Source organism: Roseicyclus marinus, from assembly GCF_036322625.1.
In the GTDB taxonomy this organism is placed as follows: Bacteria; Pseudomonadota; Alphaproteobacteria; order Rhodobacterales; family Rhodobacteraceae; genus Roseicyclus; species Roseicyclus marinus_A.
In genome coordinates this window covers 1,874,875-1,929,392 of the sequence record NZ_AP027266.1, presented here as the reverse complement: position 1 = coordinate 1,929,392, position 54,518 = coordinate 1,874,875, and the positions used below count along the sequence as shown (strand labels likewise).

The following is a 54,518-nucleotide window of genomic DNA, read 5'->3' as shown; positions in this document are numbered from 1 at the left end:
CGCGCTTGGCCTCCGCCAGGTAGGGGCCCACGACCTCGTGGGCGCGGGCATGGGCATCGAGCAGGTGCAGCTCGGCGCTGGCCTCGTCCTCGATCAGCGCGGCGTCCTCCATCCGGCGGGTCCAGTGGCCATCGGCAGCGAGCCAGACCACGTCGCCCTCCAGAAGCGCATTGGCGGTCAAGACCTTGGGGGTGTAGGGGCGGGGGGGCATCAGGCGAATTCCTCTTTCCGGTCGGCAAGGGAGGTGGGATGGGGCAGGGGCAGGGCGGCCTCGGCCGTCCGGGGACAGAGCCCGTAGAGCAGGATCACGGGACCGGTCAGCACCTCGGCCTCCAGCGTCGCGGCAAGCTGGCCCAGCGTCGTGGCGATGGAGCGCATGTCCGGGCGGGAGGCATTTTCGACCGCCGTCACCGGTGTTGCCGGGTCCGCGCCATGCATCATCAGCCGGCCCTGGATGAAGCGGGCACCGCGCGCGCCCATGTAGATGGCCGCCACCGTGCCGGGCCGGGCCAGCCCGCGCCAATCCTGTTCGGCAAAACCTTTCATGTCATGGCCGGTGACGATCCGGAGCGACGCATTGCGGCCGCGTTTCGTCAGGGCCTGACCGATCCCGGCGGCGGCGGCACTGGCCGCCGTGATGCCGGGGACGATGGACCAGGCTATCCCTGCCGCCTCGAGCGCCTCGATCTCTTCGTCGAGACGGCTGAAGATCGCGGGGTCGCCCCCCTTGAGCCGCACGACATGCGCGCCGCGCTTGCCATGGTCGACCATCAGGGCGCAGATCTGGGCCTGGGTCATGCTGGGACCGAAGCCTTCCTTGCCGGCATCGATCAGGATCGCCTCGCGCCGCGCCAGTTCGAGGATGCCGGGCGATACCAGCCGGTCGTGGATCACCACATCGGCCCGGTCGAGCAGGCGGCGCGCCTTGAGCGTCAGAAGCTCGGGATCGCCCGGACCCGCGCCCACCAGATCGACGCGTCCCTCGGTCGGGGCATCGGCCAGATGTTTGGCGAGCAGCTCGGAGAGGGCGGCATCCAGCCCCGCCGCGCCTTGCGTCTCGACCACTTTCGGGGCGGCGTTGAAATAGTAATCGGCCCAGAAGTCGCGCCGTTTGCGGCCCATCGGCAGCGCCTCGGCGGCCTTGCGGAAGGCCTTGCCGACGCGGGCGGCCAGACCCAGCGACACGGGCAGGCGTTCCTCCAGATCGGCCTTGATGGCGCGCGCGAGAACCGGGGCCGCGCCCTCGGTTCCGATGGCGATCGTCACGGGGTCACGGTCGACGATGGCGGGGGTGATGAAGGCGCTGTCCTCGAGATTGTCGACGATGTTGACCAGCGCGCCATCGGCGCGGGCCAGCCGCGCGACGCGGGCATCCTCGGCCGCATCGTCATTGGCGGCATAGACCAGCGCCGCGCAAAGCGCGTCACCGGGGCCAAAGGCGCGCGCAATCAGCGTGATCTTGCCCTGATCGGCCAGCTTCACCAAGTCGGGCGCGGGGGCCCCCGACAAGACGGTGATCCGCGCCGTGGTCTTGAGCAGGATGCGCAGTTTCGCCAGCGCCGTTTCGCCCCCGCCCGACACGACGATGCGGCGGCCCTCTACGGCGAGAAAGATCGGGAAATGGTCCATCTGGCGCATCCATCCTGTTCCGAAGGCATGCGGCAGAGATAGAACAATTTCCCAATAATTGGCAGATATGCCTTGCTAAAAGGAACATTCGTTTGCATGAATTCGCCCCAGCAGAAACTTCGTTCCAATTGCCCGGAGCCCCTCACGATGTCTGACCAGATCGATGCGCTCGACCGGAAAATCCTTGCGGCCCTTCAGGAAGACGCCTCGCGCTCGCTCGACGAGATCGCGCGCGTCGTGGGCTCGTCCAAGACGCCGGTCTGGTCCCGGATTCGCAAGATGAAGGAGGCGGGGATCATCGGGCAGCAAACCGTATTGCTCGATGCCGAGAAGCTGGGGTTCGAGGCCTGTTTCTTTGTCCTCATCCGCACCTCCGAGCATGAGGCCGATTGGCAGAAGAAATTCCTCGCCGCGCTCAAGGCCCGCCCCGAGGTGCAGGAGGCGCACAGGCTTGCGGGCGAGATCGATTATATCCTCAAGGTGCGCGTGCCCAATGCGCGGGCCTATGACGCGTTCTACCAGGCGCTGATTTCCGAGGTGAAGATCTACAATGTCACCGCCCTTCTGAGCATGGAGGAGATCAAGGCAAGCCCGCTTCTGCCCCTTGGGCCCGCCGCCTGAGGGCTTGCGCGCTTGCACCTTGCGGGGGGATGGGGTTTGGTCCGATGTCCCCGATGCTTGATGGTTTTGCCGCCATGGATCCGATCTGCCAGACCCGCCTGCCGCATCTGCCGTGGCTCGACCCGGCGACCGCGCGCCTGCCGGGTGTGCAACCCTTGCCGCCGGGCGAGGGCTGGCTGATGCGCGACGAGGCTTTTGGCGACCAGATGGCGCTGCGCGACCGGCTGGTGGCAGAAAACCGTGACGCGGTGATCGCGGCCCTGCCGGGGTCGGAGGGGGCGGTTGCCGCACTTTACGAGGCGGTTCTGGCGGTTTTGGCCGATGATCCGGGCTATGCCTTGGGACGCGACATATGCCGCCGCCCGGACGGGGTGGATGTGGCCCTTGACCCGTCAGACAAGCTCGGGACGCTGGCCCGCCTGGTGCAGGAGGATCTGTGCCTGATGGAACCCCGGGGCGGCGAACATGTGCTGAGTGCTGCGATCTTGTGTTTCCCCGCCAGCTGGACGCTCGCCGAAAAGATCGGCCGCCCGTTGACCGGCATCCATGATCCGGTGGCGGTCTATGACGCGCGCATGGCCGCGCGGGTGCAGCGACTGTTCGATGCGGTGCGGGTGGGGCAGCCGCTCTGGCGGCAAAATGCGCTTGTCTATGCCCAAGCCGATCTGCACCAGCCGCGACGCGAGGCGGCCCCCCGCCGGGAAATCCGGGCCGAAGGGCGCTATCTCAGGTCGGAAAAACAATGCCTTGTGCGGCTGTCCTCGTGCGATGCCGTGCTGTTTTCGATCCATACCTTCGTGGTGCCGCTCGGCTCCTTGCCGCCGGGCGCGCTGGACCACCTGCCGCATCGGGAGCCCGTCACATGAGCCGCGTTTCGGAACAATACGAGGCCTTTCCCTATCCTGAACGCGATGCGGCGGAGGAGGCAAAGCGCCTGATCACCGGCTCGCCCAGCCATCCGCTGGAGATCGATCACTACCTGTTTTCCGGCGCGCGGGATTGGTCGCAGCCGTTGCGCGCGCTGGTGGCTGGTGGCGGCACGGGGGATGCGCTGATCCAGCTCGCGCAGGTGCTGACAAGCGCGGGCCGACCCTACGAGATCACCTATGTCGATCTGTCCACCGCATCGCGCAGGGTGGCCGAGGCGCGGGCGGCGGCGCGGGGGCTGACCGGCATCACCTTCGTGACCGGGTCGCTTCTGGATGCGCCGGGGATGGGGCGGTTCGACTATATCGATTGCTGCGGCGTGCTGCATCACCTGCCCGATCCGCAGGCGGGGTTCGACGCGCTGGCAGGCGCGCTGGCACCGGGCGGTGGTATCGGCCTCATGGTCTATGCGCCCTTTGGCCGGTCCGGCGTTTACCCGTTGCAAGAGGCCTTTGGCGCCGTGCTGGAGGGCAGCCCGCGCGACCGGCTGCGCCGCGCCAAGGCGATCTTTGACCGCATCCCCGAAGGGCATCCGTTCAAGCGTAATGCGCAGCTGTCCGATCATCGCGCCAGCGAGGCGGGGTTCTATGACCTGCTTCTGCACAGTCAGGACAGGCCCTTCCGTATCGGGGAATTGCTGTCCGTGCTCGACCGCGCGGGTTTGGCCATGACCGGCACGCCGCAGGCCCATCTCTATGATCCGGTGCCGATCCTCGGGGACAAGGGCCTGCTTGCGGGGCTGGACGCGGGCCAACGCATGGATCTGGCCGAGGCGCTGCGGGGCACGATCCGGACCCATGTGCTCTACGCCGCCCCGCGCGCCGAGGCCGAGGGGCGCGTGGCGCAGGCCGGGCCGCAGGCCGTGCCGCATCTCAAGGGCGTGGCAGGTCCGGCACTTGCCCAGCATGTGATGAAGCACGGGGTGATCCCGATGACGCATGAGGGCGAAAAGTTCGAAATCCCCGTTCCCGGCATGGCGGCGCGGGCCTTGTCGCAGATCGACGGGCGGCGCAATCTGGATGAAATCGCCCGCGCGATCCGCACCGATTGGCTGGCTTTTGCCCCGATCTGGGCAGGCGTGTCCCGCGCGATGGCAGGGCATGGGCTGCTTTACTACTCGCAGCTCCTGCGCGGATAGGGCTGTCCGTCAGCTCTTGAAATGCTTGGACAATTTCAGTCCCTGTCCCTGGTAGTTCGAGGATATGCCGCTGCCGTAGAGCCGCGCGGGCAGGGTGGCCATGCGTTCATAGACAAGCCGTCCCACCACCTGCCCGTGTTCGAGCACGAAAGGTGCTTCGTGGCAGCGCACCTCGAGCACACCGCGCGCGGGCACGCCATGGCCGAAACCGGGATCGAAAAAGCCCGCGTAATGCACCCGGAATTCACCGACCATGGCCAGGTAGGGCGACATCTCGGCGGCGCAATCGGGCGGGATCGTCACCGCCTCCCGGCTGACGAGGATATAGAAGGCGCCGGGATCGAGGATGATGCGCCCATTCTCGCTGCGCACTTCCTCCCAGAAATCGGGAATGGCATGGCCGCCGATCGCGGTCAGGTCGATGACACCCGCATGCGGCTTGGCCCGGTAGCCCACGATCCCCGCAGATGTCGGCGTCAGGTCGACCGAAAAGCCGAGCCCTTCGTCGATGACGGGCTTGCCGTCGACAAGCGGGCTTTCCGCGTGGCGGCTGGCCAGTTCGGCATCGCTCAACACCGCCTGACCGCGCCGGAACCGGATCTGGTTCAACCGCAACCCCGGCGTGACCTTGACCGAAAAGGACCGCGGGCAGATCTCGGCGTAAAGCGGGCCGGTGTAGCCCGCGGGGATGCGGTCGAATTCGGTGCCGCCATCGGCGATCACGCGGGTCAGGCAATCGACCCTGCCGGTCGAGCTTTTGGCGTTGCACACGGCGGTGACATCGGCGGGAAGCGCCAGACCCTCTTGCAGGGGCACGACATAGACGCAGCCCTTTTCCAGAACCGCGCCATGGGTCAGGTCCATCCGGTGCATCTCGAATTCGGCGATGCGGTCGGCCACGGGGCGACCCTGTCCGGCGAGAAACGAGGCCCTGACCCGGTAGGCGACCGATCCCAGCCGCAGGTCGAGGCTGGCAGGCTGCACCTGGTCGGCATCGGGGTTGGCGCACCGGATCTGGCCCGCCGCGATCATCGCCTCTAGCGCGTGGTCGGGCAGCACGCCCTGCATCTGGTCCGTCATCCGGGCTTCCCCCTGTTTCCCCCAAGAAAAAACCGCCCGCGCCGGGGGCGCAAGGCGGTTTTCACGGGGTCCCGCGTGATGCGGGAAGATTTTGGTCGGGCTAGCAGGACTTGAACCTGCGACCTTCCGTCCCCCAGACGGACGCGCTACCAGGCTGCGCTATAGCCCGACGTTTCGCCCTTCTACGCATTTTGCCGGGGGGCGCAAGGGGGCAGGGTGCAGGTTCAATCCCGCGGATCCGCGCGCATCCGCGCGCAGAGCGCTGCGAGCGCGGGGCGCAGGCCCGCCGCGTCACGCGCAGAGGCGGCGCTCAACCTGTGCAGAAGATCGGACATCGGGGCGGGGTCCGCGTCGACCGGTTCGACATCGCTGTCCCGCGCATCCGGGATCGCGCCAGCCGGTTCGGGGTCCGGGGCAGGGGCAACCGTGGGAAACGATTCGCTGTCGTCGCGCGTGGGGGCGTCGCTTGCGGGCTGGTCGCCCTCGAACAGATCGTCGTCCGGTTCCTCGTTGTCGATGTCGAAATCGAACAGGCTTGCCTGTTGCCGGGGGGATTCCGTTGCCGCGGCGGGTGCGGGGGCGGCACAAGGGACAGCTTGGGGGCAGGCGGCGACACAGGATCGCGCCGGGGCGGGATCGCGGCGATGTCCTCGGCGTCTGCGCCGTCGTCCGCGCTGGCGTCAGGCGCCATCGCATCCTGCGCGTCCGTGAGGTCGGCGGTGTCGTCCTTGTCGTCCTCTTGGATGTCTTCGGGCAGATCGTCCGCCACCTCGGCCTCCGTCTCGGGCCAGTTGTCGCTCTCGGCTTCCGGCGCATCGACGCCGTCGACGATATCCTCGTCCTCCAGATCGACGGGCGGGGACAGGGCCATGATGGCGGCCACGCCCTCTTCGCGGATCATTTTCTGGACGCCGCGGATCGTCATGCCGCGATCATGGAGCAACACCTTGATGCCCCCCACAAGCTCCATGTCGGCAGGACGGTAATAGCGCCGACCACCCGCCCGTTTGACCGGCTTGATCTGCGGAAATTTCGATTCCCAGAAGCGCAGCACATGGGCTGCCACATCCAGCCAATCCGCGACCTCGCGGATCGTGCGAAAGGCTTGCGACGATTTGGACATGGCCGGTTTACCCGCCTCTGCTCGGTCGTTCTGCCATCTTGGCCGCGCGCCGTGGCCTTGGGCCGGCGCGAGATGCTCAGTCGCGGTTGCCCGCCGCGACCCTGTCCTTCATCAGGTGCGAGGGGCGGAAGGTCAGCACCCGGCGGGGGCTGATCGGCACTTCCTCGCCCGTCTTGGGATTGCGGCCCACCCGCGCCGTCTTGGCGCGCACCGAAAAGGTTCCGAAGGACGAGATTTTCACCTGTTCGCCCGCGACCAGCGCATCGGACATCAGGTCCAGCACACGCTCGACCAGTTGCGAGCTCTCGTTGCGCGACAGGCCCACTTCGCGGAATACCGCTTCGGACAGGTCCATCCGGGTCAGCGTCTTGCCAGCCATCGATTTTCGTCCCCCATGTTTTGGCGCAGCATGGGCGAAGGAATTTCTCAAGTCAATCGAGTGGGTTGGGCCGTGGCGTTTATCCGCCGCAAAACCTACCAGCGGATTACCACCGCGCCCCAGGCAAGGCCGCCGCCGATGGCTTCGCAGACCAGGAGATCGCCGCGCTTGATCTGGCCGCGCGCCACCCCCACCGACAGCGCCAGCGGGATCGAGGCGGCAGATGTGTTGCCATGGTCCTGCACCGTCACCACCACCTGGTCCATGCCCATGCCCATCTTTTGCGCGGTGCGGGTGATGATGCGCAAATTCGCCTGATGCGGCACGATCCAATCAACCTCATCGGCGCCGACGCCTGCCTTCTCGAGCGCGGTGGTGGCTGTTTCGGCAAGCTTTTCAACGGCATGACGGAACACCTCGCGGCCTTCCATGCGCAGCACACCCGTGGTCTGCGAGGAGGAGACGCCACCGTCGACATAAAGGATGTCGCGGTGCCGCCCGTCCGAATTCAGATCGGTCGCAAGGATACCGCGATCATCGGCATTGCCCGCGCCCTCCTGCGCCTCGAGGATCAGGGCACCCGCCCCATCTCCGAACAGGACACAGGTGCCGCGATCCGTCCAATCCATGATCCGGCTGAAGGTTTCGGCCCCGATCACCAGAACCCGCCGCGCCTGGCCCGACACGATCAGCGCATCCGCATTGGCCAGCGCAAAGACGAATCCGGCGCAGACCGCCTGCACGTCGAAGGCGAATCCCCGCTCCATCCCCAGACCTGCCTGCACCATCGTGGCGCAGGACGGAAAGGTCAGATCGGGGGTCGATGTGGCGACGATCACAGCGTCGATGTCATCGGGCGCAAGGCCTGCCATGTCGAGAGCGGCGCGGGCGGCTGCCACGGCCATTTGGCTCGTGGTTTCGCCCTCGGCCGCGAAATGCCGCCGCTCGATGCCCGACCGGGAGCGAATCCATTCATCCGTCGTATCGAGCGTCTTTTCGAATTCCGCATTCTCCACGACGCGCGCGGGAAGGTAATGGCCGATGCCGACCGGAACGGCGCGAGTTTTCGTCATGCCTGTCCGGCCTCCGCTTGCATTGCTGCCGCTGCGGCCTGTTCGGCCTCGGCCAGTCGCGCCGTGAGACGCTCGTTGAACCCCGCCGCCGCCAGCCGTGCCGCAAGCTTGATCGCCGCCGCCACGCCGGTTTCATCGGCCGATCCGTGCGATTTCACCACCGTGCCGTTCAGCCCGAGGAAAACACCGCCATTGACCCGGCGCGGGTCGATCCGTTTCGACAACCGCCGAAGCGAGGTATAGGCCAGTAGGGCGGCAACCCGGCTGAGCGGCGAAAACCGGAAGGCTTCGCCCAAAAGCTCGCGGATCAGCCGGGCGGTGCCTTCGCCCGTCTTGAGCGCGACATTGCCCGTGAAGCCGTCGGTCACGATCACATCCACCTTGTCCGAGGGCAGATCGCCGCCTTCGACAAAGCCCACGAAATCGAAATCGGCGGCTGTGCTGACACGCTCGATCAGGTCGGCGGCCAGTTTCAGCTCGGCGCGGCCCTTGTGTTCCTCGGTGCCCACGTTCAGCAGGCCGACGCGCGGGCGCCGGAGGTCAAGCCCGTTGCGCGCATAGCTTGCACCCATCAGCGCGTATTGCAGCAGATCGCCCGCATCGGCCCGGATATCCGCGCCCACATCCAGCATCACGTTGAAACCGCTGGGATTGCGCGAGGGCCACAGGCAGGCGATGGCGGGGCGGTTCACGCCTTCGATCTTGCGCAGGCGGATCATGCTCAGGGCCATCAGCGCGCCGGTGTTGCCGCAGCTCACGGCAGCCCCGGCCTCGCCGTTGCGGATCGCCTCGATGCAGGACCACATGGACGTGTCCTTGCCGTGGCGCATCACTTGAGAGGGTTTGTCGTGCATGGTGACCACGCCCTCGGCGTGCCGGATCTCGCACCGTTCGGCCAGGCCGCGACGGCGGTCGATCAGCCGCTCGAGTTCGGGACGATCCCCATGAACGATAAAGCGCAGCGCCTCGTTCTTGGCGACTGCGCGGGCCATTCCGGCCACGACGGCCCCGGGGCCGTGATCACCGCCCATCGCATCGATGGACAGGATGGTGCCCGGGATCGTGCTGGCGGTCAGTGCCGTTCCCTGGGTCATCCCGCGGGTCGCCTCACGCCTCGGGCCGATGTCGGATCAGGCCGCGTCTTCGTCGAGGTCGATCTCGTCGGCCTTCGCAATGACTTCGCGGTCATTGTAGGTGCCGCAAGACGGGCAGACGTGGTGCGGGCGCTTCAGCTCGCCGCAGGAGGGGCATTCGTTCGGATTGCCGCCAACGAGGGAATCGTGGGAACGACGCATGCCACGACGCGAACGCGTCACTCGGTTCTGGGGGACAGCCATGTCACAACCTCGGTGTTCGGGGGCGATCCCGGTTCGGCCGCCCTATGCAATCAGAATCTTGTTTCGTCCGGTTCCCGGTGCCTAACGTGACGCGAAGGTTTTGGCCAGCGCGTATCGGCACGTCGGGGCAGGGGCGAATGAGGCCGGGAACATACTCGGATTCCCGGGCCATGCAACCCCTGAATCCCGCGCACCGAACGCGGGCCTGTCCCGGGTTCCTCCGCCCGCAGGGGGTCAGTCTTCGCTTGCGCCCTTGAGCTTGTCGCGCAGCGCTGCCAGACCGGCCAGCGGCTTGGCCTGTTCATCGGTCAGGGGCTCTGTGCCGGGCGGCGCGAATACGGCGCTGTCGAGCGCTGCGCCCTCGGCCCTTGGGTAGAGCGGCAAGGCCAGCGCCAGCGCTTCGGCCAGGATCGCCCACAGGTCGAGCGTGGCTGGCAAAGGCTCGGCGGCGTCGTCCTCGGGCATCTCGACCTCGTCGCCTTCGGGCTCGTCCATGTCGGCCAGGTAGCGGCGCAAGACGGGTTCGTCGATGCGGGTGGTCACGGGTTCGGCGGTGATCACGCAAGGCTGGACCACGGTCGCGCCCAGCATCGCCTCCAGCCGCCAATCGCGCGCGCCGTCGGGCACCAGCCGTCCCGCCAGCCGCAGCTTGCGCACCGAGGTGATGCCAAGCTCCTCCGCCAGCCGGGCGCGCGCCTGCGCCTCCGGCGTGATCTCGAAACTCCGCTCGTTGCCGCGTGGCAGCCGTGCAAGGGGCAGGATATGGGCTTCGTCAGCCATGGTACGCCTCCGCTCTGCTCGGAATAACGGCGCAAACTTGCCCTGTGCGCCGGGGTGGGTTAAGCGGATAGAAAGCTTCGGACGACTTCGCAAGGGTAAGGCGGGCGTTCGGGGCCAATAACGGGTCCAGCAACGGGGCAGTTGAGCGATCATGCAGATGTCGATGCGCGGTTTGCGGACAGGTTTCGTGGCGCTGGCCTTGGCGCTGAGCCTCGCGGCCTGTTCCGCCACGTTCAACAACCACGGCTATTTCCCCCCGCCCGAAGACCTTGCCGAAGTGAATATCGGCGACAGCCGCGAGGCGGTGATCGAGGCCATCGGTCGCCCCGGATCGGCCGGTGTCATGCGGGACGAGGCGTGGTTCTACACCGCCTACCGGGTGCGCAACTATGCCTATCGCGCCCCGGAAATCACCGAGCGCCAGATCCTCGCCGTGTCCTTCGACGGGCAGGGCCGCGTCAGCAATATCGAGGAATTCGGGCTCGAGGACGGGCAGATCGTCGATCTGTCGCGCCGCGTCACCACCAGCTCGGTGCGCGAGATTTCCTTCCTTGCGCAGATCCTGTCGAATTTCGGCCGTATCAACATCGGTGAAGGTCTCGCCGATTGAGGTTGGGGTCGCGCGGAATGTCGCGCGTCCTGCATCCCCTTGTCGCGCGGCCGTCATCGGAGCAATCTATGCTCGTGCCGGAGATCGGCGCGGTCGGACCTCGTGCCGGGGATCGGCGCAGTCGGACCGGCATGGCAGGAGCGGACCGAGGGATGTTGAGCTTTGCACGGGGCAGATATCGGGCCCGGACGGCCGTGACCCCGCAAGATATCGAGGCGGCCCAACGCCTGCGGGCCCTGGCCTTTCGCGGGCCCGATGCAGCCCGGCCCGATGCCGATGATTTCGACACGGCCTGCACCCATGTCCTTGTCGAAGAGACGCGCAGCGGCGATCTGGTCTGCTGTTTCCGACTGCTGCACCTGGGCTCGGGGGCCGAGATCGGGCGCAGCTATTCGGCGCAATTCTACGAATTGTCGGCGCTTGCCGATTTCGACGGGCCAATGGTCGAGATGGGGCGGTTCTGCATCCATCCCGAGTGGCGCGATCCCGATATCCTGCGCGTGGCCTGGGGGGCGATGACGGAATATGTCGACCGCCAAGGCGTTGAAATGCTTTTTGGATGTTCGTCTTTCCACGGCACCGAGGCGCGCGACTATTACGATGCTTTCGCGCTTTTGCGTGACCGCCACATCGCGCCCAAGCGCTGGCTGCCGCGCGTCAAAGCCCCGGCCGTGTTCCGTTTCGCCAGCCGGTTGCGGCGCAAACCAGATCTGAAACGCGCGCAGGCCAAGATGCCGCCCTTGCTCAGAACCTATCTGTTGATGGGGGGATGGGTCAGCGATCATGCGGTGATCGACCGCGATCTGGGGACGCTGCATGTGTTCACGGGGCTGGAAATCCGCGCGGTGCCGCCTGCGCGGGCGCGGCTGTTGCGGGCTGTGGCGGGCTAGGGACCCGAGGTTTTCGGGGCCGCAAAAGGCCAAGGCCGGGGGCGGTGATCCATGTTCCGCCAAGGGGGCAAAGGCGTGCGCCGCTGCCCAGTTTGAAATGGGCAAGGCCGGGGTTTCGTGTTTGATCACAATGGCCTAGGTCGATGTCCGTCACGCCCGATCCGTGCAGCTCCGCCATCGCTTGCCACATCAGAACCGGATGGGCCGATGTCTTGCGACCGGTCGCGTCGGACCAACCGATGAGGTAGGTTGCGCTGTTTTCGTGATTGGCAAAGAGCATCGCGGCGCAGATCTTGCCGTCCTTGCGCGCGGTGAACAGGCGGAGCGCCGTGGGGTCGGCACCGGCCATGGCGGCGATCAGGGCAGGGGGCAGGTTGCGATAGGCGCGGGCTTTTTGCTGGGCGGTTTCGTGGTGGAAAAGCCAATGATTGCAATCGGCTGGCATGGGATTTGTCCGCAATTCCAACCCTTGCCGCTGGCCGTGGCGCAGGCGGTTGCGCCATTTTCCCTGCATGCGGGACAGCCAGTCGCTGGGGGTGCCTGCAAGCGACAGATGGGCGTGGGCGCGGGGGGCGGAGATGCGGAAAAATCCCTGTTTCGCAAGAACTTGGCCCTGTTCGGCACTGTCCGCGTTGACGATCAGGATACGCGCGCCGAGGGTCTTGCGCAGCCCGGCGTCGATCCGGCCCTTTGGGCGGGACACCAGCGCCACCTGGCCCAAGAGCGGCAGGCGGCGCATCAGGACAAGGATCGGGCCATCGGGGCCATGAATGACGCGGATGGGCACGCCGAGCCGCGCCAAGGCTGCGGCATAGAGGGGCGATTGCTGGAGGGGCAAGGCATCGGACATGGGCGCAAGATTGCCCTGCCGATGCCTAACCAAAGCTTAACGGGACCGAGGCGATCCTTGCGGAAGGGTTAAATCCGCGACCCGAATCCTGCCGAAAGGTTAATCCTGCAAGACCACGAGCGCGTGACGTTTCTTGCCGGCCGACAGCTTGATCGGCTGCGCCAGATCGGCGGTCGTCAGCATCAGCCCGGCATCGGTCAGGCCTTCGTCGTTCATCCGCGCGCCGCCCTCGGCGATCAGGCGCTTGGCCTCCTTGCCGGAGGCGGCGAGACCGGAGCGGGTGATGAGCTGGGCGATCGAAATCCCCTCGCCGATCTCGGCTGCGGTGAGCGTCAGGGTGGGCAGGTCGTCGCCCATGCCGCCCTTCTCGAAGACTTCGCGCGCTGTCGCCTCGGCGGCTTGCGCGGCCTCGGCCCCGTGCAGAAGGGTTGTGACCGCATTGGCGAGGATGATCTTGCCCTCGTTGATCTCGGCCCCCTGCAGCGCGCCAAGGCGGTCGCATTCGGCGACGGGAAGCTCGGTGTAGAGTTTCAGGAAGCGGCCCACATCGGCATCGGTCGTGTTGCGCCAGAATTGCCAGAATTCGTAAGGAGAGAGCATGTCGCCATCGAGCCAGATCGCGCCGCCCTGGCTTTTGCCCATCTTGCGGCCATCCGAGGTGGTCAGAAGCGGCGTGGTGAGGCCGAAGATCTGGGCATCGAGAACCCTGCGGGTCAGGTCGATGCCGTTGACGATATTACCCCATTGATCCGAGCCGCCCATCTGCAGGACGCAGCCCTCGCGGCGATACAGCTCGAGGAAATCATAGGCTTGCAGGATCATGTAGTTGAATTCGAGAAAGCTCAGGGATTGCTCGCGGTCGAGCCGCGATTTCACGGATTCAAACGACAGCATCCGGTTGACCGAGAAATGCCGCCCGATATCGCGCAGGAAATCGAGATAGTTGAGCCCGTCGAGCCATTCGGCGTTGTTCAACATAACCGCGCCGGTCACGCTGGCGTCATAGCCGAGGTAGCGGTCGAAGACGCGCTGCATGCCCGCGATATTGGCGTCGATCTGGTCAGGCGTCAGCAGCGGGCGTTCATCGGCCCGAAAGCTCGGATCGCCCACCTTGGTCGTGCCCCCGCCCATGAGCGTGATCGGGCGATTGCCCGTTTTCTGCCACCAGCGCAGGAGCATGATGTTCAGAAGATGGCCCACGTGGAGCGATTTCGCCGTCGCATCATAGCCGATATAGCAGGTGACCGGACCCTTCAGCAGCGTCTCGTCAAGGCCTTGCAGGTCGGTGCAATCGGCCAGGAATCCGCGCGCGATGATCTCGCGCAGGAAGTCGGATTTGGGCTGGTAGGTCATGGGGCTCCGGTCCATGTTCGAGGGATGTGTTCGGGCTATAGCGGGCGGTTGCGTGAAGGGAAAGAGTGTGAGGCCGGGGATGAGACATGCGTTTCGCGCCGGGCCGCAATGGATCGCGGGCGCGATGTCGGGCACGTCGATGGATGGCGTGGACCTGGCCCTGATCGAGACCGACGGGGTTTCGATCACGGGGTTCGGCGAGACGCGCTACAGGCCCTATTCCGAGGAGGAGCGCGCGGTGATCCGTGCGGGCCTTGGGCTTTGGCCCGGGGATGCGGGTGTGGCGGAGGCCGCCCGCGTGGTCGAGGCGGCGCATCTGGAGGCTTTCGCGGGGCTCGAGGGCGCGCGCGCCTTTGGCTTTCACGGCCAGACGCTGGCCCATGACCCCGAGGGCGGGCGCACGCACCAGGCGGGCGATGGCGCGCGGATCGCCGAGGCGCTGGGGCTGACGACGGTCTGGGATTTCCGGTCGAACGACATGGGGCTGGGCGGGCAGGGCGCGCCGCTGGCCCCGTTCTATCATTGGGCGCTGGCGCGCTACATCGGGGCGGAGGGGCCGGTTGCCTTCCTCAACCTTGGTGGGGTGGGCAATATCACGCTGGTCGATCCCGGCGTGGCGGGGCCGGAGCTGCCCGGCGCCTGCCTGGCCTTCGATACGGGGCCTGCCAATGCACCCATCGACGATCTTATGCGGGCGCGGCGGGGCGAGGCTTTTGACCGGGACGGGGTGTTGACGCGGGCGGGCCGGGTGGATGCGGAAACCGTCGCGGTCTTTCTCGACGATGTCTATTTCCGCAAGATGCCGCCCAAATCGCTCGACCGCGACGCCTTTCCCAAGCTGCGGGATTGGGTGGCGGGGATGGCGGATGCGGATGCGGTGGCGACGCTTGGCGCTTGCTGTGCCGGGGCCGTGGCGCAGGCGATGGAGCATCTGCCGCGCCACCCCGAGCGGGTACTGGTGACGGGCGGGGGGCGGCGCAATCCGGGGCTGATGGAGATGCTGGCTATCGCCCTTGGCCGGCCCGTCGTGCCGGTGGAGGATGTGGGGCTGGATGGCGATTTCCTCGAGGCGCAGGCCTTTGCCTATCTGGCGATGCGTGTGCTTCTCGGTCTGCCGACCTCGGCGCCGGGCACGACGGGGGTGGCGGCGCCCGTGGGCGGCGGCCGCGTGACCCGGGTCAAGGGGCGGTGAGCGCGGCCTGCAGTCCTGGGGGCTTTGCCCGACGTTTTTAGATCGGGGGCTTTGCCCGACGTCTTTAGATCGGGGGCTTTGCCCCCGAGCCCCCAGCATATTTGGGGAAAGATGAAGGGATCAGGCGCGGGCGCTGCGGGCCGTGCGGATCATCGAGCCGGTGTAGAGGATGAGGGCCGCCCAGATCAGCGGGAAGGCCACGGCGCGGGCCGGGCCGAAGGGTTCGGCGAAGACGAAGACCGCGATCAGGAAGATCATCGTCGGCGCGATGTATTGCAAGATGCCGATGGTGGAGAGCCGCAAGCCCTTGGCCCCATTGGCATAGAGCATGAGCGGGATGGCGGTGACCGCCCCCGTGCCCAGAAGGAGCGCCGTATCGCGCCAGCTGGTGGCCAGGAAATGGCCCTCTGGCCCCAGCCACAGAAGATAGGCGAGTGCCGGGGGGGATAGCAGCAGAACCTCGAGCAGGAAGCCCTGGTTGGGGCCGATGGGGAGCGTCTTGCGCAGGAAGCCGTAGAGGCCGAAGGTCGTCATCAGGACGAGCGCCACCCAGGGCACGACGCCCGCCGAGAGGGTCAGGATCGTGACGGCCACCGCGGCAAGGCCCACGGCCAGCCATTGCACGCCTGCCAGCCGTTCGCGCAGCAGCACCGCGCCGAGCGCCACGGAAAAGAGCGGGTTGATGTAATAGCCCAAGGCCGCATCGAGCGCGCGGTCATTGGCGATGGCCCAGACATAGACGCCCCAGTTGATCGAGATGAGGGCCGCGGTGACGGCGGCCATGGCGACCATGCGCGGTGTCTTGAGCGCGCGGATCAGGTCGCCTGTGCGCCCCAGAAGGAGCAGGACGAGGCCCGCGATGGGGATGGACCACAAGATGCGATGGGCGATGATCTCGACCGGCGGGATATGGGCGAGGGCCTTCATGTAGAGCGGCAGGAAGCCCCACATGAGATAGGCCGAGGTGGCATAGAGAAAGCCCGAGGGGCTGTCGCCGGTCTGGGTCGTGGCTGCGGTCATGGCGGCGGCGTAGCGCAAGGCGCGCGGGGGTGCGAGCGCGAATTCGCGATGCGGGCGTTCACGGATCGTGATGGGGGTCTGGTGCGTCTGTTCCGGATGCGCAAAACCGGTTCCCGTTCTTGCGCGACAGGCTTTACCGGCGCGGGATATCGAAGCCCGGCGGGGCCAGCGTGAAGCCGGAAAAGGAGAAACCCGGCGAGACGGTGCAGGAGACGAGGGTGAAATCACCCGTCGTGCGCGCGGCCTGCCAATGGTGTTCGGGCACGATGATCTGGGGCGCGCCCGTGGCCAAGTCGGGGGTGAGGAGGTGGTCGGTGGCGGGGCCTTGGTCGCTGTCCGACAGGGACAGGATGAGGGGGGCGCCCGCGTGGTAGAGCCAGATCTCGGTCGCGTCGACCCTGTGCCAATGGCTCGATTGTCCGGATCTGAGGAGGAAATAGATGCAGGTGCCGCTGGGGCGGCCGGCGTTTTCCGCCACCCATGTCTGGCGGTAAAACCCGCCCTCGGGATGGGGGGCGAGGTTCAGATGGGCGATGATCTGGTCGGCATTCATGGGGCAAGCTGCCTTGCGAGGTCGAGGAAATCCGGGGCGATCACGTCCCAGTCGGCATCGGGGACAAGATCGGTTGTCTGCCGTTCCCCATGTTCGGTCGGGCGGGGGACGAAGGCGGTCTGGAGCCCCGCGGCGCGGGCAGCGTGCAGGTCGTCATTGTGGGCCGCGACCATCATCACCGCCTCGGGCGGCAGGCGCAGCGCGGCGCAGGAGGCGCGGTAGACACCCGGCTTGGGCTTGTAATCCTGCGCGATGTCCGCGCCGAGGATGCAATCCCAGGGCAGGGCGGCGTGTTTCGCGAGGCGGGTCATCAGCGCGATGGAGCCGTTGGAACAGGGCGCGATGATGTGGCGGGTCTTGAGCGCCAGGAGACCCGGCACCACGTCGGGCCAGGGATCGAGCTTTTCCCAGGCATGGGAGAGGCTGTCGGGCGCGGTCACGCCAAGATCGCCCGCCACCTTGTGCAGGTTCTCGCGGTGGAGATCGTCGAGCGGCACATAGCCCCGCCCGCCGTCCCGGATGCGGGCCATGGCGGGGTCGTATTCGGCGCGCCAGAGGGTGGCGAAGGCGGTGGCATCGACCCGGGGCAGGACGGCCCCCACCTCGCGCGCGACGGAGCTGCGCCAGTCGACGCAGGTTCCGAAGACGTCGAAGATGAGGGCCTGGGGGGTCATCCCCGCAGGATGCTCCGCCCGGCGTAGATGGCCGTGTCGCCCAGGGCTTCCTCGATCCGGATCAGCTGGTTGTATTTCGCCAGCCGGTCGGAGCGGGCGAGCGAGCCGGTCTTGATCTGGCCGCAATTGGTGGCGACGGCGAGATCGGCGATGGTCGCATCCTCGGTCTCGCCCGAGCGGTGGGACATGACGCAGGTCATGCGGTTGCGATGGGCGAGGCTGACGGCGGCCAAGGTTTCCGACAGCGTGCCGATCTGGTTGACCTTGACCAGGAGAGCGTTGCCGCAGCCCTTGGCGATGCCTTCGGCCAGGCGCTCGGGGTTGGTGACGAAAAGATCGTCGCCCACCAGCTGCACCCGGTCGCCCAGGGCCTCGGTCAGGGCGCGCCAGCCCTCCCAGTCATCCTCGGAACAGCCATCCTCGATCGAGAGGATCGGGTAATCGTCGACAAGCGCCGCGAGAAAGGCGACGTTTTCCTCGGGCGTCAGGCTTTTTCCTTCCCCGGCAAGGACATAGCGGCCGTCCTTGAAATATTCGGTGGCCGCGCAATCGAGCGCGAGCATCATGTCATCGCCGGGTTTGTAGCCCGCTTTCTCGATGGATTTCAGAATGAAATCAAGCGCGTCGCGGGTGGAGCTGAGGTTGGGGGCAAAGCCGCCCTCATCCCCGATCCCGGTCGAGAGGCCGGCTGCCGAAAGCTCTTTCTTCAGGGTGTGAAAGACCTCGGCCCCCATGCGCACGGCATCGGCGATGCTCTCGGCCGCCACCGGCATGATCATGAATTCCTGGATGTCGATCGGGTTGTCGGCATGTTCGCCGCCGTTGATGATGTTCATCATCGGCACGGGCAGGATGCGGGCTGCCGTGCCGCCGACATAGCGGTAGAGCGGCTGCGCGCTGTAATCGGCGGCGGCCTTGGCCACGGCGAGGCTGACGCCCAGGATCGCATTCGCGCCGAGCCGCGACTTGTTGTCGGTGCCGTCCAGCTCGCACATGGCGGCGTCGATGGCTTCCTGTTCGGTCGCGTCGAAGCCCACCAGCGCCTCGGCGATCTCGCCGTTCACGGCGGCGACGGCCTGCAGCACGCCCTTGCCCATGTAGCGGCTCTTGTCGCCGTCGCGCTTTTCCACCGCCTCGTAGGCGCCGGTCGAGGCGCCCGAGGGCACGGCGGCGCGGCCTTCGGTGCCGTCTTCCAGCGTCACGTCCACTTCGACGGTGGGATTGCCCCGGCTGTCGAGGATCTCGCGGGCGTGGATGTCGATGATGATGCTCATGGGGCTCCCCCTGATTTCGTGTTGCGCGCTCTATAGCAAGGGGTCGGCCCCAAGCGAAGCATGTGGTTGCGGTAACGTGTGCGACAGGTCAGCCGCGCGCCCGGCGCTCGCGCCAGAGCGTGAAAAGCCCCGTGGCCACGACGATGGCGACACCCAGAATGGTCAGCGCATCGAGGCTTTCGTCGAAGACGATCATGGCGATGGCAAAGGCAAAGACGAGGCGCGTGTAGCGCATGGGTGTGACGACCGCGATCTCGCCCACGCGCATGGCGGCGGTGATGGCGAAATAGGCCACCATGCCCAGAAGCACGCCTCCCGGAATGATCAGCGCCATGACGGGGGTGGGCGTGGTCCAGCCGCCCGAAAAGGGCATGACGGCAAGCCCCGCCACCGAGACGGCGGCGAAACTGTAGCTGGCCAGAAGCGGCGTCGGCACGTCGCGCGGCACGGGGCGCGTGGCCAGATCCCTCAATGACAGGCCGATGGCGGCCGCGACCGCCAGCCAGATGTTGGGATCGAATCCCGCCGCCCCCGGCTGCACGATCAAGAGCACCCCGAAGAGCCCCACCACGATGGCAAGCCAGCGCTTCCAGCCGACCTTTTCCCCCAGAAACAGTGCCGCCCCGAGCGTCACCAGCAGCGGATTGGCCTGGATCACCGCCGACAGCGTCGAGAGCGGGATGAGCGAGAGCGCGAAGACGAAGCTGACGGTGGCCAGAACCTCCGCCCCGTTGCGGACCATCACGGGCCGCATCAAGAGGACCGGGCTGACCCAGCGGTGCCCCTGCATGCCGGCCCAAAGCCCGAACAGAACCGCGCCTCCCAGCCCGAAGAGGAACAGGACCTGACCGACCGGCAGGGCGCGGGTGGCAAAGACCAGGACCATGTCGGTGAGCGCAAAGGCGAGCATGGCCAGCGTCATCCAGCCCATGCCCTTGAGATTGTCCATGACCGCACCCCCCGCGCGCTTGCCGGACCGGCTTATCCTGCGCGGGCGGGAGAGGGAAGCGGGCCTCCCCCTTCATCTTTCCCCAAATATGCAAATCCGACGGTGCCCGCCCGTTACAGGTGCTTGCCCATCTCGACGGCGGTATCGGCCATGCGGCACGAAAAGCCCCATTCGTTGTCATACCAGCTGAGCACGCGGCACAGGTTGCCCGTCATCACCTTGGTCTGGTCGGTGGCGAAGATCGAGGAATGGGAATCGTGGTTGAAATCGCTGCTGACAAGCGGCGCGTCGGTCACGCCGAGGATGCCCTTGAGCGGGCCATCGGCGGCGGCTGCATGAATGGCTTGGTTGATTTCCTCGGGCGTCGTGTCGCGGGCGGCCTCGAAGGTCAGGTCGACGACCGAGACATTGGGGGTGGGCACCCGGATCGCCACGCCGTCGAGTTTCCCGTTCAGTTCGGGCAGGACAAGCCCCACGGCCTTGGCAGCCCCGGTCGAGGTCGGGATCATCGAGAGGGCTGCGGCGCGCGCGCGGTAGAGGTCCTTGTGCATGGTATCGAGCGTCGGCTGGTCGCCCGTGTAGCTGTGGATCGTGGTCATGAAGCCGCGGGTGATGCCGATGGCCTTGTGCAGGACATGGGCGACGGGGGCGAGGCAATTGGTGGTGCAAGATGCGTTCGAGACGATCAGGTCACCCGCCGTCAGCGTCTTGTGGTTCACGCCATAGACGATGGTCTTGTCCGCGCCCTTGGAGGGGGCCGAGACCAGAACGCGGGAGGCGCCGTTTTCGAGATGGACCTGCGCCTTGTCCTTGTCGGTGAAGATGCCGGTGCATTCGAGCACGATGTCGACATGGGACCAGGGCAGGTCGGCGGGGTTGCGGATCGCCGTCACCTCGATCGGGCCACGGCCCACGTCGATGGTCGTCTCGGTCGTGGTGACGGTGGCAGGAAATCGGCCATGGACGCTATCGAAGCGCAGGAGATGGGCGTTGGTCTCGACCGGGCCGAGGTCGTTGATCGCGACCACCTCGATATCCGTGCGTCCCGTTTCGACGATGGCGCGCAGCACGTTGCGGCCGATGCGTCCGAATCCGTTGATGGCGACTTTGACGGCCATGTCTCTCTCCCGATGATCGCGTATCGCGCCTGTGCGGGTGGCGCTGTTAGCGGTAACATCGCCTGTGTAGCCTGAGTGGCGCGCAAAGAAAAGGGGGGAGCTAGAGTCTCCCCGCCTCGGTGATGCGGTGCAGGAAGCGGCGGGTGCGGTCGTGGGCGGGGTTGGAAAAGAGCCGCTCGGGGGCGTCGATCTCGAGGATGTCGCCATCGGCCAGAAACGCCACGCGGTCGGCGCAGTCGCGGGCGAAGGCCATTTCATGGGTGACGATCATCATCGTCATCCCCTCGTCCTTGAGGCTGCGGATGATGGCCAGAACCTCGCCCACCAGTTCGGGGTCGAGGGCTGCCGTGATCTCGTCGAGCAGGAGGACATCGGGCCGGGTCATGAGCGCGCGGGCGATGGCCACGCGCTGTTGCTGCCCGCCCGAGAGCTGTTCGGGATAGGCGCGGGCAAAGCCGTCCATCCCGAAGCGGGCGAGGATGGCATGGCCGCGATCCTCGGCCTCGGCGCGGGCCACAGAATGCACGCGGCGGGGGGCGAGCGTGATGTTGTCGAGCACGTTCATGTGCGGAAAGAGGTTGTAGGATTGAAAGACGATGGAGGCGCGTTTTTGCAGGCCCGTCTTGCCGAAGGACGGGTCGTCGTTGGGGATGCCATCGAGCCGGATCGTGCCGTAATCGTGGTCCACCAGCCGGTTGACGCAGCGCAGGAGCGTGGATTTGCCCGACCCCGAGGCCCCGATCAGGCAGATGGTTTCATGCCGGTTCACGGTCAGCGACACGCGGTCGAGCACGAGTTTCTGGCCGAAATACTTGGTGACTTCGTCGATCTCGATCATCGGTGTCATCGCTCAGCCCGCCATCTGCAAGCGGCGCATCCGGTCGCGCCGCGTGAGGTAATCGGCCAGCCGGGCCATCGGGATGGTTGCCAGAAGGAACAGACCGGCCGCCACGATCAGCGAGGAATAGTTGAAGGTCGTGGCGGTGTAGATCTGCGCCTCGCGCACCGCGTCGCGCACGCCGATGACCGACAGAAGCGCCACGTCCTTTTGCAGGGCGACGACGATGTTCATCAGCGCGGGGACCACGTTGCGGAGCGCCTGGGGCAGGATCGCGTAGCGCAGCGTCTGCCATTCGGTCAGGCCCAGCGATCTGGCGGCGGCGCGCTGGCCCTCGTGGACCGCGTCGATGCCCGAGCGGTAGATCTCGGCCACGTAGGCGGCATAGCTCAGCACCATGGCGACCCCGCCCCAGAACAGGCCCGAATTGGGCAGGCCGGGCAGGTTCAGCGCCGGGATGCCGAAGCCGAAAAGGAGGACGAGCAGAAGGACCGGGACGCCGCGAAAAAGGTCGATGTAGATCACGACCATCAGGCGGAAGGGCGCGAACCACGGCGCGCGCAAGCTGCGCAGGATGGCAAGCGCCAGCGCCCAGGCGAGGATGGCCGCAAGGACGGTCAGCCAGACCTGTATGTTCACCCAGAAGCCTTGCAGCACGCGGGGGAAGGCCGCGATCATGGCGTCGAGGTTGAAGAATTGCAGGCGGATGCGCGGCCATTGCTCGGCCGAGGTGATGGCCCAGCCGAGTGCGCCGAAGACGATCAGGATGGAGATGGCGCTGATGGCGGATGGCAGCGCCGCGGCGCGCCAGTCAAAGCCGCGTCTGGGCGGCGGCGGGGGCGGGCCCCGCCGCGCGCGATGGTCTGGGGTGTCGTCGCTCATTCGGCGATGACGGGCAGGTCCGGGTCGGCGACAAGCCAGGTTGCCACCAGGTCATCGACCGTGCCGCGTTCGATCAGGGCAGAGAGCGCCTCGTCCACCCAGGTCACGAGCGGATTGCCGAATTCGAACAGCAGGCCATGGCCGTTGTCATTCTCGTCGGGCGGCAGAAGCGCCACGATGGAGGCATCGGGGACCTGCACGGCGGTCACGAAGAGGGCGGTGGGAAGGGCTGCGAGCGTCGCGTCGATCTGGCCTGCCTGAAGCGCCTGAAACACGTCGACCTGTTCGTTGTAGATCGCGGCATCGGTGATGCCCAGGACGTTCACGAGGTAATCATTGTCGGTCGTGCCGATCACGGCGCCCCAGCGCAGGCCGCGCAGATCCTCGAAACTGGTTGCGGTCTCAGCCGCCGTGCCGGGCAGCGCGATCACGGCCTTTTGCGGCTGGTAATAGACCTGGCTGAAGGAGACGATCTGGGAGCGCGCCTCGGTCACGGAGATCTGCTGGATGGCGAAATCATAGGCTTTCGCGCCCGGTGCGATGGATTGTTCGAAGGTTTCGCCCAGCCAGACCACCTGGTCGCGGTCAAAGCCCATTTCCTCGGCCAAAGCATAGACGAGCGCATTCTCGAAGCCTTCGCCGCTGGCGGGGTCGTTGTTCATCATCCACGGCGGATAGACCGGGTCGCCGGTGGCGACGGTCAATTGGCCGGGGGTATGCAGGCGGGGATCCTGGGGCGTGTTTTCCTGCGCGCTTGCCGCAAGCGGCAGGGTCGCCGCCGCGATGAGGCCTGCGCAAAGCGTCAGCGCCGCGCGCCGCAAAAGGTCGATCCGATCCTGAGCCATCTTTCATCCTTCGCTGTTGGCCGCGCGGCCTGTTGCCGGCCGGTCGGGCGTGTCACCGTCAGCGGAGTGTTAGCCAGCGTCGCGGCACAGGGCAACGGGGGCCGGGGGCGGGCCGAGGGCCAAAGCGGTCATCTGCCCGGTTTTCGGGCAGGCCCGCGCAAGACTACCGCCAGAAGGCGAGCCAGTTCAAAAGCCCCGCAAAGCGCCGGGCGAGCGACAGCGACAGGTCCCAGTCGAAGATCGTGGCATCCACCATCAGGAATGCCGCGATGCACAGGACCAGAAAGATCGATGTTGCCGTGTTCATGGCCTACCCCTTGCGTCGGGGAGACCCTGCCACGGACAGGCGGCGGGGCAAAGGGGGCAAAGGCGGTCAGCCGCCCGCCGGAAGCGCCTGGGGCAGGGGGGCGGGATCGGGGCTGTCCATCAGATCCTCGATCAGCAGGCTCAGCAATTCGCCCCGGTTCGTCACCCCGGCCTTGCGGTAGATGGCGTTGAGATGGCTTTTCACCGTCCCTTCGGCCGAGCCGCGCAGGCGGGCAATCTCGGCGATGGGCAGACCCTTGACCGTGAACCATGCCACGTCGTGTTCCGATGCGGTCAGGCCCCATTTGCGGAAATGCGCCTCGATCACGTCATGAAGGGCGCTGGCGGCCATCGACACCTGCCGTTCCAGATGCGCCTTGCGCGCCAGAAGCCGCAGGAGCACCCGGATTTCAAAGGCGATGCCCGCGATCAGGCCCAGAACCGCCGCCGCCTCGACCCCGAAATGCCAGTCGAGCGGCCAGAGCCGGGTCAATTCGCCCCCGTCGAGCACCACGTCGAAGAGAAACACCCCCGCACAGGCCGCCTGTGCGAGGATGAGCGCGGCCAGGGCCGCGGGGTTTTCGGACAAGCCACGCATCATTTCACGATCGTAGCATCGTCGGGCACCGACTTGACCCCCGAGATCATGGCTTGCGGCAAATTCACGCCGGTGCGGAAGGATTCCCAGATCACGGCGGCGATGTGGACGAGGACGGAAATCTCGGCCCAGCCCACGAGAACCTCGTGCGCTTCCTCGACCCATTCGACGCCCCAGAAGGCATTGGTGGTCATCATGTAGCCCGTCGCGCCGATCAGGAGGATGGTGAGGAGCAGGTTCAGGATCATCAAGGCCCCCAGCGGCGTGTGACCAAGGTAGACGCGGTGGCGACCGGTGGCGATGTCCTGCACCTGTTGCAGGGCGGCGCGGGGGCTGGGCAGGAAATCGGCGAAACGGGCGTGGCGCGGGCCGATCAGGCCCCAGATCAGCCGGGCGGCGATCAGGCCCACGACGGCATAGCCCACCCATTCGTGGAGCGTGCTTTCGTCATCGGTGAAGAGCGCATTGGCGGCGAAGCCCGCGACAAGCGCCCAGTGAAAGAGGCGGATGAACGGGTCCCAGACGGGGTGGCGGGTCATGGCTATCGTCCTTGGGGGTGTGGGTGATGGCGGGGGCGGCAGCTTGGGCCTGTCGCCCCCGCAAGCGGCGACGGGGAGGGATCAGTCGTCGCGCTGGGTCCGGACGATCTGCATGTCGGCGTTGATGTAGATCTCGTAGCGTTCGCCGTCTTTGAGCGCATAGGCTTCGAACATTCCGTCCTCGGTCTCGATCTGGCGGACTTCGTAGCCTTGCGCCTCAAGGAGGGTGCGGATGGCGGCCTGGGTGTCCTGGGGCACCTGCGCGTCGGGCGAGGCCATGGCGGTACCGGACAGGGCAAGTGTTGCGGCGAGGGTGGCGGCAAGAATGCGGGTCATTGTCGTATCTCCGATCATGGGGCGCGGCGGGATGCGGCGCCGTGACGAGAGGAGAGATGACCGCCGCCGCCCCGGCGCACCATTGGACCGGGGTTGGGTTTTGGGGATGCGAACCGGGGATGGAGGCATCTGCAACTGCGGTTCAGGGGGGATTTGCGCCAATTCCGCATAGAGAAAGGCCGTGCGCTGCCTCCCCGCAGCGCACGGCCTTCGCCCTTGTCGGATCGGCGCTGGCTATCAGTGCAAGAGACGCCCCATCGCGGCGGAGACATCGGCCATGCGGGCGGAGAAGCCCCATTCGTTGTCATACCATGCCAGCACCCGGACGGTGCGGCCGCCGACGACCTTGGTCTGGTCGGGGGCGAAGATGGAGGAATGGGTGGTGTGGTTGAAGTCGATCGAAACCTTGGGTTCCGGGTCATAGGCGAGGACCGAGCGCATGTGCCCTTCGGCGGCTTCGCGGATCACCTCGTTCACATCGGCGACGGTCACGTCGCGTTTCGCCTCGAAGGTCAAGTCGACGCAGGAGACATTGGGCGTGGGCACGCGCAGCGCCGTGCCGTCAAGACGGCCTTCGAGTTCGGGCAGAACCTCCTTGAGGGCCTTGGCCGCGCCGGTGGAGGTGGGGATCATCGCCATCGCGGCGGCGCGCGCGCGGTAGAGATCCTTGTGGCGGCGGTCGAGCGTGGGCTGGTCGCCGGTGTAGCTGTGGATCGTGGTCATGATCCCGCGTTCGATCCCGATGGCGTCGTTCAGGACCTTGGCCAGCGGTGCGAGGCAATTGGTGGTGCAGGAGCCGTTCGAGACCACATGGTGTTCGGCCAGCAATTCGCGGTGGTTCACGCCATAGACGATGGTCTTGTCCACGTTCTTGGCGGGGGCGGAGACGAGCACGCGCTTGGCCCCGCGCGTCAGGTGCACGGCGGCGGCGTCGCGGTTGTTGAATTGGCCGGTGCATTCGAGAACGACATCGCAGCCTTCCCAATCCAGTTCGGCGGGGTCGTAGGTGGAAAACACCTTCATCGGGCCGCGGCCAAGGTCCATCGTGTCGCCGTTCACGCGCACTTCGCCGGGGAAGCGGCCATGGACGCTGTCGTATTTCAGGAGATGGGCGTTGGTTTCGATCGGGCCGGTCGCGTTGATCTTGACCACCTGGACATCGTTGCGCGCGGCTTCGGTGATATGGGCCAGCGTGCAGCGCCCGATGCGGCCGAAACCGTTGATGCCGAGGGTGATGGTCATGGCGGTCTCCGTGATCTGTCGCGTCAGGTCTTGGGTGCGGCATACCGGAGCATACCCGCGGGGCCAAGGAAAAATGCGTTCCGTTTCGGTGTGCTAGCGTAACCGTTAGCGGAAACATCGCGGGTTTGCGCTAACAGGGGGCGCGGGGGTGGCGGGGCGCGCGGGGGGATTGGCCGCAGCGCGGAGGCGTCACGCGGCTTTGCGCCTCGTTCCCCTGCTTTACTTTGCTTTAATCATTTCGGGGCATGCTGGCGGCCGTGGGGCGGCGAGATCACCCTCGCGTCCTGCCAGCGGAGACACCCCCGGTCGCGGCGACCGTGGCCGGGGGGCGTTGCGCAGGCTCTTTTCAATCGGCCAAGCCTCGCCTATCACCGGCAGAGTTTTTCCCATGGCCGAGAAAAGATCCGACGCTTGATCCAGACGCTCACCACCACCGACGCGCTTGCCGCCTTTTGCGCCCGGGCCATGCAGGCCCCCTATGTCACGGTCGATACGGAATTCCTGCGCGAGCGGACCTATTTCGCGCAGCTCTGTCTTGTGCAGCTGGCGCTGCCGGGCACGGATGATGCCGATGCGGTGCTGGTCGACCCCTTGGCCGAGGGGCTGTCGCTGGAGCCCTTGTGGGAGCTGATGCGCGCGCCGGGCGTGGTCAAGGTGTTCCACGCCGCGCGGCAGGATCTGGAGATTTTCCACGTCGATGGCGGCGTGGTGCCCCGGCCCCTGTTTGACACGCAAGTGGCCGCCATGGTCTGCGGCTTTGGCGATCAGGTCGGCTACGAGACGCTGGTGCGCAAGATCGCGCGCGCGCCGCTCGACAAATCCTCGCGCTTTACCGATTGGTCGCGCCGGCCCTTGAGCGATGCGCAAAAGACCTATGCGCTGGCCGATGTCACCCATCTGCGCCAGATCTACGAGCATCTGGCCAAGCAATTGGAGCGCACGGGCCGCACCGCCTGGCTGGAGGAGGAGCTGGCTGCGCTGACGGATGCGTCAAGCTACGTGGTCGATCCGTCGGAGGCGTGGAAGCGGCTCAAGATCCGCACCAATTCGGGCAAGACGCTGGCCATCGCCCAAGAGCTGGCGGCGTTTCGCGAACGCTATGCGCAGGACAAGAACGTGCCGAGGAGCCGTGTCATCAAGGATGATGCGCTGCTGGAGCTGGCCTCGACCAAGCCGCGCAGCCTCAACGATCTGGGCAAGTCGCGGCTTTTGCTGCGCGATGCGCGCAAGGGCGATATCGCCGACGGGCTGATCGCCGCCGTGCAGCGCGGGTTGGACATGCCCGCCGACAAGCACCCCAAGGCGCTCGAGGGGCGGGATCGGTCGAACCTGAATTCGGCGCTGGCCGACCTGTTGCGGGTTCTCTTGAAGGCCAAGGCCGAGGAAGCGGGGGTGGCGGCCAAGCTCATCGCCTCGTCCTCGGATCTCGACGATATCGCCTGTGGCGACCATCAGGGGCTTTGGGCCACGGGATGGCGGCGCGAGGTGTTCGGCGAGGATGCGCTGCGGCTGCTGCGCGGTGAGGTGGCGCTGTCAGCCGAAGGCGAGCGGGTCAGGATCGTTCCGGTCTGAGACGCTGGGTCGCCGGGTCAGCGGCGGTTGACCGAGCGGCGGTTTTCCGCGCCGATCACGGTGATGGTGCGGATGCCGGCCAGGTCGAAATTGCTCAGCGATGCGGCCACGATCACTTCGCGCGACTGCGCCGTTCCTTCGCGCGTGGGGGTCAGGGGCGGGAAAACGCGGAATTCGTAGGTGATGCTGCTGCCCTCGCGCGCAACCTCGACCAGTTCGGCCTCCCAGTAGCCTTGCACGGGGGGGCGGCCGATGGCGCGGACGATGGCGCCCTGCGCCGTGGCATCGACGGCGAGATCGACGACTTCGGGTACGAGGCGGCGCGCATCGGTGGGTTCGGCCACGGTTTCTGTCACGGCGATGCGTTCCTCGCGGTCGCCGCCGAACCAGTTGAACGGATTGAGACGGGTGCCGCAGGCTGCAAGGCTCAGGATCAGGGCCAGGGCGAGGGTTGCGCGCAGCATCTTGTGTCTCCGTCGGGTCGTGTCCGTGTCTTGGGTAGCGCATGGGCGGCGCGAAGGAAAGCGCCTCTGGACGGGGCGATGCCATGGGCCTAGGTCAGGGGCGGAACCGCCACAGACTGCCCGGAGAGATGCCCATGGCCAGCCCCGCCTTCGAGGAGATCGCCGAAACCTTCGAGTTTCTGGACGATTGGGAAGACCGCTATCGTCATGTGATCGAATTGGGCAAGGCGATGGACCCGCTGGAGGAGGCGGTGAAAGTGCCCGCCACCAAGGTGGAGGGCTGCGCGAGCCAGGTCTGGATCCTGCCCCAGATCGAGGGCGAGGGCGCAGGCGCGGTGTTCCGGTTCAGGGGCGACAGCGATGCGATGATCGTGCGCGGGCTGATCGCGGTTCTGCATGCGCTGTATGATGGGTTGAGCGCGGGCGAGGTGCTGAAGGTGGATGCGGGCGGCGAATTGGCGCGGCTGGGGTTGAACGATCACCTGTCCTCGCAACGCTCCAACGGGCTGCGCGCGATGGTCGAGCGGATCAGGCTTCTGGCGGCGGAGAAGGTTTCGGGCTGAGGGGGCGAAAACCTGCGTTTTCCGGTTGGTCAGAGGTTGCGGAGGGCGGTTTCCAGATCGCCGTAGCCGGTGAAGCGCCGCTCGAAGTCAAGCTTGAGGAATGCCGCGCAAGCCTTTGCTTTTTCGGTCAATTCCGGGTCGTCCGTCTGGGCCTGGTAGACCAGTTTCGTGTAATTGCCGAAATACATGTCGCGCAATTGCGGGTGGCGGTCGAGGCCCAAGGGCTTGGTGACGAAAGCGTCGAATTGGCGGACGAGGAAATCGGTCAGGTAGAAGGCCGTGATCTCGTCTCGGGCGGCAAAGGCGGTATTGCCCTCGAAAAAGCTGTAGCAATGCGGCCCTTGCAGCATGGAGACGCCCAAGCGCTCGCAGGTGGCCTGCAAAAGCCCGCCGGTGCCGCAATCGGCGTAAAGGACGAACACTTCCGCATAATCGGCGCGGCGCGCGGTGACGGCATCCTCCACCGCCTGGGGGATTTTCTGGGGGTGGTTGTGCAAGATCGCGGGCAGGCAATGCAGGTCGAGATGGTCCCAGGAATTGGCGGATTTGAGGTCGAGCACCTCGCGCGCGAGCGCCCCGCAGCCGATCAGGAGGATGCGGCCCCGCCCCTCGGGGGGCAGGCCCGTGTCGGTGAGGATTTGGTCGTCGATCCCTGTCATGGCGCGATCATGGCGCGGGCGGGGGCGCGCGCCTAGCCCTGCGTGCGGCATGGCGGGGGCCAAGAACGGCAAGGGCAAGGCCCGTCAGGACAAGAAGGCCGGCCAGGGTTTCGCCCAAGGTGATCCTTTCGCCCAGAACGAGGGCCGCCGTCGCCATGCCCACGAGCGGGATCAAGAGCGCGAAAGGGGTCACAAGCGCTGCAGGGTGGCGGGACATGAGCGTGCCCCAGATCGAATAGCCCACCACGGTCGAGGCGATGGCCACATAGGCCACGGCCCCCCATCCCGCCGGGCTGAGGGCGGCGATCGTGGCAAGGGGGGCGGGCCCCTCGGTCAGAAGCGACAGGCAGAGCATCGGCAGGGGCGGCACAAGGCTGCCCCAGACGAACAGCGGCAGCATCCTGACACCGGGCAGGCGGCGCAGGACAAGGTTGCCGATGGCCCAGCTGAGCGCGCCGCACAGGATCAGGCCCAGCCCCAGAAGCGTGATGTTGCCCCCCGCCACCATGCCGATCCCGCCCAGCCCCAGCACCGCCAGCGCGATGCCCGCGCCCTGCACCAGCGTGATGCGTTCGCCATAGACCGCCCAGGCCAGAAGGATGGTCAGGGGAACCTGGCTCTGGATGATGAGAGAGGCGAGGCCCGCGCTGGCATCGGCGGCCATGGCCCCGAAGAGAAAGGCGAATTGCCCCATGTTGATCAGCGCGCCCACGGCAAGGATCGCGCCCCAGCCGGCGGGGCGGGGAAAGATCGCGATGAGCGGGATCAGGAGCGCGAATCGCAGCCCGACGAAGAGAAAGGGCGGAAGTTCGGCCAAGGCTATCTTCATCGCCGAGAAATTGGACCCCCAGGCGAGGATCACGACAGCCACGAGAAGAAGGTCACGGGGAGGCATCAGGCGGCTTTCATGGCGCGGCGAGGGGTCTGGCGCGGACCAGAGACAATGCCGGGCCAAAGCGCAAGGGGCAGGATCAGAGCGGGCATGAGACGAGGCCCGCGCCGGTGCCGGTGCGGGTCCATCGCAGGCTGTCCCAAAAGGCCGGAACGCCCGCATCCTCGGGCAGGGCCATGGCCGCGATCTCGTGGCAGCCGAGGCGGCGGGCATGGTCGGAGGCGGTCATCACAAGCCGCGTGCCGATGCCCAGCCGCCGCCATGGCGGGGCCACGGCAAGCCGGGTGATCCAGAAGCTGTCGGGCCGGTCGGGGCTGTGGTGGATCACGCCCGAACAGATGCCGATCATCAGGTCGCGGTCGACGGCCACCGCGATATGGAGGTGATCGGCGGCAAGGAACCGTTCCAGGAGATGCGCATCGACGGGCGCGTCGAACACCTGCTCGTGGACCTGCGCGAACAGGCCCGCGTCGATGCGGCGTGCGATGAAGACGGAAACGGCCATGCGCCAGCCTTAAAGCATGTTGCGCGAAAGCGGGAACAGGTTTTGTGCCGGGCGCCCATGCGAAATCAGACGCTTAGGGGAGGGCGCGTGACGGCGGATGGTGCCGTCAGGCCGGGGCGCGCATATCTTCCCCGGCCGGGGGCAAAGGCACCGGGCCGGGGAAGCCTGCGACGTCAGGCTTGCGCCGCCATCTGGTTGTGCTTGCGCAGCACGAATTCCTTGGCGGTTTCCACGGCCACGGCCGCATCGCGGCAATAGGCGTCGGCCCCGATGGCGCGGCCGAATTCCTCGTTCAGGGGGGCGCCGCCGACCAGCACGATGTAATCGTCGCGGATGCCCTTTTCCTTGAGGGTGTCGATCACGACCTTCATGTAGGGCATGGTCGTGGTCAGGAGCGCGGACATGCCGAGGATGTCGGGCTGTTCGCTTTCCAGCGCGCCGAGATAGCTTTCGACGGCATTGTTGATGCCGAGGTCGACCACCTCGAAGCCCGCGCCTTCCATCATCATGGCCACAAGGTTCTTGCCGATGTCGTGGATATCGCCCTTGACCGTGCCGATGACCATCTTGCCGATGCGCGGCGCGCCGGTTTCGACCAGCAGCGGCTTGAGGATCGCCATGCCGCCCTTCATCGCATTGGCGGCCATCAGAACCTCGGGGACGAAGAGGATGCCGTCGCGGAAATCGTTGCCCACGATGGTCATGCCGCCGACGAGCGCCTTGGTCAGGATGTCATAGGGCGTCCAGCCGCGTTCGAGCAGGATGTTGACCGCTTCTTCGATCTCTTCCTTGAGGCCGTCGTAGAGGTCGTCGAACATCTGGCCGACAAGTTCTTCGTCGTCGAGTTCGGAAAGGATGATCTCGTCACTGTCGTCCGACATCTTGGCGTCTCCTGTCACCTGATGCGCGCGTGGTGCGCTGCTCGTAGCGGATGCGCGGGTCGCGCGCGGGTCTTGATTTCGTCCTAGTGGAATTCCGGCGGGCAGAATGCCGAAATGCGACATGGGCCAAGCGCGGCGCGACCCTGCGGGGTCAAGTACGGGTGCGGCGGCGTCCGCTGCGCTCGCGTGCGGCGGGGCCGTTGTCATCGGTGCCGTCCGAACCGGAGGAAAATCCGCCCAGTTCCGCAGTGATCTGGTCGAGGGTGGGGGCGGTGCCGCGCGGCGTTTCCTCGAGCGCGCGGCGCATCGCGCGCAGGTGGTCGGGCGTGGTGCCGCAGCAGCCGCCGATGATCGTCGCCCCCGCATCGCGCGCCATCACCGCGTAGCGCGCCATCAGCTCGGGCGTGCCGTCGTAATGGATGTGGCCGTCATGGTATTTGGGGATGCCTGCATTGCCCTTGGCGATCACGGGACGCTCGGACCCCGCGGCGCGGAAGCCCAGAACCGTGCGCAACAGGTCCGACGAGCCGACGCCGCAATTGGCCCCGTAGGCCAGCGGCGTGTGGGCCAGTTTTTCCACCAGCTCGGCCATGCCGGCGGAGGTCAGGCCCATCATCGTGCGGCCGGCCGTGTCGAAGCTCATCGTGCCGCACCAATCCATGCCCGCGAGCCCGCAGGCTTCGGCTGCGGCGGCATATTCCTCGGGCGCGCTGATGGTTTCGACCCAGAGCACATCGGCCCCGCCGTCGCGCAGGCCCTTGGCCTGTTCGAGGAACATCTCGACCGCGCGCTCATGGGTGAGGGGGCCCATCGGGGCCATGATCTCGCCCGTGGGGCCCATGGAGCCTGCGACGATCACGGGGCGGCCCGCCTTGTCGGCGACCTCGCGGCCGAGTTCGGCGGCGCGCTTGTTCAGCTCGTAGCAGCGATCCTCGGCATTGTGGAGCTTGAGGCGCGAGCGGGTGCCGCCAAAGGAATTGGTCAGGAAAATGTCCGAGCCCGCGTCGACCGCGCCCTGGTAGAGCGCGCGGATGCGGTCGGGGTGTTCGTCGTTCCACAGTTCCGGCGCATCGCCCGATTGCAGGCCCATGTTGAACAGCGTGGTTCCGGTCGCGCCATCGGCCAAAAGCCAGTCGCGGGTTTCCAGAAGCCGGGCAAGGGGGGATGTCATCGTGGTCTCCGTCGGATCATGCGCGCGAGGGTCATGTGACGGCTTGGCGCGTTATGAGCAAGGCGCAAAATCTGCAAGAAGGTTATGAGCGGCACTCATGTGCGAATGGAAAAGGCCCCGCCTTTGGGGGCGGGGCCTGTCCTGTCGGTCGCGCGTGTCGCGGGATGCGGCCTCAGACCTCGGTCATCAGCTGGGCCTTGGCCACGGCCAGAAGCTCGTCGTATTTCGCGCGCACCTCACCCTCGGGGATGCGGTCGCCCAGATCGCCCAGGACCTTGCGCATCACGTCCTCGTGGCCGGCTTCCTCGAAATCGGCCTTGACCACGGATTTGGCGTATTCCGCCGCTTCTTCGGCGGATTGGCCGAGGATCTCGGCCACCCAGAGGCCCATCAGCTTGTTGCGCCGCGCCTCGGCGCGGAACTGCATTTCCTGATCATGGGCGAATTTGGTCTCGAACGCGGCTTCGCGGTCGTCGAAAGTGGTCATGCGGAGCTCTCCGTCTGGTCATTGGCCTTTGGGCGTGATCTTACGACCCTGCGTCGGGGGGGTGCAAGCGCCGATGCCCGGCTTGCTTGCGACACAGCGCGCTTTGCCCTATAGGCGCGATCAGGAAGCGGGCGCGGGTGTTCGCACACCACCCCCAGACATGTCCGGAGACAGCATGGCACGTCGCAAGAAGGTCTATGAAGGCAAGGCCAAGATCCTCTATGAAGGCCCCGAACCCGGCACGCTGGTTCAGTATTTCAAGGATGACGCCACCGCCTTCAACGCGGAGAAGCGCGCCACCGTCGAAGGCAAGGGCGTGTTGAACAACCGCCTGTCGGAATTCTTCATGTCGGGGCTGAACGCGATCGGGGTGCCGACGCATTTCATCCGCCGCCTGAACATGCGCGAGCAGCTGATCCGCGCAGTCGAGATCATCCCGCTGGAAGTGGTCGTGCGCAATGTCGCGGCGGGCTCCATCTCCAAGCGGCTCGGGATCGAGGAAGGCACGGCGCTGCCGCGTCCCATCGTCGAATTCTATTTCAAGAATGACGAGCTGGGCGACCCGATGGTGTCGGAGGAGCATATCATCGCCTTTGGCTGGGCCACCCAGCAGGATCTCGATGACATGGTGAGCCTTGCGCTGAGGGTGAACGATTTCCTGTCGGGGTTGATGCTGGGGGTCGGCATCAAGCTCGTCGATTTCAAGATCGAGATCGGGCGGATCTGGGATGGCGATTACATGCGCCTGATCGTCGCCGACGAGATCAGCCCGGATTCGTGCAGGCTTTGGGACATCGAGACGGGCCAGAAGCTCGACAAGGACGTGTTCCGCCGTGATCTGGGCAATCTTGCCGATGCCTATACCGAGGTGGCCCGGCGTCTTGGCGTCATGCCGCAGCGCGAGACGGGCGTGACGAAGCCGACGCTGATCAACTGACGATGCGCCCGCGGCAGGCCGCGGCATGCATATTTTTGGAAAGATGAAGGGAAGCGGGCGATGAAGGCCACCGTGACCGTGATGTTGAAACAGGGCGTGCTGGACCCGCAGGGCGAGGCGGTGAAATCAGCGCTGGGGGCGCTGGGCTTCCAGGGCGTCGAGGGCGTGCGGCAGGGCAAGGTGATCGAGCTGGACCTGGCACCGGGCGCGACCGAGGCCGATGTGACGGCGATGTGCGAAAAGCTGCTCGCCAATACGGTCATCGAGAGCTACCGCGTGGAGATGCAGGGGTGAAGGCCGCCGTCATCGTCTTTCCCGGCTCGAATTGCGACCGCGACCTGGCGGTGGCGTTTCGCGCGGCGGGGTTCGAGACCACGATGGTCTGGCACAAGGATGGCGCGCTGCCCGAGGGGGTCGACGTGGTCGGCGTGCCGGGCGGGTTTTCCTATGGCGATTACCTGCGCTGCGGGGCCATTGCCGCGCAATCGCCGGTGATGCAGGCGGTCAGCGCCCATGCCGCGCGCGGCGGTCATGTGCTGGGGATCTGCAACGGGTTCCAGGTCCTGTGCGAGACGCGGCTTCTGCCCGGTGCGCTGATGCGCAATGCGGGGCTGAAATTCGTCTGCAAGATGCAGCGCCTGAGCGTGGGCACGGCCGACAGCGCCTTTACCGCCGGATATGCGGCGGGGCAGGAGGTGGTCTATCCGATCGCCCATCACGACGGCAATTACGTCGCGGATGCGCAGACGCTGGCGGCCCTCGAGGCGGAAGACCGGATCGCGTTTCGCTATATCGGCAATCCCAACGGCGCGATGGGCGATATCGCGGGCATCCTGAGCCCCAACCGGCGTGTTCTGGGCCTGATGCCGCATCCCGAGCGGGTCATTGACGCGGGCCAGGGCGGCACGGATGGCGCGGTGATGTTCCGCACGCTGGCCGAGGCGCTGGTCGCGGCCTGAGCGGGCATTGCCCTTGAGCGCGGGGGCGGGCCCCTCTACCTTGGCGGCCATGAGCCTCGTGGACAGCCAGACCAGAGCCGACCGCAGCCTGCGCCGCAGGACCTGGGCCTTGCGCGGGCTTTTGGTCGTGTTCCTTGCGGGGGCCATCGCGGCGATCTGGGTCTCGAACACCTGGCTCACGCAGCGCTTCACCGAGACGACGCGCAACCGCGCCGAGATCCGGCTTGCGATCTATTCGGGCACGATCCAATCCGAATTGCAGCGCCATTCGGTGGTGCCGCTCCTGTTGGCGCGCGATCCGGTCCTGATGCGGGCGCTGGAGACGACCAGTTACCAGGACACGAGCGCGCGGCTGATTTCCTACGTGGATGAACTGGGTGCGGCCTCGCTCGTGCTTTTGGACCGCGACGGGCGGATCGTGGCGGCGACCGACCGCGAAAGGCTGGGGCAAAGGCGCACCTCGGACCCGTTCTTTGTCGAGGCGAGCCGGTCGGCCGATACGGTGTTCACCTCGAATGAACCCGAAACGGGCCGGTTCGATTTCACCTTTTCGCGCGCAGTGCGCACGCCCGACAACCGGCTTTTGGGGGTCATCCTGGTCGAGGTGGACCTGGCCCGGATCGTGGAGCGCTGGCGCGGCACGGCGGAGGCGGTGTTTCTGACCAACAGCCAGGGCGAGATCATCTTGTCCACCGAACCGCGCTGGCGGGGGCGCACGGAGGTCGAGGCGCTGGCGCTGCAGCCGCCGCAAAGTGCCATCCAGCGCGCGCTGCAGGCGACGGGCGATTTCGCCTTTGGCGAGGCGGAGCGGCGGTTTTTCGGCAGCGAGACGATCCGGCTGGAAAGCCGCATCCCGTTTCGCGGCTGGCGCATCGTGAGCTACACGGCCTTTGCCTCGGTGCGCGAGCGGGTCAACGCGGTCCTCGCGCTCGAGATCATGGGATTCGCCCTGATCCTTGCGGGCGGTTTCTACCTGATCAGCCGCCGCGCGCGGTTGCGGTCGGACAGGCTGGCGCGGGAATCGGCAGAGCTTCGCCGGCTGAACGGGCGCCTGCAGCGGGAAATCGCCGAGCGCCAGAGGGTCGAGAGGACGCTGGAGGAGGCCGAACAGAGCCTTGCGCAGAGCCAGAAACTGGCCGCCCTGGGCGAGATGTCGGCGGCCGTCAGCCACGAATTGAACCAGCCGCTCGCCGCGATGAAGACCTACCTGGCCGGCGCGCGGCTGCTGCTTCAACGCAAGCGGATCGAGGAGGCGGCGTCGAGTTTCCAGCGGATCGACGATCTGATCGACCGGATGGGCGCGATCACGCGGCAGCTGAAATCCTATGCCAGAAAGGGTGGCGACGCGCTGGAACCCGTCGATCTGCGGGATGCGCTGAAGGGCGCGCTCACCATGATGGAGCCGCAGTTGCGCACCACCAAGGTCGAGATCACGCGCAACCTGCCGCGCCAGCCGGTGATGGTGATGGCCGACCGGCTGCGGGTGGAACAGGTGATCATCAACCTGCTGCGCAACGCGCTCGATGCGATGCGGGATGTCGATCGGCGGGAACTGGACCTCCTGATCTCGGAGGGAGAGGAGGCGGTTCTGACGGTGCGGGACAACGGCAACGGGATTGACGATCTCGACGCCTTGTTCGAGCCATTCTACACCACGAAGAAACCCGGAGAGGGGGTGGGCCTTGGGCTGGCCATCTCGTCGGGGATCGTGGCCGATCTGGGCGGCAGGCTGACCGCGCGCAACGGGGAAACCGGCGGCGCGGTCTTCGAGATCCGCCTGCCCCGGATCGAGGGCGGCAGCGCCCGCGCGGCGCAGTAGGACCGGCCCGCAGCCATGCGGCCGGGCGAAGGAAAGGACGACGGGCGATGAAGATTGCGATCGTGGATGACGAGCAGGACATGCGGCAGTCGATCAGCCAGTGGTTGGCGCTCTCGGGGTTCGAGACCGAGACCTATGCCAGTGCCGAGGAGGCGCTGAAGGCCATCGGCCCCGATTGGCCGGGCGTGGTCGTGACCGACGTGAAGATGCCCGGCATGGACGGGATGGCCTTTCTCAAGCGGTTGATGGGGGTCGACAGCGGCCTGCCCGTGATCTTGATCACCGGACATGGCGATGTGCCCATGGCGGTCGAGGCGATGCGGATCGGGGCCTATGATTTCCTCGAAAAGCCGTTCAACCCCGACCGGATGAACGACCTGGCCAAGCGCGCGAGCCAGCAGCGCCGCCTGACGCTCGACAACCGGGCGCTGCGCCGCGAATTGAGCGACGGCACGGTCTTGATGCGCAAGCTGATCGGCACGAGCGGCGTGATGGAGCGTCTGCGCGAGGATATCCTCGACCTGGGGCAGGCCGATGGGCATGTGCTGATCGTGGGGGAAACCGGTACCGGCAAGACGCTGGTGGCCCATGCGCTGCATGCGGTGGGCCCGCGCGCGGGCAAGAGCTTCGTCACCACCTCTTGCGCGGCCCATGACGAGGCGACGCTGGCGGCGATGCTGTTCGGCCCGGTGGGCGAGGATCAGGACAAGCCCCTGATGGAACAGGCGCGCGGCGGCACCTTGGTGCTCGAGGATATCGAGAGCCTGCCGCAAGCGCTGCAGGCGCGGCTTTTGACGGCGATCAACGACCAGGGCACGCCCGCCGAGACGCGGATCGTCGCGATCTGCAACGCGCCCGAGCCCGAGATGTGCGAGGCGAGCCTGCGGCCCGACCTGTTCTACCGGCTGGCCGCGATGCGGATCGACCTGCCGCCCTTGCGCCAGCGGGGCGAGGATATCCTGACGCTCTTCACCCGCTTTGGCGAGCAATTCGCCGAGGAATACGGCACCGATGCGCCGCAGGTGACGGCCCAGGAAGCGGCCCAGCTGTTGCAGGCGCCCTGGCCGGGCAATGTGCGCCAGCTCATCAACATCGCCGAACGCGCGATCTTGCAGCAGCGGCGGGGGTCGGGGTCCATCGCCTCGCTCCTGATGGCCGACAATGCGGAAATCGCGCCGCAGCAGATCGGCGAGGGCAAGCCGCTCAAGGAATATGTCGAAGCCTTCGAGCGGATGCTGATCGACAACACGATGCGGCGCCATCGCGGGTCGATTTCCAACGTCATGGACGAATTGTGCCTGCCGCGCCGGACGCTGAACGAGAAGATGGCGAAATACGGGCTCAGCCGGTCCGATTACCTCTAAACCCGTGGTCTGGCGGGGCTTTTCGGTCCGGGCGCGGGGCGGGCGATCCGTGCCCCGGCCACGGGTCTTGCACGAATTGCCATTGCGTTTTGTCTCGTGCGCCCCTTAATGTGACGAAGCTGGCCTTTCGCCAGCCCAAACCGGTTTCTCTGCATCCCCCATCCGCGCCGGACACCGTGCGCGACAGGGAGCGCAGGTCACTCGGGCCGCAGGTGGCACAAAAACACCCCCGGCCCATCCCGAACCGCCCCTGCAACGGGGCAGAATTGGCCGAACCGGAACCGTCCGGCGCGGTCGGAGTCAGACGCGATGCACCGCTCGGGCGCAGACATGGTGAGACGGAACGGGGCCGACAGCCCCGCCGCAGCCGCGCCCCCGATGCTCGCCTTCATCATCTATCGTGACCGTTCTCCAACGCTCGGGTGGCTTGCGCCGCCGGGGCCGGGACGCGGGCTGTCACGGGCAAGGACACAATGGCAAAGACGATGCTCATCGATGCCACGCACCCGGAGGAAACCCGGGTCGTCGTGGCGGACGGACACAAGGTCGAGGAATTCGATTTCGAGTCGCTGAACAAGCGGCAACTGGCAGGAAACATCTATCTGGCAAAGGTCACGCGGGTCGAACCCTCGCTTCAGGCCGCCTTTGTCGATTACGGCGGAAACCGGCACGGGTTCCTCGCGTTTTCCGAAATTCACCCCGATTACTACCAGATCCCGGTCGCGGACCGCGAAGCGCTGCTCCGCGAGGAACGCGAATACGCCGAAGCCATGGCCGAAGAGGCCGAGGAAGACGCCAAGCCCAAGCGCGGCCGCAGGCCCCGCCGCCGCAAAGCGTCGGACACGGCTGCTGAGGCCGCGGGCAATGATGCCGTGACGACGGGCACCGCCTCGGGCGGGCCATCGGGCATGGATGTCGTCGATCTGGGCGATGACGAGGCCGAGGGCGACAGGCTCGAAGGTCTGTCTCCGATGGAGACGGTCGCCGAGACCCCGGTCGAGGAACCCGAAGACGCCGGGGCGGAGGATGCCGCGCAGGATCATGACCATGATCACGATCACGATCATGATCACGAGGGTGAGGGCGAGGCAGCCCCCGCCGCCGAAACGGTCGCCGATGACGACACCGAAGAGGACATCCGCCCGACCCGCAAGCCGCGCCCCCGGAAATACAAGATCCAGGAGGTCATCAAGGTCCGGCAGATCATGCTGGTGCAGGTCGTCAAGGAAGAGCGCGGCAACAAGGGTGCAGCGCTCACCACCTATCTGAGCCTTGCGGGCCGTTATTGCGTGCTCATGCCCAACACGGCGCGGGGCGGTGGCATCAGCCGCAAGATCACCAATGCCGCCGACCGCAAGAAGCTCAAGGAAATCGCGCAGGAAATCGACGTCCCGCAGGGTGCGGGCCTGATCATCCGCACGGCGGGCAGCCAGCGCACCAAGACCGAGATCAAGCGCGATTACGAATACCTGCAGCGCCAGTGGGAACAGATCCGCGATCTGACGCTGCGCTCCATCGCGCCGGCCCCGATCTACGAGGAAGGCGACCTGATCCACCGGTCGATCCGCGATCTTTATACCCGCGAGATCGAGGAGGTCCTGGTGGAAGGCGAGGCGGGCTATCGCCACGCCAAGGACTTCATGAAGATGATCATGCCGTCCCACGCCAAGAACGTGAAGCATTACACCGACCCCACGCCCTTGTTCGCCAAGCACAAGGTCGAGGGGTATCTGGCCGACATGTTCAACCCGACCGTGCAGCTGAAGTCGGGCGGCTATATCGTGATCGGCATCACCGAGGCGCTGGTTGCCATCGACGTGAACTCCGGCCGGGCCACCAAGGAAGGCTCGATCGAGGAGACGGCGCTCAAGACCAACCTCGAGGCCGCCGAGGAAGTGGCGCGCCAGGTCCGTCTGCGCGACCTTGCCGGTCTGATCGTCATCGATTTCATCGACATGGACGAGCGGCGCAACAACCTTGCCGTGGAAAAGCGGCTGAAGGACAAGCTCAAGACCGACCGCGCGCGCATCCAGGTGGGCCGCATCTCGGCCTTTGGTCTTCTGGAAATGTCGCGCCAGCGTCTGCGCCCCGGCATGCTGGAGGCCACGACCCAGCCCTGCAAGCATTGCCATGGCACGGGGCTGATCCGCTCCGATGACAGCCTTGCGCTGTCCATCCTGCGCCAGCTGGAGGAAGAGGGGCCGAAGGGTCGCGCCAAGGAGGTCAAGGTGACAGCGCCCGTCGCCATCGTGAACTACCTGATGAACGAAAAGCGCGAATACCTGGCCGCGATCGAGGCGCGCTACGGCATGGCGATAAGGGTCGAGGCCGACCCCGCCATGGTGCCGCCCGATTACCGGATCGAACGGTTCAAGACCGCGACACGCCGCATCGCGGCGGTCAGCCCCGTCGTGTCCATGGATGCGGCCCTGATGAATGATATCGACGAGGATGTCGTCGAGGTCGAGGATATCGAGGTCGAAGAGGACGAGGCGCAGGCTGTCGCCGCACCCGCCGCCGCGCGTGGCGAGGACGAGGAGCAGCCCAAGAAGAAGCGCCGCCGCCGTCGCGGTGGCCGTGGCCGTCGGAAGAAGACGGACGAGGCCGGGATGGAAGATGGGCGCGCCGAAGGCGATGACGAGGATGGCGAGGAGGACGAGGATCAGGGTGGCGAGGGCGATGCGCCTAAGGCCGAGCCCGAAGCCGTGGCCGAACCTGCGCCAGAGCCCGCGCCGGAGGCAGCTGTCGAAGCCGAGGTCGCGGCAGAGGCTGAACCGGTTGCCGAAGCCGTGACCGAGGAAGCGCCCGCCGAAAAGCCCAAGCGCACCCGCGCGCCTCGGACCCGCAAGACGCCCGCCAAGACGACCGCCAAGACGTCCAAGGCCAAGGCTGAGGCGGTTGAGGCCGCATCCGAGCCGGTTGCGGAGGCTGAGCCTGCTGCAGCCGCGCCTGCGGAAGCCGCGCCCGAGCCCGCTCCTGCGCCGGAACCGGAGCCTGTGGCCGAAGCCGCCCCGGCGGCGGTGGAGCCTGCACCCGCAGCAGCCCCTGACGAGCCGCCGAAGCCCAAGCGGCGCGGCTGGTGGCTGGGCAGCTGAACGCCTTGACAGCAAACAAAAAAGGCACCCCGCGGGGTGCCTTTTTCTTTGGCGTTTCGGTGGGGGTCAGTTCGCGGTTTCGCGCAGCAAGGCCACGATGTCCTGCATCCCGTCGAGCGGCACGTAGCCGCGCACCATCTGGTCGCCGAAGACGAAGCTGGGAGTGCCGCTGATGGCCATGCGCTGCGCCAGATCGTGATTGTATTCAATGGTTTGCATCACGAGCGGATCATCCGTCGCGGCAAGGATCGCCGGACCGTCCAGCCCCAGTTCGGCCGCAAGCCCCAAAAGCGCAGGCTCGGTCATGTCGCCGCGCATCTCCATCATGGCGTTGTGCATGTCCATGTAGGCCTCGTCGCCAAGGGCGATCCGGGTCGCGATGGCAAAGCGCGCGGCGAGCAGGGATTGTTCGCCAAGGATCGGGAATTCCTTGATGATCACGCGGATATTTCCATCCAATTCAACAAGATCGGCCACTTCGGGATGGGCACGGCGGCAATAGCCGCAGCGGTAATCCATGAATTCCACGATCACCACATCCGCATCCGGGTTGCCGAAGCTGACATCGAAGGCGGAGTTGAAGAGCGCGTCCATGTTGGCCGCGACCATCATCCCGTCGCGTTCGACCTCGGCCTGGGATTGGCGCTGTTCGAGGACGGCGATTGCCTCCATGAGAACCTCAGGGTTTTCAAGGAGATAGGCCCGAACCTCGGCCCGGAAGGCGGCGCGTTCGGCATCGCTGAGATTGTCGAGATCGGTCGCGGCGGCGGGCAGGGCAAGGCCCGCGGCAAGGCAGAGAGGCAGGAGGTGTTTGAGCACGGGTTCCGTCTTTCGCAAGAGTGTCGCGGCTTTGGTAGCACAGCGCCATGGCCTCGGACCAGTCGGAGTGGCGCGGCATGGTCTCACAGGGGCGTGAGGCGGATGGGCGTTGACGGGCCGCGCGCGGGCTGTTTGAAGGCCGGGGCAGAGGTCCGGAGGTTTCCCACAATGCGCCTGTCCCACCGTAGCGCCGTTGACCCGTTCATCGTCATGGACGTGATGGAGGCCGCGCGTGCGGCTGAAGAAAAAGGGCGTGAAATCATACATATGGAGGTCGGGCAGCCGGGGACGGGGGCGCCACGCGCGGCGCGCGAACGGCTGGCCGCCGAGATGGAAAAGGGGCCGCTTGGATATACCGTCGCACTGGGTCGGCCCGATCTGCGGGCTGCCATCGCGGCGCTTTACGGGGAATGGTACGATCTGGACCTCGACCCCGGTCGGGTGATCCTGACATCGGGCGCGTCGGGGGCGTTTATCCTTGCGTTTTCAGCGCTTTACGATGCGGGCGACAAGGTGGGGCTGGGGGAGCCCTGCTATCCGTCCTATCGGCAGATCCTGACGGCGATGAGCCTTGAGCCGGTGGGGCTCAGGACCGAATTGTCCACGCGATATCAACCGGTTGCGGAGCAATTGAGCGCCGATCTGGCGGGGTTGATCGTGGCGAGCCCGGCCAATCCCACCGGCACGATGCTGGACAAGGCGGCGCTGCAAAGCCTGTCGGATGCTTCAAGAACGCATGGTATATCGCTGATTTCAGACGAAATTTATCACGGGCTGCAGTATGGCGACCGCGCGGTGAGCGCGCTGGAGGTCACCGACGACGTCTATGTGATCAATTCCTTTTCCAAGTATTTCTCGATGACCGGCTGGCGGCTGGGCTGGATGGTCGTGCCGCAAGACCATGTGCGCAGCATCGAGCGTCTGGCGCAGAACCTGTTCATCTGTCCGAGCCATGCGAGCCAGATCGCGGCCTTGGGGGCCATGTCGCCCGAGGGGCGCGCAGAACTGGATGAATATCGCCTGACATATGCCCGGAATCGCGAGGTTTTGTTGCAAGGTCTGGCCGGGATCGGATTGACCGGCGTGGCCCCTGCGGATGGGGCATTCTACGTCTATGTCGATGTGTCGGGGGTGACGCAGGATGCGCTGTCGCTGTCGCGCGAGATCCTCGAGGAGGCCGGGGTCGCGGTCACGCCGGGGCTTGATTTCGACAAGTCGCGGGGGGCCGGGTTCTTGCGGCTGTCCTATGCGCGGGGCACGGCGGAGATCGAGGAGGGCGTCGCGCGGCTGACCCGGTTCTTTGCGGGGCGTGGTTAACCCTTGGTGAAGGGCGCGCGCCGGATCTTGCCGAAAGGTAAAGATCCGCGCGGCTTTCTTGCCAAGGCGTTACGGCAAGAGGGACGTGGTAACGGGCCCTTTACGCTTGGGCGGGATCACGCGGCCCTTGGGTCTCAACTTTCGTTTTGGTAAGATCGCGTCAACCAACATCAACCGGGATGAACCCCGTGATCCGAGCAGTCCTGATCCCGATCCTCGCGGCGCTGGCCGTCTGTACCTTCGGCCTTGGCGCGGCGGCGCAGGGCATGGGGGCGCTTGCGCGCCTCATCGCCGAGGACAGCCGCCTGAGCGCAGAAGAGGGCGGGGTGAGCCTGCAGCTGTCGCTGAGCCAGCCGGTGCCCTTCCGGGTCTTTACGCTGGCCGATCCGGCGCGGGTGGTGGTGGATTTCCGCGAGGTCGCGTTTGGCGATTGGGCGGAGGGTGTGGTCCTGCCCGAGGGTCTGTCGGGAATCGCGGCGGGACCGGCGCGGCAGGCGGGCTGGTCGCGGCTGGTCGTCGACCTGGCGCGGCCCATGGTGCCGGGGACAGCGGCGATGACGGTCGATCCGGCAAGTGGCCGGGCGGAGGTTGTCGTGCGGCTGGTGCGGGCGGACGAGGCCACGTTCCGGGCGCAGGCGGGCGCGCCGCCCGAGGCGGCAGGCCCCGCGCCGGTGATGTCGGAGACGCGCCGGCCCGCATCGGATGGGCCGATCGTGGTGGTGATCGATCCGGGCCATGGCGGGGTCGATCCGGGGGCCGTGCGCGGCGATCACACGGAGGCCGATCTGGTCCTGACCTTCGCGCGGGAATTGCGCGATGCGCTGCGGCGGACGGGACGGGTGGAGGTGGTGCTGACGCGGGAGGCCGATGTCTTTGTGCCGCTGCCGACACGGGTGACCATTGCGCGGGCGGCGGGGGCGGATCTGTTCTTGTCGATCCATGCCGATGCGCTGGCCGAGGGGCGGGCGCAGGGGGCCACGATCTACACCCTGTCCGAGACAGCATCCGATGCGGCCGCCGAAGCCCTGGCCGAGCAGCATGACCGCGCCGACCTTTTGCAGGGTGTCGATCTGCACGGGGCCGATGACGTGGTGGCGGGGGTTCTGATGGACCTTGCCCGGCTGGAGACCGCGCCGCGCGCGGCAGGCTTCGCCGCGACCCTTGTCGAAAGCTTTGCCGCCGCCGATGTGCGGATGCATGCGCAGCCCTGGGGGGAGGCGGGGTTCACCGTGCTGCGGGCGGCCGATATCCCCTCGGCGCTGTTGGAGATCGGGTTCATGTCGGACAGCCGGGACCTGGCCAATATCCTTGATCCCGCATGGCGGGCGGCGATGCAGGGGGCGCTGGTGACGGCGGTTCTGGATTGGGCCGATGCCGATCAGGCGCGCAGGATGCGGGCGCGGCAGTGATCCCCGGAGGCTGTCGCGTTCCGGCGTCGTCCTGCGCCGCTCGTCTACCTTTTGATGGCGCATGTTCCGGGCGCGCAAAACCGGTTTCCACTTTTGCGCAACATGCTTTGGCGGGCGGAAAGCTGCGCATGTGATTTGCCCGGAGGGGCGCGGACAGCTATAGGCTGGGCAACAGGAACGGGCGGCGGTTCATGATCCGATTCATCTTTGGTTTTTTCGGCGCGATCTTTTCGGCGGTGACGCTGGGCGTGATCGCGGTCGCCATCGCGGTGGGCGGCGTCTTGTTCATGTATTCGCGCGATCTGCCCTCGACCGAGGCCTTGTCGACCTACACGCCCGCCACGATCAGCCGCATCTATTCGCGCGAGGGGTTGATCGTGGACGAATTCGCCGCCGAGCGGCGGTTGTTCGTGCCGGCCGAGGATATTCCCGACCTGGTCGCCCATGCCTTTGTCAGCGCGGAGGACCGCAATTTCTACGAGCATGGCGGCTATGACCCGCGCGCCATCGCGGCGGCCTTTTACGAGGCGGTCCAAAGCCGGGGGCGGGATGTGCGGGGGGCCTCGACCATCACGCAGCAGGTGATGAAGAATTTCCTGCTCGACGGGTCGCGCACCATCGAACGCAAGGTGCGCGAGATCATCCTGGCCGCGAGGATCGAGCAGGCCTTGAGCAAGGAGCGTATCCTTGAGCTGTATCTGAACGAGATTTTCCTCGGGCAGAATTCCTATGGTGTGGCCGCCGCCGCCCAGACCTATTTCAACACCAATCTCGAGGATCTGACGCTGGAACAGGCGGCCTATCTGGCCGCGCTGCCGCAGGCGCCGTCGAATTTCCATCCCGTGCGCGACTATGACCGCGCGATCAGCCGCCGCAATTACGTGCTGCGCGAGATGTTCGAGAATGGCTATATCGGCCGCGCCGAGATGGAGGCGGCCATCGCGCTGCCGCTGGAAACGGTGCAGGGCGGCCATATCGAGCCGTTCCGGGGCGCGATCCCGCCGCGCAATTATTTCACCGACGAGATCCGCCGCCAATTGTCGGCGCAATATGGCGAGGACGAGTTCTTTACCGGTGGCTACACGGTGCGGGCCACGATGGACGAGAGCCTGCAGGATGTGGCCGAACGCGCGCTGCGCCGGGCGCTGGAGCGCTATGACCGCAACCTGGGCGTCTGGCGGGGGCCGAGCGACCGGATCGATCCGGAGGAGCTGACCGGGGAGGAGAGCTGGCGCGCGGCGCTGGCGGATGCGCAGATCGCGCGCGACATCGACGGCTGGTTCCCGGCGGTGGTGCTGGAGCTGGGCGCGAGCTCGGCCCGGATCGGGATCGAGGGGGTCGAGGAGGACGAGGACGGCCATTTCATCCCCGCCGAGGATGTGACCTGGGCAAGGCCCTTGCGCGAGGATGGCAGCCGGGGGCCGCAGGCGCGGGTGGCGGGCGATTTGCTGGCGGTGGGTGACGTGGTCCATGTGCGCGCGATGACGCGCGATGGCGACGGCGCATTCCTGCGCTGGACGCTGAGGCAGGTGCCCGAGGTGCAGGGCGGATTCATGGCGATGGATGTGAACACGGGCCGTGTTCTGGCGATGCAGGGCGGATTTTCGTTCCAGCAATCGAGCTTCAACCGCGCGACCCAGGCGACGCGCCAGCCCGGATCCTCCTTCAAGCCCTTTGTCTTCGCCGCGGCGCTCGACAGTGGCTATTCGCCCAACACGATCGTTCTGGATGCGCCCATCGAGGTGGAAACGGGAGAGGGCATCTGGCGTCCGACGAATGCGTCCAACCAGTTCTACGGACCCGCGCCGCTGAGGACCGGGATCGAGATGAGCCGCAACCTGATGACGGTGCGCCTGGCGCAGGATGTGGGGATGGAGACGGTCGCGCGCTATGCCGAGCGGTTCGGGGTCTATGACGACATGCAGCCGTTCCTCGCCAATTCGCTGGGCAGCCAGGAGACGACGCTTTACCGGATGGTCGCGGCCTATGCGATGTTTGCCAATGGCGGCGAAAGGGTGGAGCCGACATTGGTCGACCGGATCCAGGATCGCTGGGGCAACACGGTCTATCGCCATGACCAGAGGAGCTGTCCCGATTGCGAGCTGGCCTCGCTGACGCCGGGATACGGGCCTGCGATCATGTCGAACCGGGAGCGGGTGATCGACCCGATCACGGCCTACCAGATGACCTCCATGATGCAGGGCGTGGTGGACCGGGGCACGGCATCGAGCACGGTGAACCTGCCGGTGCCTGCGGCGGGCAAGACGGGCACGACGAACGAGGCGCGCGACGTGTGGTTCGTGGGCTTCACCTCGACCATCGCGGCGGGCTGCTACATCGGCTACGACCAGCCGCGCCCCCTGGGATCGGGCGCGTCGGGCGGCGGCATGTGCGGGCCGGTCTTCAACGAATTCATGCAAGAGGCCATCGAGGAATACGGCGGCGGGCCGTTCGCCGTGCCCCAGGGCGGGGCCTTCTACCCCATCGACCGCTTTTCCGGCCAGCGCCTGCCGGACGGGGCGCAGGGCAGCGAGGTGGTCTATGAATTGTTCCGCCAGGGCGAGGAGCCCTATTTCGGCGTCCTGTCGATCATCGATGGCGGCTGGGGCATGGGATCGGACCTGCCGCTTTTCGGGCGCGACGATACCGGCGCGGCGCTGGAGGAGGATGGGCAGACGGTGACGACATCGACCGGTGAGGAGGTGCGGGTGCCGTCGCAAACCAGTTTCGGGACGTTGAGTTCGGGCGGGTTGTATTAGGGCGAAGTCTGCGCGCGGGTGGTGCGCCTGAAGGCGCACCCTGCCCATGGGGCGTGGATGTGGTGGTGCGCCCTTCCTGACGGCGTCGGCAGGCAGCCGGACTTGTGGTGCGGGGCGGGGCTGGTATATCACCCGGCAACGAACCGGAAGGGCCCCCGAGATGCGCGCCGAGACGCAAGCCAATATCGAGAAGATCCGCAAATCCCTGACCCTGTTGGGGCAGCGCCTGGGGCTGGATACGGCGCAGCACCGGCTGGAGGAATTCAACGCCCGGGTCGAGGACCCGAGCCTGTGGAACGATCCCGCCCGCGCGCAGAAGCTGATGCGCGACCGGCAGGCGCTGGTCGACAAGCTGGGCACCTACGAGGCGATCAAGGCGGGGCTTTCGGACAATGTCGAGCTGATCGAGCTGGGCGAGGCGGAGGATGATGCCGAGGTGGTGGCCGAGGCCGAAGCCGCACTCGCCGAGCTGGTCGCCAAGGCCGCGCAGAAGGAGCTGGAGGCGCTTCTGGATGGCGAGGCCGATGGCAACGATGCCTTCCTCGAGATCAACGCAGGCGCGGGCGGCACGGAGGCCTGCGACTGGGCGCAGATGCTGAGCCGGATGTATGTCCGCTGGGCCGAGGCGCATGGCTACGAGGTGGATCAGCAGGACATGAGCCCCGGCACGGAAGCGGGGATCAAGTCGGTCGTGTTCCAGATCACCGGGCCCAATGCCTATGGCTGGCTGAAATCGGAATCGGGCGTGCATCGGCTGGTCCGCATCAGCCCCTTCGGCAAGGGCACGCGCGAGACGAGTTTCGCCTCTGTCTGGGTCTATCCGGTGGTCGATGACAATATCGAGATCGAGGTGAATGCGAGCGATATCCGCATCGACACCTATCGGTCCTCGGGCGCGGGCGGCCAGCATGTGAACACCACCGATTCCGCCGTCCGGATCACCCACCTGCCCACAGGCATCGTGGTGACGAGTTCCGAGAAATCGCAGCACCAGAACCGCGATATCGCGATGAAGGCGCTGAAATCGCGGCTTTACCAGATGGAGCTCGACCGGCGCAACGCGGCCATCAACGAGGCCCATGAGAACAAGGGCGATGCGGGCTGGGGCAACCAGATCCGGTCCTATGTGCTGCAGCCCTACCAGATGGTGAAGGATCTGCGCACGGGCTACGAGACGAGCGATACGGGCGGGGTGCTGGACGGCGATCTGGACGGGTTGATGGCGAGCGTTCTGGCGATGGATGTGTCGGGCAAGAGCCGGGCGGATGCGCGGGCGAGCGAGTGAGCCCGTGGGGCCGGGGGGGCGCTGATCGGGCTGTCGGCATGTCGAGAGGGCGGGAGCCTCCCCTCTCGGCGGCAGAGCCGCCTGTCGGGCAGTGGGCGGGAGTTTTTCGGCCAAGATGAAGGGGGCGGGAGCCACTTTCCTCGGCCGTGAGCGGGCGTGTTTTGGTCAGGTCGAGGGGAGGCTGTGCGATGGCGGGGGAGCTGTGGCATCTGGGGGCGCGGACGCTGTCGGGGCGGATCGCGCGGCGGGAGATCTCGCCCGTCGAGGTGATGCGCGAGGTGCTGGCGCGGATCGATGCGGTGAATGGCGGGGTGAATGCCATCGTGTCCTTGCGCGACCGGGAGGCGCTGATGGGCGAGGCGCGGCTGGCCGAAGCCATGCCGCCCGAGGGCTGGCTGCATGGCGTGCCGGTGGCGATCAAGGACCTGGTGGATGTGCGGGGGCTGCGCTCGACGCGGGGGTCCTCGATCTGGAAGGATCATGTGCCCAAGGCCGATGACGGGTTGGCGCGGCGGCTGAGGGCTGCGGGGGCCATCGTGATCGGCAAGACCAATGTGCCGGCCTTTGGCCTGGGCTCGCAAACGGTGAACCCGGTTTTCGGGGCGACACGCAACGCCTATGACCCGGCGCTGTCGGCGGGGGGATCTTCGGGCGGGGCGGCGGTGGCGCTCGCCATGCGGATGCTGCCGGTGGCCGATGGGTCGGACATGATGGGCAGCCTGCGCAACCCGGCGGCCTGGAACAATGTCTACGGGTTCCGCCCCACGGCGGGGTTGGTGCCGGGCGAGCCGCGCGAGAGCGTGGTGCAGCACCGGCTGTCGACCGACGGACCGATGGCGCGCGATATCGGGGACCTGGAGGCGCTTTTGGCCACGCTGTCGGATGGGGCCTATCGGCCCGGATCGGGCAAGCGGCCAGGTCGCCCGCGCATCGGCTGGCTGGGCGATTGGGGCGGGGCCTATGCGATGGAGCAGGGCATCCTTGCGCAATCGGAGGTGGCGCTGGCGGTGATGGAGGATCTGGGCTGGGCGGTGGAACCTGTCGCGCCGCCCTATCCGGCGGAGGCCTTGTGGGAGGCCTGGATCATTCTGCGGCAATTCGCGGTGGCGATGAATCTCGGGGCCCATTGGCGGGACGAGGGCCAGCAGGCGCTGTTGCCCGCGCAGGCGAAATGGGAAATCACCCATGGCTTTGCGCGCAAGGTGGCGGAGGTGGAATGGGCCGCCGAGACACGGGCGGCCTGGATCGCGGCGGCGCGGGAGATGTTCGGGCGCTTCGACGCGGTGGTGCTGCCCGCGACGCAGGTCTGGCCCTTTGCGGTGGAGGCGCGGTTTCCGGAAGCGATCGGGGATCGGGCGATGGATACCTATCACCGCTGGATGGAGGTGGTGGTGCCCGCAAGCCTTGCCGGTCTGCCCGCGCTGGCGCTGCCTGCGGGATTCGGGGCGGGGGGCCTGCCTGCAGGGGTGCAGATGATCGGGGCTGCGGGCAGCGATGCGATGCTCATGGCGCTGGGGCGGGCCTATCACGAGGCGACCGATTGGCCGGGGTCCCGCCCGCCGCCGGGGGTGGTCTGAGGGGGCGTGCGCTGTCGGGTGTGGGGGATTGCCTGCGCCCCGGCGTGGTCTGAGGGAGGGCTGCCCACTGACGGTGAGCGGTGTTGGCCCATGGCTTGGTGTGGCTTGGTGAGGCTTGACGGGTTCGGGCCGAGGGCGCGGAAGGATGGTCGCGCTCTGGCGTCCGCCGTCTGAGGGCGCGGTTCGAGGCGTCGCGTGTCTGTAGGTGTGGTCTACGCGGTGCCCTCTGCCGTCGAAGCGGGAAGGTCGCGTGCACAGGCGCAGCATGAAGGGCGCGCCCCGAGAGGCGCGGCATGAGCGGTGCGTGCTGGGTTTTGGGCTCTGGGATCGCCTGCCCCGGCTCAAGGGGGGGGTGCGCCCGCCCACGGGCGCGATCTGAGGCTTGCTTGCCCACCGGCGCGGCGTGGTGGTTGCCCTCCGTCGGGGCAGAGCGAGGGGGGTCCCCCAAGGGCGCGGCGTGGGGGGGCGCACCATGGGGGCGGACGGTGATTTTCCTTCGTCAAGGGCAGGGTGATTGGGTCCTGTTGGGGTGCGGAGTTGGGGGCCGCTTGCCCATATGCGTGGGCCGGGGTGGTCGCGTGGTGCCGGAGGGGCGCGGAGGGGTCCGGGCCGAGAGCGCGGGGGATGGTCGCCTGCCTCTGGGTGCGGGGGCGGGTCCGTCATTTATGAGTGTGCTGTGAGGGAGGGCAGGGTTCAGGCGTGAGGGATGCTGGCGGCTTTGGGAGGGGAGAGGCGTTTCCGCCGCCGTGTTCGGGGGGATGGTCGCCTGCCTATGGGTGCGGGGGCGGGTCCGTCATCTACGCGTGCGGCGTGTGGGAGGGCAGGGTTCAGGCGTGAGAGTTGCTGGCGGCTTTGGGCGGAGAGAGGCGTTCTCACCGCCGGGCGCGGGGGGGATGGTCGCCTGCTCATGGGTGCGAAGGGATGGTCGCCCGCTTCCGTGTTCGGGGGGATGGTCGCCTGCCTATGGGGGCTGGGGGCTTTCTCCCGGGGGGGCAGGGTGAGGGGAGCGCCGGGGGCGCGGCTTGGGGTGTTGTCTGCCCATGGGTATGATCTTTGGGTGCAGCCCGGCGACGTGGCGGGAGGGGCGCTCCCGAATGGCGGGGCGGGCGTGGTGCGCGCGCAGGCTGGCGTTTCAGGGGTGTCCACAGTGGTTAGCGGAGGGAGGGGGCCTGCCCCGGGGGCGACGCGAGGGGGGTGCCAAGGCTCTTGGCGGGGAACGGGGGGCTGGGCTAGGCTTTGCGCATCAGCGCGCGGGCTGGGAGGGCCGGGCATGAGCGAGACGGCAGAATTTCCGGTGGCACCCTCCAAGGTGCCCGCGGTGCGGCGGATGGGCTATGGCGACATCGGCGCGGCGTTGGCGGCGGGGGCAAGGGATTTCCGGGCCAAGCCGATGATGGGCCTGTTTTTCTCGCATGTCTATGTCGTGGGCGGCTGGCTTTTGTACCTGTTTCTCGTCGTCACCGAGCAGGTCTGGTGGGCGATCCCGATCACGGTGGGCTTTCCGCTTTTGGGCCCTTTCCTGGCGGTGGGGCTCTACGAAGTGTCGCGGCGGCTGGAGGCGGGGCAGCGGGAGTGGCGGCGCAATGACATTTTCGGCGTGATCTGGCGCCAGAGGCTTCGGCAATTGCCGAGCATGGCCTGGGTGATCATCGTCTATTTCCTGTTCTGGTCGTTTTTCGCGCATATGCTGTTTGCGCTGTTTCTCGGGCCATCGGCCCTGATGAACGTGACCTCGTCCTATGCCTATCTGTTGCAGCGCGAGGGGGTGATGATGCTCCTGGTGGGCACGGGGTTCGGGGCGGTGTTCGCTTTCGTGCTGTTTTGCCTGACGGTCGTGTCCTTGCCGCTGTTGCTGGACAAGGAGCTGGATTTCGTCACGGCGATGCTGACCTCGATCGCGGTGGTGCGGGCGAACCCGGGCGTGATGCTGGCCTGGGGGATGACGATCGCGGGGCTGACCTTCCTTGGCATGGTGCCGGGATTGCTGGGGCTGTTCGTGGTCTTGCCGATCCTCGGCCATGCGACATGGCATATCTATCGCCGGGCGCTGGTGTCGCAGGATTGAGCGGGACATGAAAAAGCCGGGCGCAGGGGCCCGGCTTTGATGATCTTGTGGGACAAAGACCCGGATCGCGTGGGATCAGGAGCTTTTGACCTCGGAGCCCGGCGCGGGGCCGGCGGCCGCGGGGCGCGGCACGGCGGGCGCAGGTGCCGAGGGCGCGCGGGGGGGCATGCCGCCCGAGCTGGAGCCGGTGGCGAGCGGGTCTTCGGCGCGCTGCACCGAGCCTTCGAAATGGGCGCCGGATTCGATGGCGATCGTCTTGTGGATGATGTCGCCCTCGACGCGGGCGGTGGAGGTCAGGCGGACCTTGAGGCCGCGCACCTTGCCCACGACGCGGCCGGTGACGACGATGTCGTCGGCCACGATTTCGCCCTCGATATTGGCGGTTTCGCCGACTGTCAGGAGATGGGCGCGGATGTCGCCCTGAACCGTTCCCTCGACCTGGATGTCACCGGTGGTGCGCAGGTTGCCCGTCACCGTCAGATCGGAGCTGAGCACCGACGGGGAGGGTTTGGATTTGGGGGACGAAGAGGGGGTGGTCGTCATGTCTGCTCCCGCTTTGGGGCTGGATTTCGGGTCTGTCGAGCTTGCGGCGGCACCGGTGTCGGCACCAGAGGACTTCGGCCCGGGTTCATTGATCTTGGATTTAGAAAACATCGCGTCCTGCCGTGATGAAAGTCATCGGGTTCACCGGATTGCCATTGCGCCGCACCTCGTAGTGCAGATGGGTGCCGGTACACCGCCCGGTGCAGCCCATATCACCGATGTGTTCCCCGCGCGAGACCCTTTCGCCCCGCGAGACGTGCAGCCGGGTCATGTGGGCGTAGCGCGTGGTGATGCCGAAGCCGTGGTCGATCTCGACCATCAGGCCGTAACCGCTTTGCCGGCCAGCGAAAACCACCGTTCCATCGCCGCCCGCGACGATGTTGGTGCCGCGCGCGCCGGCGAAATCGATACCGGCGTGAAGCCGCCGACCGCCGTTGAAGGGATCGGTGCGGTAGCCGAAGCCCGAGGTGTTGCGATAGGTGCCGCGCACCGGGATGGAGAAGGGCAGACGCTCGGCCGCGATGCGGTGCAGGTTCATCTGGTCCAGCGCGGAGAGAAGCTCGTTGGCGCGCAGCGAGAGCGCGTCGGGTTCCTCGCCCCGGGTCGAGACGGCGATGGGCATGAGCGGGCCGCCCTGGCCGGAATAGGTGGCGCGCACCTGTCCGATGAGCGTGTCGGTCGAGATGCCCGAGGCGGACAGCATGCGGTCGAGCGGTTCCATCGACATGGCCACCGCATCTTCGAGTTGGCGGAAGACGCGTTCTTGCCGTTCGTTGTCGAGCGCGGCCTGAAAGCGGAGGCGGTCGATTTCGGCGGCGGCCTCGGCCACGAGGGTTTCGGAGCCGTCGCGCTGTTCGGCGGTCGCTTCGAGCGCTGCGGCGAGACGGTCGACGGCGCGGGTCAGTTCGGCCTCGCGGGCGGCGGCGGTCTGGGCGCTGCCGGTATCGGCGGCAAGCTCGGTGCTGAGGGCCGCAACCTCGGCGCGGGCGGCATCGCGTTCGTCGATGGTGCGGCGCAGGGTGGACTGGATCACGTCGACGGCGGTTTCAAGCTCGCGGCGGCGTTCCTCGCTGTCGAGCAGGCGCACCTGCATCGCCGCGACCTGGTTCATCGCGACCGAAAACCGTTCCTGCGCCTGCAGGGCTTCGGTGGTGCGGGTGTCGACCTGATCGGCCAAGGCATTCAGGCGGGTCTGGAACATGACCTGTTCGCGCTGCGCC

At 66.7% G+C, this 54,518-nt stretch carries 56 protein-coding genes and 1 tRNA gene (2 of these 57 only partly in view); 20 read left to right on the top strand and 37 right to left on the bottom strand.

Features of this window, described 5'->3' with window-relative positions; translation table 11 throughout:
• Both AABA51_RS09110 and cysG read right to left on the bottom strand, forming a co-directional pair.
• Positions 1–211: the 5' portion of a DUF2849 domain-containing protein gene (locus AABA51_RS09110; protein ID WP_338271441.1), read on the bottom strand. It extends 92 nt beyond the left edge of the window; the window shows 211 of its 303 coding nt (coding positions 1–211); the start codon lies at positions 209–211; the stop codon falls past the left edge of the window.
• Positions 211–1,629, bottom strand: coding sequence for a siroheme synthase CysG (gene cysG, locus AABA51_RS09105; RefSeq protein WP_338271440.1), 1,419 nt, complete (start codon positions 1,627–1,629; stop codon positions 211–213). Before cysG ends, AABA51_RS09110 begins: the two co-directional genes overlap by 1 nt.
• A gap of 147 nt (positions 1,630–1,776) precedes the next feature.
• Here cysG and AABA51_RS09100 point away from each other — a divergent pair, with 147 nt between their 5' ends.
• Genes AABA51_RS09100 through AABA51_RS09090 form a run of 3 tightly spaced genes read left to right on the top strand, consistent with a single transcriptional unit; the run spans position 1,777 to position 4,315 of the window.
• Positions 1,777–2,250 (top strand): Lrp/AsnC family transcriptional regulator, encoded by a 474-nt coding sequence (locus AABA51_RS09100; protein WP_338271439.1) that lies wholly within the window; start codon positions 1,777–1,779, stop codon positions 2,248–2,250.
• A 44-nt stretch (positions 2,251–2,294) separates the two neighbouring features.
• Positions 2,295–3,116 carry a heme-dependent oxidative N-demethylase family protein gene (locus tag AABA51_RS09095; protein ID WP_338271438.1) on the top strand — a complete coding sequence of 274 codons (822 nt, stop codon included), beginning with the start codon at positions 2,295–2,297 and terminating at the stop codon, positions 3,114–3,116.
• A complete protein-coding gene (locus tag AABA51_RS09090; RefSeq protein ID WP_338271437.1) occupies positions 3,113–4,315 on the top strand; it encodes a class I SAM-dependent methyltransferase in 1,203 nt (400 codons plus the stop codon). The genes AABA51_RS09095 and AABA51_RS09090 overlap by 4 nt, the downstream gene beginning before the upstream one ends.
• A gap of 9 nt (positions 4,316–4,324) precedes the next feature.
• Here AABA51_RS09090 and AABA51_RS09085 read toward each other — a convergent pair whose 3' ends face one another.
• From AABA51_RS09085 to AABA51_RS09050, 8 genes are all read right to left on the bottom strand, one after another.
• The gene (locus AABA51_RS09085) at positions 4,325–5,383 is read right to left on the bottom strand and encodes a 2'-deoxycytidine 5'-triphosphate deaminase (RefSeq protein ID WP_338276506.1); all 1,059 of its coding nucleotides are present in this window, start codon (positions 5,381–5,383) and stop codon (positions 4,325–4,327) included.
• A gap of 104 nt (positions 5,384–5,487) precedes the next feature.
• Positions 5,488–5,564, bottom strand: a tRNA-Pro gene (locus AABA51_RS09080).
• A 141-nt stretch (positions 5,565–5,705) separates the two neighbouring features.
• Positions 5,706–6,518, bottom strand: a complete 813-nt coding sequence (locus AABA51_RS09075; RefSeq protein ID WP_338271436.1) for a MerR family transcriptional regulator — start codon at positions 6,516–6,518, stop codon at positions 5,706–5,708.
• Between the two features lie 76 nt (positions 6,519–6,594).
• The gene (gene ihfA, locus AABA51_RS09070) at positions 6,595–6,897 is read right to left on the bottom strand and encodes an integration host factor subunit alpha (RefSeq protein WP_277823376.1); all 303 of its coding nucleotides are present in this window, start codon (positions 6,895–6,897) and stop codon (positions 6,595–6,597) included.
• A gap of 95 nt (positions 6,898–6,992) precedes the next feature.
• Positions 6,993–7,970, bottom strand: a complete 978-nt coding sequence (locus AABA51_RS09065; RefSeq protein ID WP_338271435.1) for a beta-ketoacyl-ACP synthase III — start codon at positions 7,968–7,970, stop codon at positions 6,993–6,995.
• Positions 7,967–9,064, bottom strand: coding sequence for a phosphate acyltransferase PlsX (gene plsX, locus AABA51_RS09060; protein ID WP_338271434.1), 1,098 nt, complete (start codon positions 9,062–9,064; stop codon positions 7,967–7,969). The genes AABA51_RS09065 and plsX overlap by 4 nt, the downstream gene beginning before the upstream one ends.
• A 36-nt stretch (positions 9,065–9,100) precedes the next feature.
• Positions 9,101–9,307: a 50S ribosomal protein L32 gene (gene rpmF / locus AABA51_RS09055; protein ID WP_277823370.1), complete on the bottom strand. Its 207-nt coding sequence runs from the start codon at positions 9,305–9,307 to the stop codon at positions 9,101–9,103.
• Between the two features lie 234 nt (positions 9,308–9,541).
• Positions 9,542–10,087, bottom strand: coding sequence for a YceD family protein (locus AABA51_RS09050; protein WP_338271433.1), 546 nt, complete (start codon positions 10,085–10,087; stop codon positions 9,542–9,544).
• Between the two features lie 151 nt (positions 10,088–10,238).
• On the opposite strand from AABA51_RS09050, the gene AABA51_RS09045 reads away from it, so the two are divergent.
• Both AABA51_RS09045 and AABA51_RS09040 read left to right on the top strand, forming a co-directional pair.
• The gene (locus tag AABA51_RS09045; protein ID WP_338271432.1) at positions 10,239–10,697 is read left to right on the top strand and encodes an outer membrane protein assembly factor BamE; all 459 of its coding nucleotides are present in this window, start codon (positions 10,239–10,241) and stop codon (positions 10,695–10,697) included.
• 152 nt (positions 10,698–10,849) lie between these two features.
• Positions 10,850–11,587: a GNAT family N-acetyltransferase gene (locus AABA51_RS09040; RefSeq protein WP_338271431.1), complete on the top strand. Its 738-nt coding sequence runs from the start codon at positions 10,850–10,852 to the stop codon at positions 11,585–11,587.
• Here the strand turns inward: AABA51_RS09040 and AABA51_RS09035 are convergent.
• Together AABA51_RS09035 and tyrS are read right to left on the bottom strand one after the other, a co-directional pair.
• Positions 11,520–12,437, bottom strand: coding sequence for a GNAT family N-acetyltransferase (locus AABA51_RS09035; RefSeq protein WP_338271430.1), 918 nt, complete (start codon positions 12,435–12,437; stop codon positions 11,520–11,522). The genes AABA51_RS09040 and AABA51_RS09035 overlap by 68 nt on opposite strands.
• 99 nt (positions 12,438–12,536) lie before the next feature.
• The gene (tyrS, locus tag AABA51_RS09030) at positions 12,537–13,790 is read right to left on the bottom strand and encodes a tyrosine--tRNA ligase (protein ID WP_338271429.1); all 1,254 of its coding nucleotides are present in this window, start codon (positions 13,788–13,790) and stop codon (positions 12,537–12,539) included.
• A gap of 79 nt (positions 13,791–13,869) precedes the next feature.
• On the opposite strand from tyrS, the gene AABA51_RS09025 reads away from it, so the two are divergent.
• Entirely contained in the window at positions 13,870–14,982 is a 1,113-nt protein-coding gene (locus tag AABA51_RS09025) for an anhydro-N-acetylmuramic acid kinase (protein ID WP_338271428.1), read from the top strand.
• A gap of 120 nt (positions 14,983–15,102) precedes the next feature.
• Here the strand turns inward: AABA51_RS09025 and rarD are convergent, their stop codons facing one another.
• The 14 genes from rarD to gap (AABA51_RS08955) all read right to left on the bottom strand — a co-directional run bounded on the left by rarD (position 15,103) and on the right by gap (AABA51_RS08955) (position 26,156).
• Positions 15,103–16,002, bottom strand: a complete 900-nt coding sequence (gene rarD / locus AABA51_RS09020) for an EamA family transporter RarD (protein WP_338271427.1) — start codon at positions 16,000–16,002, stop codon at positions 15,103–15,105.
• A 133-nt stretch (positions 16,003–16,135) separates the two neighbouring features.
• Entirely contained in the window at positions 16,136–16,555 is a 420-nt protein-coding gene (locus tag AABA51_RS09015; RefSeq protein WP_338271426.1) for a cupin domain-containing protein, read from the bottom strand.
• Positions 16,552–17,229 (bottom strand): haloacid dehalogenase type II, encoded by a 678-nt coding sequence (locus AABA51_RS09010; RefSeq protein ID WP_338271425.1) that lies wholly within the window; start codon positions 17,227–17,229, stop codon positions 16,552–16,554. Before AABA51_RS09010 ends, AABA51_RS09015 begins: the two co-directional genes overlap by 4 nt.
• Entirely contained in the window at positions 17,226–18,503 is a 1,278-nt protein-coding gene (eno, locus tag AABA51_RS09005; RefSeq protein WP_338271424.1) for a phosphopyruvate hydratase, read from the bottom strand. Before eno ends, AABA51_RS09010 begins: the two co-directional genes overlap by 4 nt.
• An 88-nt stretch (positions 18,504–18,591) precedes the next feature.
• Entirely contained in the window at positions 18,592–19,452 is an 861-nt protein-coding gene (locus AABA51_RS09000) for a DMT family transporter (RefSeq protein ID WP_338271423.1), read from the bottom strand.
• A 113-nt stretch (positions 19,453–19,565) separates the two neighbouring features.
• Positions 19,566–20,570 (bottom strand): type I glyceraldehyde-3-phosphate dehydrogenase, encoded by a 1,005-nt coding sequence (gap, locus tag AABA51_RS08995; RefSeq protein WP_338271422.1) that lies wholly within the window; start codon positions 20,568–20,570, stop codon positions 19,566–19,568.
• 100 nt (positions 20,571–20,670) lie between these two features.
• Positions 20,671–21,408: an amino acid ABC transporter ATP-binding protein gene (locus tag AABA51_RS08990; RefSeq protein WP_338276504.1), complete on the bottom strand. Its 738-nt coding sequence runs from the start codon at positions 21,406–21,408 to the stop codon at positions 20,671–20,673.
• Between the two features lie 12 nt (positions 21,409–21,420).
• Positions 21,421–22,290, bottom strand: coding sequence for an amino acid ABC transporter permease (locus tag AABA51_RS08985; protein ID WP_338271421.1), 870 nt, complete (start codon positions 22,288–22,290; stop codon positions 21,421–21,423).
• Positions 22,287–23,135 (bottom strand): ABC transporter substrate-binding protein, encoded by an 849-nt coding sequence (locus tag AABA51_RS08980; protein WP_338271420.1) that lies wholly within the window; start codon positions 23,133–23,135, stop codon positions 22,287–22,289. The genes AABA51_RS08985 and AABA51_RS08980 overlap by 4 nt, the downstream gene beginning before the upstream one ends.
• Positions 23,136–23,298: 163 nt before the next feature.
• Entirely contained in the window at positions 23,299–23,442 is a 144-nt protein-coding gene (locus AABA51_RS08975) for a hypothetical protein (RefSeq protein WP_338271419.1), read from the bottom strand.
• A 66-nt stretch (positions 23,443–23,508) separates the two neighbouring features.
• On the bottom strand, positions 23,509–24,030 hold the full coding sequence (locus tag AABA51_RS08970) for a helix-turn-helix transcriptional regulator (protein ID WP_338271418.1): 522 nt from the start codon (positions 24,028–24,030) through the stop codon (positions 23,509–23,511).
• An 8-nt stretch (positions 24,031–24,038) separates the two neighbouring features.
• Positions 24,039–24,578 (bottom strand): cytochrome b/b6 domain-containing protein, encoded by a 540-nt coding sequence (locus tag AABA51_RS08965; RefSeq protein WP_338271417.1) that lies wholly within the window; start codon positions 24,576–24,578, stop codon positions 24,039–24,041.
• 81 nt (positions 24,579–24,659) lie between these two features.
• A complete protein-coding gene (locus AABA51_RS08960) occupies positions 24,660–24,914 on the bottom strand; it encodes a PepSY domain-containing protein (RefSeq protein WP_338271416.1) in 255 nt (84 codons plus the stop codon).
• A 237-nt stretch (positions 24,915–25,151) separates the two neighbouring features.
• The gene (gene gap / locus AABA51_RS08955) at positions 25,152–26,156 is read right to left on the bottom strand and encodes a type I glyceraldehyde-3-phosphate dehydrogenase (RefSeq protein ID WP_338271415.1); all 1,005 of its coding nucleotides are present in this window, start codon (positions 26,154–26,156) and stop codon (positions 25,152–25,154) included.
• Positions 26,157–26,570: 414 nt separating this feature from the next.
• On the opposite strand from gap (AABA51_RS08955), the gene rnd reads away from it, so the two are divergent.
• On the top strand, positions 26,571–27,728 hold the full coding sequence (gene rnd / locus AABA51_RS08950) for a ribonuclease D (protein ID WP_338276502.1): 1,158 nt from the start codon (positions 26,571–26,573) through the stop codon (positions 27,726–27,728).
• Positions 27,729–27,745: 17 nt separating this feature from the next.
• Here the strand turns inward: rnd and AABA51_RS08945 are convergent, their stop codons facing one another.
• Positions 27,746–28,192: a hypothetical protein gene (locus tag AABA51_RS08945; RefSeq protein WP_338271414.1), complete on the bottom strand. Its 447-nt coding sequence runs from the start codon at positions 28,190–28,192 to the stop codon at positions 27,746–27,748.
• A gap of 134 nt (positions 28,193–28,326) precedes the next feature.
• Here AABA51_RS08945 and AABA51_RS08940 point away from each other — a divergent pair, with 134 nt between their 5' ends.
• Complete coding sequence (locus AABA51_RS08940) at positions 28,327–28,755, top strand: SufE family protein (RefSeq protein ID WP_338271413.1); 429 nt, start codon at positions 28,327–28,329, stop codon at positions 28,753–28,755.
• A 29-nt stretch (positions 28,756–28,784) separates the two neighbouring features.
• Here AABA51_RS08940 and AABA51_RS08935 read toward each other — a convergent pair whose 3' ends face one another.
• From AABA51_RS08935 to AABA51_RS08910, 6 genes are all read right to left on the bottom strand, one after another.
• Positions 28,785–29,414, bottom strand: a complete 630-nt coding sequence (locus AABA51_RS08935; protein ID WP_338271412.1) for a DUF1638 domain-containing protein — start codon at positions 29,412–29,414, stop codon at positions 28,785–28,787.
• A 7-nt stretch (positions 29,415–29,421) separates the two neighbouring features.
• A complete protein-coding gene (locus AABA51_RS08930) occupies positions 29,422–30,309 on the bottom strand; it encodes an EamA family transporter (RefSeq protein ID WP_338271411.1) in 888 nt (295 codons plus the stop codon).
• Between the two features lie 76 nt (positions 30,310–30,385).
• On the bottom strand, positions 30,386–30,811 hold the full coding sequence (locus AABA51_RS08925) for a GNAT family N-acetyltransferase (RefSeq protein ID WP_338271410.1): 426 nt from the start codon (positions 30,809–30,811) through the stop codon (positions 30,386–30,388).
• A gap of 173 nt (positions 30,812–30,984) precedes the next feature.
• Positions 30,985–31,692: a corrinoid protein gene (locus AABA51_RS08920; protein WP_338271409.1), complete on the bottom strand. Its 708-nt coding sequence runs from the start codon at positions 31,690–31,692 to the stop codon at positions 30,985–30,987.
• Between the two features lie 151 nt (positions 31,693–31,843).
• Positions 31,844–32,863, bottom strand: a complete 1,020-nt coding sequence (bmt, locus tag AABA51_RS08915) for a betaine--homocysteine S-methyltransferase (RefSeq protein ID WP_338271408.1) — start codon at positions 32,861–32,863, stop codon at positions 31,844–31,846.
• Positions 32,864–33,035: 172 nt separating this feature from the next.
• Positions 33,036–33,350, bottom strand: a complete 315-nt coding sequence (locus AABA51_RS08910) for a DUF1476 domain-containing protein (protein WP_338271407.1) — start codon at positions 33,348–33,350, stop codon at positions 33,036–33,038.
• Positions 33,351–33,525: 175 nt separating this feature from the next.
• Here AABA51_RS08910 and purC point away from each other — a divergent pair, with 175 nt between their 5' ends.
• The 5 genes from purC to AABA51_RS08885 are packed head-to-tail and all read left to right on the top strand — an operon-like array spanning position 33,526 to position 38,429.
• Positions 33,526–34,287, top strand: a complete 762-nt coding sequence (gene purC / locus AABA51_RS08905) for a phosphoribosylaminoimidazolesuccinocarboxamide synthase (RefSeq protein WP_277823314.1) — start codon at positions 33,526–33,528, stop codon at positions 34,285–34,287.
• A gap of 60 nt (positions 34,288–34,347) precedes the next feature.
• Complete coding sequence (gene purS / locus AABA51_RS08900; protein ID WP_338271406.1) at positions 34,348–34,581, top strand: phosphoribosylformylglycinamidine synthase subunit PurS; 234 nt, start codon at positions 34,348–34,350, stop codon at positions 34,579–34,581.
• Complete coding sequence (gene purQ, locus AABA51_RS08895) at positions 34,578–35,246, top strand: phosphoribosylformylglycinamidine synthase subunit PurQ (protein ID WP_338271405.1); 669 nt, start codon at positions 34,578–34,580, stop codon at positions 35,244–35,246. Before purS ends, purQ begins: the two co-directional genes overlap by 4 nt.
• A gap of 49 nt (positions 35,247–35,295) precedes the next feature.
• Complete coding sequence (locus tag AABA51_RS08890; protein WP_338271404.1) at positions 35,296–37,065, top strand: sensor histidine kinase; 1,770 nt, start codon at positions 35,296–35,298, stop codon at positions 37,063–37,065.
• Between the two features lie 47 nt (positions 37,066–37,112).
• Positions 37,113–38,429, top strand: coding sequence for a sigma-54-dependent transcriptional regulator (locus tag AABA51_RS08885; protein ID WP_338271403.1), 1,317 nt, complete (start codon positions 37,113–37,115; stop codon positions 38,427–38,429).
• Between the two features lie 197 nt (positions 38,430–38,626).
• Here AABA51_RS08885 and AABA51_RS08880 read toward each other — a convergent pair whose 3' ends face one another.
• A complete protein-coding gene (locus tag AABA51_RS08880; RefSeq protein ID WP_338271402.1) occupies positions 38,627–38,824 on the bottom strand; it encodes a hypothetical protein in 198 nt (65 codons plus the stop codon).
• 78 nt (positions 38,825–38,902) lie between these two features.
• Here AABA51_RS08880 and AABA51_RS08875 point away from each other — a divergent pair, with 78 nt between their 5' ends.
• Positions 38,903–41,524 (top strand): ribonuclease E/G, encoded by a 2,622-nt coding sequence (locus AABA51_RS08875; protein ID WP_338271401.1) that lies wholly within the window; start codon positions 38,903–38,905, stop codon positions 41,522–41,524.
• A 66-nt stretch (positions 41,525–41,590) separates the two neighbouring features.
• Here the strand turns inward: AABA51_RS08875 and AABA51_RS08870 are convergent, their stop codons facing one another.
• Positions 41,591–42,343: a DsbA family protein gene (locus AABA51_RS08870; RefSeq protein ID WP_338271400.1), complete on the bottom strand. Its 753-nt coding sequence runs from the start codon at positions 42,341–42,343 to the stop codon at positions 41,591–41,593.
• Positions 42,344–42,511: 168 nt separating this feature from the next.
• Here AABA51_RS08870 and AABA51_RS08865 point away from each other — a divergent pair, with 168 nt between their 5' ends.
• From AABA51_RS08865 to AABA51_RS08840, 6 genes are all read left to right on the top strand, one after another.
• Positions 42,512–43,660 (top strand): pyridoxal phosphate-dependent aminotransferase, encoded by a 1,149-nt coding sequence (locus tag AABA51_RS08865; RefSeq protein ID WP_338271399.1) that lies wholly within the window; start codon positions 42,512–42,514, stop codon positions 43,658–43,660.
• Between the two features lie 188 nt (positions 43,661–43,848).
• Entirely contained in the window at positions 43,849–45,069 is a 1,221-nt protein-coding gene (locus AABA51_RS08860; RefSeq protein WP_338271398.1) for an N-acetylmuramoyl-L-alanine amidase, read from the top strand.
• A gap of 191 nt (positions 45,070–45,260) precedes the next feature.
• On the top strand, positions 45,261–47,828 hold the full coding sequence (locus tag AABA51_RS08855; RefSeq protein ID WP_338271397.1) for a penicillin-binding protein 1A: 2,568 nt from the start codon (positions 45,261–45,263) through the stop codon (positions 47,826–47,828).
• A 160-nt stretch (positions 47,829–47,988) separates the two neighbouring features.
• On the top strand, positions 47,989–49,113 hold the full coding sequence (prfB, locus tag AABA51_RS08850) for a peptide chain release factor 2 (protein WP_338271396.1): 1,125 nt from the start codon (positions 47,989–47,991) through the stop codon (positions 49,111–49,113).
• Positions 49,114–49,301: 188 nt separating this feature from the next.
• Positions 49,302–50,690, top strand: coding sequence for an amidase (locus AABA51_RS08845; protein WP_338271395.1), 1,389 nt, complete (start codon positions 49,302–49,304; stop codon positions 50,688–50,690).
• 1,270 nt (positions 50,691–51,960) lie between these two features.
• On the top strand, positions 51,961–52,755 hold the full coding sequence (locus tag AABA51_RS08840; protein WP_338271394.1) for a DUF2189 domain-containing protein: 795 nt from the start codon (positions 51,961–51,963) through the stop codon (positions 52,753–52,755).
• Between the two features lie 75 nt (positions 52,756–52,830).
• Here AABA51_RS08840 and AABA51_RS08835 read toward each other — a convergent pair whose 3' ends face one another.
• A complete protein-coding gene (locus AABA51_RS08835) occupies positions 52,831–53,409 on the bottom strand; it encodes a bactofilin family protein (RefSeq protein ID WP_338271393.1) in 579 nt (192 codons plus the stop codon).
• Positions 53,399–54,518: the 3' portion of a DUF5930 domain-containing protein gene (locus tag AABA51_RS08830; RefSeq protein ID WP_338271392.1), read on the bottom strand. It continues 221 nt past the right edge of the window; 1,120 of the gene's 1,341 nt are visible here — the last part of the coding sequence; its start codon lies off the right edge, out of view; it ends in the stop codon at positions 53,399–53,401. The genes AABA51_RS08835 and AABA51_RS08830 overlap by 11 nt, the downstream gene beginning before the upstream one ends.

Bases quoted from the DNA above. Each gene is read 5' to 3' on its own strand.
- eno (WP_338271424.1), bottom strand. From the start codon at position 18,503: ATGAGCATCATCATCGACATCCACGCCCGCGAGATCCTCGACAGCCGG.
- AABA51_RS08855 (WP_338271397.1), top strand. From the start codon at position 45,261: ATGATCCGATTCATCTTTGGTTTTTTCGGCGCGATCTTTTCGGCGGTG.
- AABA51_RS08945 (WP_338271414.1), bottom strand. From the start codon at position 28,192: ATGCTGCGCGCAACCCTCGCCCTGGCCCTGATCCTGAGCCTTGCAGCC.
- AABA51_RS09065 (WP_338271435.1), bottom strand. From the start codon at position 7,970: ATGACGAAAACTCGCGCCGTTCCGGTCGGCATCGGCCATTACCTTCCC.
- AABA51_RS09000 (WP_338271423.1), bottom strand. From the start codon at position 19,452: ATGGACAATCTCAAGGGCATGGGCTGGATGACGCTGGCCATGCTCGCC.
- AABA51_RS08890 (WP_338271404.1), top strand. From the start codon at position 35,296: ATGAGCCTCGTGGACAGCCAGACCAGAGCCGACCGCAGCCTGCGCCGC.
- AABA51_RS08875 (WP_338271401.1), top strand. From the start codon at position 38,903: ATGGCAAAGACGATGCTCATCGATGCCACGCACCCGGAGGAAACCCGG.
- purC (WP_277823314.1), top strand. From the start codon at position 33,526: ATGGCACGTCGCAAGAAGGTCTATGAAGGCAAGGCCAAGATCCTCTAT.
- AABA51_RS09035 (WP_338271430.1), bottom strand. From the start codon at position 12,437: ATGTCCGATGCCTTGCCCCTCCAGCAATCGCCCCTCTATGCCGCAGCC.
- AABA51_RS08985 (WP_338271421.1), bottom strand. From the start codon at position 22,290: ATGAGCGACGACACCCCAGACCATCGCGCGCGGCGGGGCCCGCCCCCG.
- gap (WP_338271422.1), bottom strand. From the start codon at position 20,570: ATGGCCGTCAAAGTCGCCATCAACGGATTCGGACGCATCGGCCGCAAC.
- AABA51_RS08980 (WP_338271420.1), bottom strand. From the start codon at position 23,135: ATGGCTCAGGATCGGATCGACCTTTTGCGGCGCGCGGCGCTGACGCTT.
- AABA51_RS08940 (WP_338271413.1), top strand. From the start codon at position 28,327: ATGGCCAGCCCCGCCTTCGAGGAGATCGCCGAAACCTTCGAGTTTCTG.
- AABA51_RS08975 (WP_338271419.1), bottom strand. From the start codon at position 23,442: ATGAACACGGCAACATCGATCTTTCTGGTCCTGTGCATCGCGGCATTC.
- AABA51_RS08880 (WP_338271402.1), bottom strand. From the start codon at position 38,824: ATGATGAAGGCGAGCATCGGGGGCGCGGCTGCGGCGGGGCTGTCGGCC.
- AABA51_RS08930 (WP_338271411.1), bottom strand. From the start codon at position 30,309: ATGCCTCCCCGTGACCTTCTTCTCGTGGCTGTCGTGATCCTCGCCTGG.
- AABA51_RS08835 (WP_338271393.1), bottom strand. From the start codon at position 53,409: ATGTTTTCTAAATCCAAGATCAATGAACCCGGGCCGAAGTCCTCTGGT.
- AABA51_RS08965 (WP_338271417.1), bottom strand. From the start codon at position 24,578: ATGACCCGCCACCCCGTCTGGGACCCGTTCATCCGCCTCTTTCACTGG.
- AABA51_RS08990 (WP_338276504.1), bottom strand. From the start codon at position 21,408: ATGATCGAGATCGACGAAGTCACCAAGTATTTCGGCCAGAAACTCGTG.
- AABA51_RS08920 (WP_338271409.1), bottom strand. From the start codon at position 31,692: ATGTCGGACGACAGTGACGAGATCATCCTTTCCGAACTCGACGACGAA.
- AABA51_RS09100 (WP_338271439.1), top strand. From the start codon at position 1,777: ATGTCTGACCAGATCGATGCGCTCGACCGGAAAATCCTTGCGGCCCTT.
- bmt (WP_338271408.1), bottom strand. From the start codon at position 32,863: ATGACATCCCCCCTTGCCCGGCTTCTGGAAACCCGCGACTGGCTTTTG.
- AABA51_RS09085 (WP_338276506.1), bottom strand. From the start codon at position 5,383: ATGCAGGGCGTGCTGCCCGACCACGCGCTAGAGGCGATGATCGCGGCG.
- plsX (WP_338271434.1), bottom strand. From the start codon at position 9,064: ATGACCCAGGGAACGGCACTGACCGCCAGCACGATCCCGGGCACCATC.
- tyrS (WP_338271429.1), bottom strand. From the start codon at position 13,790: ATGACCTACCAGCCCAAATCCGACTTCCTGCGCGAGATCATCGCGCGC.
- AABA51_RS08885 (WP_338271403.1), top strand. From the start codon at position 37,113: ATGAAGATTGCGATCGTGGATGACGAGCAGGACATGCGGCAGTCGATC.
- rarD (WP_338271427.1), bottom strand. From the start codon at position 16,002: ATGACCGCAGCCACGACCCAGACCGGCGACAGCCCCTCGGGCTTTCTC.
- AABA51_RS08960 (WP_338271416.1), bottom strand. From the start codon at position 24,914: ATGACCCGCATTCTTGCCGCCACCCTCGCCGCAACACTTGCCCTGTCC.
- rpmF (WP_277823370.1), bottom strand. From the start codon at position 9,307: ATGGCTGTCCCCCAGAACCGAGTGACGCGTTCGCGTCGTGGCATGCGT.
- gap (WP_338271415.1), bottom strand. From the start codon at position 26,156: ATGACCATCACCCTCGGCATCAACGGTTTCGGCCGCATCGGGCGCTGC.
- AABA51_RS09075 (WP_338271436.1), bottom strand. From the start codon at position 6,518: ATGTCCAAATCGTCGCAAGCCTTTCGCACGATCCGCGAGGTCGCGGAT.
- AABA51_RS09050 (WP_338271433.1), bottom strand. From the start codon at position 10,087: ATGGCTGACGAAGCCCATATCCTGCCCCTTGCACGGCTGCCACGCGGC.
- AABA51_RS08865 (WP_338271399.1), top strand. From the start codon at position 42,512: ATGCGCCTGTCCCACCGTAGCGCCGTTGACCCGTTCATCGTCATGGAC.
- AABA51_RS09095 (WP_338271438.1), top strand. From the start codon at position 2,295: ATGTCCCCGATGCTTGATGGTTTTGCCGCCATGGATCCGATCTGCCAG.
- AABA51_RS08910 (WP_338271407.1), bottom strand. From the start codon at position 33,350: ATGACCACTTTCGACGACCGCGAAGCCGCGTTCGAGACCAAATTCGCC.
- cysG (WP_338271440.1), bottom strand. From the start codon at position 1,629: ATGGACCATTTCCCGATCTTTCTCGCCGTAGAGGGCCGCCGCATCGTC.
- AABA51_RS09015 (WP_338271426.1), bottom strand. From the start codon at position 16,555: ATGAATGCCGACCAGATCATCGCCCATCTGAACCTCGCCCCCCATCCC.
- ihfA (WP_277823376.1), bottom strand. From the start codon at position 6,897: ATGGCTGGCAAGACGCTGACCCGGATGGACCTGTCCGAAGCGGTATTC.
- AABA51_RS09025 (WP_338271428.1), top strand. From the start codon at position 13,870: ATGAGACATGCGTTTCGCGCCGGGCCGCAATGGATCGCGGGCGCGATG.
- AABA51_RS09090 (WP_338271437.1), top strand. From the start codon at position 3,113: ATGAGCCGCGTTTCGGAACAATACGAGGCCTTTCCCTATCCTGAACGC.
- AABA51_RS08845 (WP_338271395.1), top strand. From the start codon at position 49,302: ATGGCGGGGGAGCTGTGGCATCTGGGGGCGCGGACGCTGTCGGGGCGG.
- AABA51_RS08840 (WP_338271394.1), top strand. From the start codon at position 51,961: ATGAGCGAGACGGCAGAATTTCCGGTGGCACCCTCCAAGGTGCCCGCG.
- AABA51_RS09045 (WP_338271432.1), top strand. From the start codon at position 10,239: ATGCAGATGTCGATGCGCGGTTTGCGGACAGGTTTCGTGGCGCTGGCC.
- AABA51_RS09040 (WP_338271431.1), top strand. From the start codon at position 10,850: ATGTTGAGCTTTGCACGGGGCAGATATCGGGCCCGGACGGCCGTGACC.
- AABA51_RS08925 (WP_338271410.1), bottom strand. From the start codon at position 30,811: ATGGCCGTTTCCGTCTTCATCGCACGCCGCATCGACGCGGGCCTGTTC.
- AABA51_RS08935 (WP_338271412.1), bottom strand. From the start codon at position 29,414: ATGACAGGGATCGACGACCAAATCCTCACCGACACGGGCCTGCCCCCC.
- prfB (WP_338271396.1), top strand. From the start codon at position 47,989: ATGCGCGCCGAGACGCAAGCCAATATCGAGAAGATCCGCAAATCCCTG.
- AABA51_RS09010 (WP_338271425.1), bottom strand. From the start codon at position 17,229: ATGACCCCCCAGGCCCTCATCTTCGACGTCTTCGGAACCTGCGTCGAC.
- purS (WP_338271406.1), top strand. From the start codon at position 34,348: ATGAAGGCCACCGTGACCGTGATGTTGAAACAGGGCGTGCTGGACCCG.